Raw genomic sequence first — 57,671 nt, 5'->3', positions numbered from 1 at the left:
AACCTCGCGTGAGTCGCTCGAAGCGCTGGTAGTGAATACAGCAGAACGCTGGTTTCTCAACGACGTGGGCTGCCAGGCCTGGGAACCCGCCGGCGACGAGTTCCTGTCGCCCTCGCTGATGGAAGCAGAATTGATGCGTCGCGTGTTGCCGCCCGCGCAGTTCGTCACGTGGTTCGGCCGCTTTCTGCCGGATCTCGGCGCGAAGAAGCCCGCCACGCTGTTCGAACCCGTCACCGTGACCGATCGTACCGACGGCAAGATCGCCCACCTCGACGGCCTGAATCTGAGCCGCGCATGGTGTCAACGCTCGCTCGCGCGCTCGCTGCCCGCAGGCGACGTGCGGCGCACCGTGTTGTTCGATTCGGCAGAGCGACATCTACAAAGCGCTTTACAACACGTGGCGGGCGACTATATGGGGGAACACTGGTTGGGCACGTTCGCCACGCTCGCTCTGGAAGCGTAATCGCAGCGACAATTCAACACCCCGCATGCAAAACGGCGCCGCGGCGTAAATCGGTTAGGGCTATCAACCGATTTACGCCGCGGCGCCATTATCTCTTTCGCTGCAACTCGGCCGGCTAATCCACCGGCTTACACATCACTGCCCCGACAGCTTCTTGGGCTTCGGCGGCGCCTGAACCTTGTTGTACTGAAACTCGGGCGTAGCCTTCAACGCATCTTTAGTCGCACCGGCCAGATAGAAATTGCCCGAACGGATATCGAGCGCGGCGATCGGCACCGCGACGTCATGCGACGCTACACCAAGGAAGCCACCGGCCGACACGATCGCCGCGGACAACGAACCATCGGGAGCGACCACCAGGTCGCGAATCGAACCGATCTTCTCGTTCTGATCGTTGTACACGGCCTTGCCGAGAATGCTCTTCTTCACACTCCAGCCGCTCAGCAGCGCATTGGACTGCTCGACTGTCACGCTCAACGGTTGCGTGCCGGCGACTTGCGCCTGTGCACCAAAGCTGGTTGCAACCACCGCGACTACCACAGCAAGTTTGCTCAAGGTCATATCGTTCGCTCCGTTGTTAACAGACTTGACCGGCGCATTGTGCGCCGAAGGAATCGCTGCAAGGGGATCATACAGACTACGCATCGACCTTGCATTCAACTTGCTCCCCCGCATTGACGCATCGCATGCGCGAGTGCCCTCGAAGGCGCGAGCGTGACAACACATGTAAAACGGTAAAATCACTCGAGGCGATGATGCCCGTTTAGAGGTGGCGGTTTGACAGAGTTTGAACAGGGTTTCATTTTGACCCGACATTGGCGGGACACCGCGGCCGGCACAGAAGTCGATTTCTGGCTGGCGACCAACGGCGGCCCACGCCATGTACGCCTGCGTCCGCAGCCTTCAGTCGCGTTCGTACCCGCCGAGCATCGCGAGCGCGCCGAGACGATCCTGCGCCGCGACGCGCCGCTCGATCTGCGCCCGCTCGATTTGCGCGACTTCCAGCATCGTCCGGTGCTGGGCCTTTACTGCCCGCAGTACCGGCAATTGACCGGCTTCGAAAAACGCCTGAAGCAAGGCGGTGTCGACGTGTATGAGGCCGACGTGTTCCCGCATGAGCGCTACATGATGGAGCGCTTCATCACCGCGCCCGTGCTGTTCAGCGGCGAACCGCAAAAAAACGGCCCACTGCTGAACTGCGAATTGAAGCCGGCCACGGATTACCGGCCGTCGCTGAAATTGGTGTCGCTCGACATCGAAACCAGCGCTCACGCAGAGCTCTATTCGATCGCGCTCGAAGGCTGCGGACAGCGGCAGGTCTATATGCTCGGCCCGCCGAACGGTGTGACCGGTGAGCTCGACTTCGATCTCGAATACTGCGAAAGCCGCGCACAGATGCTGGAAAAACTGAATGCGTGGCTGGAACGGTACGACCCCGATGCGATCATCGGCTGGAATCTGGTGCAGTTCGATCTGCGCGTGTTGCAGCAGCATTCCGAACACTATCGCGTGCCGTTGCGGCTCGGCCGCGGCGGTGCGGTGATGGAGTGGCGCGAGCACGGTCTCAAGCAGAATCATTTCTTCGCGGGCGCGGCGGGCCGTCTGATCATCGACGGGATCGAAGCGCTGCGCTCCGCGACGTGGAGCTTCCCGTCGTTCAGCCTCGAACACGTCGCGCGTTCGGTACTCGGCGAAGGCAAGGCGATCGACAATCCGTATCAGCGCATGGACGAAATCCAGCGTCGCTTCGACGAAGACAAGCCCGCCCTCGCACGCTACAACCTGAAGGATTGCGAACTGGTCACGCGCATCTTCGTGAAGACCGAGCTGCTGCCGTTCCTGCTGGAGCGCGCCACCGTGACCGGCCTGCCGGCGGATCGCAGCGGCGGCTCGGTCGCCGCGTTCACGCATCTGTACATGCCGCGCATGCATCGGCACGGCTATGTCGCACCGAATCTCGGCGACGTCGCCGGTGCCGCGAGCCCCGGCGGTTTCGTGATGGATTCGCGCCCGGGGCTCTACGATTCGGTGTTGGTGCTCGACTATAAAAGCCTGTACCCGTCGATCATCCGCACGTTCCTGATCGACCCCGTAGGTCTCGTGGAAGGCATGCTCGATCCCACCGACGAACAATCGGTGCCGGGCTTTCTCGGCGCACGGTTCTCGCGTACCCGTCACTGTTTGCCGTCGATCGTCGCGCAGGTGTGGCAAAACCGCGAGACGGCCAAACGCGAGCGCAACGCGCCGCTTTCGCAAGCGCTGAAGATCATCATGAACGCGTTTTACGGCGTGCTGGGTTCAACGGGTTGCCGCTTTTTCGATCCACGCCTTGCGTCGTCGATCACGATGCGCGGCCATGAAATCATGCACAGCACACGCCGGCTGATTCAGGCACAGGGCTACGAAGTCATCTACGGCGATACGGATTCGACATTCGTCTGGTTAAAACACGCACATGGCGAGGAAGATGCGAGCCGTATCGGCCGCGAGCTCGTCGAACATATCAACGCGTGGTGGCGGCAGAATCTGCAGGAACGTTTCGGCATCGAGAGCGCGCTCGAGTTGCAATTCGAGCGGCACTACAAGCGCTTTTTCATGCCGACGATTCGCGGTGCGGAAGAAGGCAGCAAAAAGCGCTACGCCGGCCTGATCGTATTGCCGGACGGCAGCGAAGAGGTCGTCTACAAAGGGCTGGAAACCGTGCGCACCGACTGGACGCCGCTCGCGCAGCAGTTCCAGCAAGAGCTTTACCGGCGCATCTTCCAGCAACAGCCGTATCAGGACTACGTTCGCGACTATGTGCGCGATACGCTCGCCGGCAAGCTGGACGATCAACTGGTGTATCGCAAACGGCTGCGCAGACCGCTCGGCGACTATGAACGCAACGTGCCGCCGCATGTGCGCGCGGCGCGCGTGGCCGACGAGTTCAACCGCCGGCAAGGACGGCCGCTGCAATATCAGAACGGCGGCTGGATCAGCTATGTGATCACGACGGCCGGACCCGAGCCGCTGGAAACGCTGTGCTCCGCGATCGATTACGAACACTATCTGACGCGTCAGTTACAACCGGTGGCCGATGCGATCCTGCCGCTGTTGCGAGACGATTTCACTACGCTGATCAGCGGTCAGCGACAGTTGTTCTGACTCACGCAGGCTGCGAACCGTCGCGGTAACAGAAACAACACGAGCGAATGGAATAATTCCTCGCGCCAGGCGTTCTGGAATCGGGCGCAGGAAAATTTCCCCGACGGAAGCGCCCAATATCGCAACCCATCTGGAAAAAATCATGAAAATGAACCGCACCCTCTCCCTCATCGCGCTGACGCTCGGCCTCGGCTCGCCGTTCGTCGCATTCGCCGACGTGCTCAACCTGCAGGCCGATCTGACCGCGGCTTCCGAAGTGCCGCCCAAGGCAAGCGACGGCCGCGGACAATTGACGGGCACCTACGACACGTCGTCGAAAGAATTGAGCTGGCATGTGGTCTACGCGGACCTGACCGGCCCGGCGACCATGGCGCATTTCCACGGCCCGGCGCCGGTCGGCAAGAATGCGGGCGTGATGATTCCGATCGACGCAAAAGACCTGCCGAGCCCGATCGACGGTCACGCTACGCTGACCGACGCGCAAGCCAAGGATCTGTTGGCCGGCAACTGGTACTTCAACGTGCATACCGCAAAGAATCCGGGCGGCGAAATTCGCGGCCAGGTCGGGACGGCGAAATAACGCGCTGCAGCGCAACGCTGGCGCACGAATCGGCTACCGGGAAATCTTCTCCAACTCGAGCCCCTTCGTGCGCGGCCCCATCAAACCGATCGCCAGCATCACGATCAGCATCGCGCCGGCGATGAACACGAACACGCCGCTAGTGCCGAAGTGCTTCAACACCGCGGCAATCAGAAACGCCGTGAAAATCGCCGAAAAGCGGCTCCACGAATAGACGAAGCCCACGGCGCGCGCACGGATGCTGGTCGGAAAAAGCTCGGTCTGATATGCGTGGAAGCTGTACGAAATGATGTTGCCCGCCAGTGTCAGACACACGCCGAGGCTCACCAGCAACACCGCGCCTGCGGCCTGACTGAACCACAAGCCACAGACGATATTCACGGCCGCCATCACCACGATCACCGTTTTGCGCTCGAAGCGGTCGCCAATGAAAAGGCCAATCACCGGACCGAGCGGCGCTGCCAGCGCGATCACGCTCGAGTACATCAGGCTCGTGGTGATCGTGATGCCCTGCTTGATCAACAGCGTCGGCACCCAGTTCGCGAAGCCGTAGAAACCGACTGTCTGGAAGATATTGAAGATCGTCATCATCAGCGTGCGGCTGCGGTACGGCGGCACCCACATGTCGCGGAACCGGCCGCGCGGCGCAACCGGCACCGGTGGCGCGGGCGGCGGCAGTTCACGGCCGTACTCGCTGCGCACCTTCGCTTCGAGCTCGCTCATCACGCGGTCGGCTTCGGCCAGACGGCCTTGCTGCGCGAGCCAACGCGGGCTTTCCGGCAACGCGCGCCTGATCCACCAGACGAACAACGCGCCGTGCGCGCCGATCAGCACGACCCAGCGCCAGCCGTCCAGACCGAACGGCGCACGCGGCACCAGCAGATAGGACAGGAACGCCACCACGGGAACCGCCGTGAAACCGACGGCCTGCTCGCACGCGAATGCGCGTCCGCGAATCTGCTTGGGCACGAGTTCGGAAATGTATGTGCCGATCGTCACCAGTTCCACACCGATACCGATGCCGGCGACGAAACGCCAGAAGTTCAGTCCGGTGGCCGTTTCCTGAAACGCCATCACGACATTGGCCGCCGTGTACCACAGCAGCGAATACGTGAACACCGCGCGACGCCCGAAGCGGTCCGCCAGAAAGCCGCACGCGATCGTGCCGATAAACAGCCCGCTAAATAGCGCCGCGATGAAACTCGCGACGCCGGTCGAGCCGAACAGGCCGTGCGTGGTCGACGTGAGCAGGCCGCTTTTGACGAGGCCTGGCGCGACATAGCCGGAATACAGCAGGTCGTAGAGTTCGAAGAAGAAGCCGAGGCTCAGCAGCACGACCAGCGTCCAGATGGAACGCGTGGCGGGCAAGCGGTCGAGGCGCGCGGAAATGCTGCCGGCGTCGAGTGTGGCGCTCGCGGGCGCGGCGGAGGCCGTTGCGGAAAACGCCGCACTGCTGGCGCCGCGCGCGACGGACCCGGCGTGATCGGGTGAAGTCATATTGTCTTGTCTCCAATGTCGACCAGAGTTCGCGCTTTAGCGCGTTACTCTGGTCCCATGCAAAGCTGTCGACCAGAGTTCGCGCTTTAGCGCACTACTCTGGTCCCATGCAAAGCTGTCGACCAGAGTTCGCGCTTTAGCGCACTACTCTGGTCCCATGCAACGCCTAGCCGGTCTTGCGCCGGCCTTGGGTACTTTTGCGCGTCACGCGCACCACAATGCCGGACCGCAAGGTCCGGCCAGCATTCTAGCCGCGCGCGCTCTTCAATTGTTCGAACGTCGTGATTTTCCCGGCCAACGCGCTCGCGGCAACCGTGTACGGACTCGCGAGCCACACGTCGCCTGGGCCCGAACGGCCCGGAAAATTGCGGTTGATCGCGCTGATAGTCACATCGTTCGCATCCGCCGATTGCCCCGGCCCGCAGTTGGCGCACGAACCGCAGCCGGGCATCACCAGCGTCACGCCGGCTCGCTCGAAGACCGGCAAATAGCCCTGCTCTTCGCAATACGTACGTACCGCCATCGTGCCGAATTGCAGAAAAAGACGCGTGCTGTCGGGAACCCGCATGCCCCGCTCGACGCCCCAGCGCAACACCTCGTGATAGAAGTCGAAGTCTTCGCGCTTGCCGGCGGTGCACGAACCGCCATAAGCGATATCGACGGCGACGTCCTGCTCGAGTTGCGGCGCGGGCACGCCGTTGCCCGGATCGCCGGGGCGTGCAAGCATCGGTTCGATCGCGCCAGCGTCGATGCGAATGACGTCGCGATAGACCGCGCCTGCATCGCTTTTCATCCAGCTTTCAATAGCGAAATCGATGCCGCGACGTTCCTTCAGAAACGCCGCCGTGCGCTCATCGGGCTCGACGATACCGGTGAAGCCGCCCAATTCCGCGACCATGTTGGTCAGCGTCGCGCGTTCGTCGATCGACATCGCACGCACGCCCACGCCGCCGTACTCGAACACGAGGCCGATCGCGCCGCCCGAGCGGATCGCGTCCATCTGCAGCAGATGCAGCACGACGTCCTTCGCGGTCACACCCTTGCGCAATGTGCCGTCGATTTCAATGCGCAAGGTCTCCGGCACCTTGCAACGCACGTAGCCCGTCACCCAGCTATTGGCGATTTCCGTTGCGCCCGCACCGAACGCAAGGCAGCCGAGCGCGCCCGAATGCGGCGTGTGCGAATCGGTGCCGCACGCCACTTGCCCCGGCAACGCGTACTGGTCGGCCATCAACGCGTGACAGATGCCTTCAGAGCCCGGCGTGCCGTCGAGCGCGCCGTGCGAACGCACCGGGTAATCGCGTGAGAACGTCGAATGCCCTTCCATCAGATTCGCGACACCCGGCAACAGGCCGTCGCGCACGTGTGGAATACTTTGCGCGGCCAGCACCAGGTGGTCCTGAAACGCGATGATGTGATCCGGTGCATGCAACGGCGCGGGCTTGCCGAACGCGCGATGCATCAGATGCGCGCACATGCCGGTGAAATAGTCATGGCTGAAGCGCCAGTCGGCGGCAATGAACACGCCGTCGCCACGCCGCGCGCTTTCGATACCCGGATGAAGATGCCGCTCGATGATTTTCTCGACCAGCGTTTTCGGCTCGTTGCTATCGGCCATATCGCGTGCGCGCGGCGCGGGCCAGTCGGCGAACTTGCTGTACGCGAGCAGGCCGCCGCTGCGGATGATCTGCTGCGTGAGCGCGTCGCGCCCTTTGAGGAATTCGTCGATCGGCACCGCTTCGCCCGCGATCAGCCGGTCGAGCACCGCGAAATCCGTCGTGGTCAGAATGCCGATGTTGTCGCAATTCTGCTGATAGATCCGCTCGAAACTCTCCGCGACGATCAACCGGATACCCGCCGACAATTCCGCCAGCGGACTCGATTCGCGCGACGAACCCTTGCCGTAGCGCTTGCCCGCCACCGTCACCTGGAAACCACCGTTCCTGATTGCGTTGCGGCCGATCGGCATACGCTCGCCCGCCTTGAAGCCCACATACGGATACTGGCCGAGGCGTTCGTCATACGTGAGCATCACGGTGACGGGCGTGATCTCGTCGGTCGATACATTGTCGCGCAGCGCGCCGGCGCACTCGCGCGTGACGTTCTCCCCGGCGAGTTGCGCGTCGATCACCGCGGGGTCTTCAGACAGGTACAGCACGCGGCCGTCCAGACGAATCGTATCGTTCATCAGCATTCTCCTTGCGCCCACTATACGGAGCGCCGCGTGAATGCCGAAGTGCCGGTGCGGCAAAGCTGACGTCTCGTTTGGCGACGGCAGCGCAGAAGCTCGCGAAAACCCGCTAGCGCCGGTTGCCGAGAAAACTCACCAGCGCAGCCGCACTCGCGCTCAACTGCTCGCGCGTCCTGAAGATCATCACGAGCCGCCTGAGCGCCCACGCATCGTTCAGGGACAACAAGCGCACGTCGAGCGCGTTCACGTAGAGCAGTCCCACCTGTTCGGGCACGATCGCGATGCCGAGCCCGGCATGGACCATTCTGCACAACGCATCGAGACTGCTGACGCGAATCTTCACCTCGATCTGCCGCCCGGCACTGGCCGCCTGGTGCGCCAGCAATTGCGTCAGCGCGCTTTCGCTGCGCAGCCCGACAAAACTGTCGCCGAGCAGTTCATCGAACGCCACGCGCGACACACCGGCAAGACGATGTGCACCAGGCACCAACACCGCGATGCGGTCCTCGCGATACGGCACCTGCTCGAACGCTTCGCTGCCGGCCACCGCGTTGCAGATGCCGAAGTCCGCGCCATGTTCGTCGACGATACGCAGCACGTCCGCGCTATTTTCTTCTTCCAGTTCGATCGATACTTCAGGAAAGACCCGACCGAACGCGGCCACGTCTTCCGGCAAAAACTGCACGATCGACGACAGATTCGCAACGACCCGCACGCGCCCTTTCGCGCCCGACGAGAAGCGCGACAACTCGGCGCTCATCTGCTCGATGTTGCCGATGATCGCGAGCGCATAGCGCAACACGGTTTCGCCCACCGGCGTGACGGCAATGCCGCGCGACTGCCGCTGGATCACCGGCAAGCCGATCAACGCCTCGATCTCGGCGATCCGCCGGCTCACCGCGGACGACGCGATGAATTCGCGCTCGGCCGCGCGCGCGATGTTGTGTTCCTGACATACGGCGACGAACAGGCGCAGCGAGGTCAGGTCGAGTTTCTTGAGCAGGTTTTCCATGGATAGCGCGAGAGGACGGTTAGCGGTAAAGCTTTCACAAGCGCGGACGAAGCGGCTTGCCCGTGGCTATATCGGCGTCATATTACGCTGCACGAGAAATCCGACTGCATGTATGGATCTCTCCCGAAACGATGATTCGTCCGTTAAAGCGGAACATCGCCAAACACTCGCCAGACAGAGTGACCACCGCGACATCTCACCCTCAATGCCCCCACGTTTAACAGGTGTGTCAGAAAGACGACAATTACCTACGATAAGGTTTACGGAAATGTAACAGGCCGTTATATTTCGCTGCGCATAACGAGATTTAACCTTTGTCTCGTTGAAATTCGCTTCAATGACGACGCCGGTCGCGCACAACGCGGCAGTCGCTACGTCCATCGCTCCATCGCATTCCCCAGACATCGACCTGCTCCAGCGTGGCCTCGTGCGGCTTCGCCGTGGGCGCTCGCCTCATGTCTGAACACATTGCCAACCCTGGCTCGCCCGGCGCTGTTTGTCGATGCATCACGCGAGCCAGATTAGAAAAAAAGAAGGAAACATGAAAAAGACCCTCCTCGCCGCCGCAGTACTCGGAAGCCTCTCGATCAGCGCGCATGCACAGAGCAGCGTCACGCTGTACGGTTTGATCGATGCCGGTATCAGCTACGTGAACCATGCCCGTGCCGGCACGAGCCACGACAAGCTCTTCAAGTACGACGACGGCGTCGCTTCGGGCACCCGTTGGGGCCTGCGCGGCACGGAAGATCTCGGTGGCGGCCTGAAGGCGCTGTTCGTGCTGGAAAACGGCTTCAGCACCGCCAACGGCGCAGCCGGCCAGGGCGGCGCGATGTTCGGCCGTCAGGCGTTCGTCGGTCTGTCGCAGAACGGCGTGGGCTCGCTGACGTTCGGCCGTCAATACTCGTTCTCGACTGACTTTCTGGGCGGCAACTATTCGACCGGTAGCCAGACCGCCGCGGGCAACTACGCCTATCACATCAACGACGTCGACCAGTTGACGTCGAGCCGGATCAACAACGCAGTCAAGTTCACCAGCGCGAACTTCTCGGGCTTCACGTTCGGCGCGTTGTACGGCTTCTCGAATCAGGCAGGCGCATTTGCCGGCGCACCGGCAACGGGCACGGCAGCCGCACCGGTCGCGGGTTCGTCGCGTGCGTACAGCTTCGGTGCGAACTATGCGAACGGCCCGTTCAGCGTCGGCGCGGCGTACACGGACATCCGTTACCCGAACCAGGCGGTCCCGACCTTCTCGACCACGCTCGCCAACGTGCCGGCAGCCAATGTCGCGACCGGCAATATTCGCGACCTGCGCACGTTCGGTATCGGCAGCCGCTACGCAATCGGCGCTGCAACGTTGTGGGCGCTCTACACGAACACGCGTTTCGAAGCGATCTCGGGTGCGGCATCCACGTTCACCGCTTACGACGTGGGCGCGAAGTACTCGTTCACCGCGGCATTGAACGTCGGTGCGGGCTACACGTACATGCATCTGAGCAACGCGACGAAGGGCCACTGGAATCAGGCCGACCTGAGCGTCGACTATTCGCTGAGCAAGCGCACCGACGTCTACGCACTGGGTATCTACCAGATCGCGTCGGGTCGTAACGGTACGCAGGACGTGCAGGCGCAGATCGGTTCCAACACGAGCTTCTTCGGCCCGTCCGGTCAGGGTGCGGACAACCAGTTGGCATTCCGCGTCGGCATTCGTCACCGCTTCTGATGCATGCACGCATGCGTGCTTCGCGAATGCGGGGCAATGCATCGCGTCGACTTGAAGTAGAAATAGCAATGCCGCCCGTTTTCGAACGGGCGGCATTTTTTTCGCCGATACCTTTAAAAGATCAGCGTTGCTGTTCGAGCGCCCCGAGCATCTCGCGGTGACGCGCTTCGGTCGCATCGTCGGCCGGGAACATGCATTCGATGCGCAATTCCTGCGCCGCAATCGTCTGCGGCGTGCCGACGCTTGCGACCATCGAAAAGTAGTTGAGCACCTCGCCGTCCTTCACGAAGCCGATCGGAATCACCGGCAGTGGAGGCGAAGCCACCGTCGCGTTGTGTACTGGCGGCAGCTTCGATCCAGGCGGCAGGTCGGGATACGCGTGAAGCGCCGCGAGCAACTCGCGGGTCCGATCGTCCACTACGCGCCCCACCGCTTCCCGATGCACTCGCTGAATCAAGCTATCCGCCACCGCCTGCCAGTCGGCCACGAAGGGACGCATGCCCGCGGGATCGAAAATCAGATGCAGCATGTTGCGCGGCCCGTTGCGCGCAGCCATATCGATGAAGCAGTTGAAAAAGCGCGGCGCCGACTCGTTGGTCATCAGCACATTCCAGTAGCGGTCCATCACGAGCGCCGGAAACGGCTCATGCTGCCGCAGCATTCGCGACAACGCATTCGTGACGCTTTGCATCTGCTGCGCATTCCATGCGGCATCGGAATACATCGGCGCGTAACCTGCCGCGAGCAGCAGCGTATTGCGTTCGCGCAGCGGAACGTCGAGTGTCTGCGCGATGTCAAGCAGCATCTGGCGGCTCGGCACGCTGCGGCCGCTTTCGATGAAACTGATATGCCGTTGCGAAACGCCCGCATTGAACGACAAATCCAACTGGCTCGTCCCGCGCATGTCACGCCAGTGGCGCAGCAACGCGCCGAGTTCGTTCGGCGGCACTTTCTTATCCGGATTCGCGGGATTCATCGCACTCTCATCCGCAAAGTTGATATCGACGATCGTGATCGTGTGATCATGTGATCGGACCATGCGGGCAAGCATACTCCGTGCTTCCGCACGATCCGGGTCGACGCGCTAGGCGCTCCAGCGATGCGCATCAAACGGCGCTTCCACCGGCGGCCGCGCGATGTTGCCTGCGTAGTTCGTGATCGTCGATGCGGCCAGCACCGCGAGCACTTCGAGTACCTGGTCCTCGCGAAAGCCTGCTTCGATGAAACGGCTAACGTCTTGCTCATCCAGATGGCCGCGCTTTTCGATCGCGGTCTTCGTCAATGCGGAAAGCGCCGCCTGCCGGCGGTCCTCCGGCGCGCGGCCGGCACGTATGGCGTCGACGTCCGCGGACGTCAATCCTTCGTGCAACGCTAATGCGGTGTGAAACGCCACGGCCCATGCGCAAGCGTTGGTCACAGCGTTGGTCAGCAATAACGTCTGGATCTGGGCTTCGTTGAAACTGCCTGCATGCACGCGTTTGAACAGTCCGCTGAAGCTTTCGATCAGCACCGGCGATCCGGCGATCACGCCCGCGATGTTGGGAATCAGGCCGAAGGTCTGCTGTAATTGCAGGAGTACCGGCTTCGATTGTTCCGGCGCGGATTCGATTGTGTAAATCTGGAACGTCGACATGATGTGTCCTCGGTCATGAGCGCGATCCGAAATGAACCGCGCGATGACCGAAGATTAGGCGTCGGCGAAACACTCGCCAATTACCTCGGATGTAATAGAAACCGGCTACCGTCACGCCTCTGACAGAACAGCGAGCGGACACCTAAACCATCCAGCGCGCTCAATGACCCGCGCCGTCCGGATCCGCTTTCCGCTTGCGCCAGACCGCGAGTTCCGAGAGCCGCATTCCGTGCGGCACGGTGTCGAGCTTGCCGTGTTCGACACGCTGCGCGCGGTAGATGCCCGTGTGCCCCGAAAACAGATAGGCCACCACGCAGGCCACGGCCGCATACACGCCGATATCGGCGCCGAACAGTTCGATCGCCATGACCGTCGACGCGATCGGCGTATTGGCCGCACCAGCGAATACCGCGACGAAGCCTAACCCCGCCAGCACCGGCAACGGCAGCGCCAGAACATGCGAGAGCGCATTACCCAGCGTCGCGCCGATATAGAACAGCGGCGTGACCTCGCCGCCTTTGAAACCCGAAGCGAGCGTGACCACGGTGAAGCCGAATTTGCCGAACGCATCGTAGACGGGCAGCGGCTGATGGAAAGCCGCCACGATGGTCGGAATGCCCAGCCCGAGAAACGGCGACGTACCCGGCAAGAGCGCCAGCAACACGACCACCACGCCCCCCAGCAACGGACGCAGCGGCGCATAAGCGACACGGCGTTTGATCCACGCCGAAAGACCATGCGTCGCGTCGGCGAACAGCATGCCGGCAATACCGAACGCGATACCGGCCACCACGGTCGCGCCGAGCGTGAGCAAGCCCACGTGCGGCACGAACGGAATCGTATAGACGGTATGGTGAATCCCCCACGCCCGCGTGACGAGATCGGCGGCGATCGCGGCGATGAAGCAGCTCAGCAGTGCGTCGTAACGCATACGGCCGATCGCCAGCACTTCGAGCCCGAAGATCGCGCCCGCGAGCGGCGTGCCGAACACCGACGAAAAGCCGGCGGCAATCCCGCCCATCAGCAGAATGCGGCGATCCTCGCGACCGAGCCCGAAGCGAAGCGTGACCTGATCGGCGAGCGCGCCGCCCATCTGCACGGCGGTGCCTTCACGGCCGGCCGAACCGCCGAACAGGTGCGTGATCACTGTCGCGATCAGCACGAGCGGCGCCATCCGTTTGGGGACGATCTTCTTCGGGTCGTGGATTTCGTCGATCAGCAGATTGTTGCCGCCCTCGACGCTCGTACCGACGCGCAGATAAACCCAGCCCACGCAGAAGCCCGCGACAGGCAGCAACCCGATCAGCCACGGATGACCGACGCGGGTGTCGGTGGCCAGATCGAGCATCCACAGAAACAGCGCCGAAGCGCTTCCGGCCAGTATGCCGACGAGACCCGACAATACGATCCAGCGGCCGAGATGAGGCAGCATCGCCACCTGTTCGGGCAAAGCAAAACGTTTCATGATTTTCAGATTTGAAGGATTCAAACCCGGGCAGCGAACACCGCCTGGAGACACACGAGTAATACTCGACGACGCGTGCCTACGGCTTCCTGACCCAGGAATTCGTAGGCATCATCAGCCGGCGCAGGGTCGGCGGTTAACGGAGGAATGCCATCTCCGGGGAGCTATTGTAGCGGCAACGGGGTGAGCGGCGACCGGCCGCCAGATAGTCGAGCCCGCATCCCGTACTACCCGTTCAGTTAGCGCCTCGCGTCCCCATCCAGCACATCCGCCGCCACACAATCCACAAGCGCCTGCCTCACCCGCTCGACGCTAACCGTCCAACTCTCGCCGGGCTTGCGCCGGAACAGCCGGACAGTCTGCGGATACCACGGCGAATCGGCGCGCTCGCGCAACCAGCGCCAGTCCACGTCCTTCTCCGGCAACATCACCCAGCACGGTTTGCCGAGCGATGCCGCCAGGTGCGCGGTCGACGTATCCACGCAGATCAGCAGATCGAGCTGCGCGACGAGCGCGGCGGTGTCGGCGAAATCCGTGACCCGCGAGCCGAGATCGAGCACAGGTTGATTCGCGGGCGGGCACCGCGCGTCGTCCTCGCCCTCGCCTTTTTGCAGGCTCACGAAGCTCACACCCGGCACGCTCCAGAGCGGCGCCAGCGCAGCGAGCGAAGGTAGCGACCGGTTCGCGTCGTTATGGTGTTTCGGATTGCCCTTCCACACGAGGCCGATTCTGCGCCCCGCCGGCAATGCATCCAGCGCCGCACGCCATGCATCGTCGAGCGGCGCCTGCGCGGCGAATCGCACCGGCGCCGGAATCGTATCGACGGTCGTACCCAAATGCGTCGGTACGCTCAGCAGACTCGTCCAGCAGTCGTAGCGGGACGAACTCGCGCGGGCTGCGTCGTGATCGAGCACCGCGTCGATCCCGTCGACGCCGCTCATCAACCGGCGCAGCGCCGGCACGCAGGCAAACGCGATATGCGTGGCGCCGTGCGCCTTCAGCAACGCGAAATAGCGGCTGAACTGGATCATGTCGCCGAGACCGTCTTCCTGCCAGACCAGCAGCGACTTGCCGGCAAGCGCGTCGCCTTGCCAATGCGGACAGTGCAACGCGGCGCGCGTCGCGTGATGAACGAAATCGGGCTGATCGTAGCGGCATTCGTACAAACGCCAGCCTTCTTCGAAACGGCCCATCCCCAGCAGCAACACCGCCAGACCGAACCGCGCGTCGCCGTAATCGGCCCGTAACGCGATCGCGCGACGATACGCGCTCTCCGCTTCGGGCAACCGTTCCAGTTGTGCAAGCGACGCCCCGACGTTGTAGTGCGCCTCCGCGAGATCCGGGTACAGACTGAGCGCCTGCGCGAACGCGCCGACCGCGTCCGGCAGACGATCCAGCAGGCGCAGCACGCAGCCCAGGTTGTTGTGCGCCTGGACGAGATCGGGCCGGCAGCGGATCGCTTCCCGGTACGCGATTTCGGCGTCGTTCAGGCGTTCGAGCTTCGACAGCACGACGCCGAGGTTGTAATACGCCTCCGCGTAATCCGGCCGATGCGCAAGCGCATCGCGGTACGCGGCTTCGGCTTCCTGCGGACGCTGAAGCTCGGCCAGCGTCGCGCCGAGATTGAGGTGCGCCTCGGCGTAATCCGGACGGATCGCCAGCGCGAGCCGGCAAGCCAGCTCGGCCTCGGCGAAGCGGCGCGCCGCCTTCAGCACCGCACCGAGGTTGTTGAGCGCTTCCGGATACTGCGGCCGGATCGTCAACGCCTGCCGATACGCGCCGTCCGCCTCGTCGAGCCGGCCCAGTTCGACCAGCACGTTGCCGAGATTGTTATGCGCTTCGGCGTGGCCCGGCAGTTGGCGCAGCGCCTGACGATAAGCCGCCTCGGCTTCGTTCAGACGCCGCAGGTCGTGCAGGACCATCGCACGGTTGTAGTGGGCTTCGGCGTAATCCGGACGCAGCGCGAGCGCCTCGCGATACGACGCCTCTGCCTCCTCCTTGTAGCCGAGACCGTAGAGCACGCCGCCGAGGCCGAGGTGCGCTTCGGGCTGCGCCGGGCGTAGCGCGACCCATTGCCGGTACATCGCCTTGGCCGCCGACAGCCGTCCGAGCGACTTCAGCAGCATGCCGAGGCTGCTGCACACCTCGGCATAGTCGGGCTTCGCGCGCAGACATTCGCGCCAGTAGGCTTCGGCGTCATCGAACCGGTTCAGCGCGAACGAGCAGCTTCCCGCGATATTCAGGGTATCGGCGAAACCTTCGAGCGACGCGTTTGCCGACGCATTGTGCCGCGCGTCGAGCAGCGGCGCGACGAGCGAAAGCGCGTCGGCGAACTGTCCGGTCGAACAGAGGGCGACCGCCTGCTGGTTGAGGTGGCGGAGCGGGTCAAGGTCGGCAGGCACGGGATCGCGCGTCGGCGTGAAGGTCATCGAGTCTTTGGGCGAGGGAACGACATGTGCCCACAGAGTACGACAGACGGGCCGCCGCCAAGCCCCCGAACTGAGTGCGTTTTGCCCCTCAGCTTTCCAGATCTGACAGCCGGCGGCCAGCCTCGGTGCGTCAGAACACGCCCGGAATCACCCGGTAACGCACCCGCGCCTTATAGCTGCGATACCCCTCGTCGGCCGATAAGAGCTTTTCCTCGCCGAGGATTCGCCCCACCTGCAACGCGAACTGGCAGCCATACACCAACAGGTTCTGCCAGCCGAAGTTCACCAGCAGAAAGCCGATGTCGGTGACGAAGTAGCCGAGGTACATCGGGTGACGCACGAATCGATAAGCCCCACGCGATACGACACCGCGATTGGCCGGCAAAATCCCGAACGAGCGGCGCAACGACGCCTTGGCGAACAGTTGCCAGAAGATCCCCAGCACCTGCAATACGACGCCGGCGGTTTCCGGCACGAGGTGCGTGCCGGGCGCGAGTCGCACCAACAGATAGTAGTAGGTGCCGCCCATCGAACAGATGAACGCGAACGGCCGCCAGTCGCGTTTCGCGGGCACCCGCGCGAACAGCGACAAACCGACCGTCACCGCCGCGGACACCACCAGCAACAACAAAGTGACGCGCGACGGCGCCGCGCGCCATTGCACGATCGCCGCGTAAGCGAACACGCTCAGCATCGTCGCGGCGCCGACCCGCGACGCGATTTCGATCAATGAGTCACGCATGCCGGGACGCCTATCCGCATCGGCAGGCGTGGCATCGGCGCGGTTCGCGGAGGGCTCCAGGTCCTGCATCGGCTTGGTCGGTGTCATCGCGCTCACTTCGCTCACTTGGAAATACGGAGGATTTGCGAAGCCAGTTGCGTGAAGCACGGCTTCAGATCGGACGGCGTCGCAGCGTAACAATACACGCCGACCGGCTGTTTGGGGTTGTAGCAACGCGCCAGCGAATCCGGCGTATTCGCCATGCATTTGAGGACGTCCTGACCCAGTTCGTTGTCGGGTCCGGCCGGCGCGACGAGTTCCGGGCCGTAGCCGAGTGTGAACACGTAGGTGCCCTCGTTGCGCGCCGCGGCGGCCATCGCTTCGAGCAGATTGCGCGACGCGCGGTTCACGTTCACATAGGTGATGTTGCCGTTGGGCACCGCGCGCGGCGCAGTCACCGGCCAGATCGGGAAAATCTGTTCGTTGACGTTGTGCGCGTTGTACCACTGCGGCATCGCCGTGACGAGCTTGGTGACGTTGCTTTGATAGCACGGCGAGCCGAGCTGCTGGCTCAACGCATTCATGCTGTAGAGGCCCGACATCGTGCCCGCGCTGTCGGGGCTCGCAAGCGTGCCGGCCGTCTTGTTGCAGCCGCTCTGATTCGTCGTGAAGAACGACGCGAAACTGTTCGGTGCGCCGTCCGAGAAAAACACGATCACGCGCAGGCTCGACGGCTGCGTGATCACGTTGTTCAACTGGTTGCGCGCGTTCCAGATCGCTTCGGCCGAATTGGTGCTGCCGTTGAAGGTGTACGCGTTGATGTCCGCGGTCATCGTGGTGCGATCGAAGCCGCGCTCGTTGCCGTTGAACGGCACGTCTACCACGGTGCCGTACGCGAAGTGCATCAGCGCGACGCGGTCGTTCGTCACGTCGAAATTGTTCAGGAAGGCCACCGCGTTCGCACGCACCGCGGCGGGCACGCCGGACGTGTTCAGCGAGCCGGTGGTGTCGATCACGAACGCCATGTCGAGCGTCTTGCGGATCGCCTGCGAGGACGCGCTCACGTTCAGCACCTTGAAGCCGAGCGTCTTCGTGAAGGTGACCGGCACGCTCGCCTGCGCGGTCATGCCGATCGTGACCGTGCCCGCATTGAACACGATCGACGGCGTGCCGGCCGTGACCGTGGAGCCGAGAAAGCCCGCCGGATAGTTCGCCGCGAAGAACGCGGTGGCCGCCTGCTGCGCGTTGGCGGTCTGCTGGGTCTGGTTGCTGCCGCGCGTGACCGCTTCGCCGGCGGCGATCACCGCGCCGTCGGTGGCGGCGTCGAGACGCGCCTTGATCATGTAGCCAAGGCCGGAGTCGATCGCGAGACCGAGAATGCCGAGCAGCGCGATCAGCGAGGCCGCGACGATGATGCTCACCGAACCCCGTTGCCGCCTTTTCTGTACGTTTCGTACGGTTATTTTTTTCATCTCATCCCCCGACCTGCTTTTTTATTCGACTCAGAACACCGTCATTGCATACAGATTCGGCGCCAGCGCCGGTGTTTTGATCCCGCCGCCAAGCTTCAACGAACCGAGCAGCGGTGTTTGCAGATAGAACGCTTCCACCGCGTAGGCAATCTGGCCGTCGGAGAGCTTGCCTTGCAGCAGGCTCACCACCGGCGACGCATTGCCGGCCGCCGGAATGCCGCTGCAACTGCCGGTGCCGTCGCTCGCCCAGCGCGTGCCGCTGGTGCCGCAATTCCACAACTGGCTCGCCGGCGCGTAGCTGCCGCCGTTCCACCGATACTGCGCGACCACCACGCCGGTGCAGTTATTGCCGTTGCTGTCGCAGTTGTTGTTGCCCATGATCTCGGTGATGTAGATCATTCCGTGCGCGCTCATGTTCAGCGGCGGCGTGGTCGACGTCAGCGACGACATGATGGTTTGCATCGGATACGTGAGCGCCGCGCGCGACGACAGGCTCGCGCCCTCGCGGCTCACGTTGATCAGGATCATCTGCGCCTGGATGTTGCGCGCAATGTCGTAGACCGGCAGCGCGAGCGCGACCAGCATCGGCAGCAGCAAGGCCATTTCCACGCTGACGATGCCCTGTTCCCGCGTCGGCGCGCGCCGGCTTCCCCGTGAAGAACGTGTGCGCATGTCAGAAGCCCTCGTTACGCATCGTGGCCGCGACGCTGAAGCTGAACTTGCCGTTTGCGAAGAACGGCTTGACGAGCGGCGTGAGCAGCGGCCAGATGCAGTTGATCTGCAACACGACGATGTCGCCCGGATTGCCGAACATGCCGGTGCTGTAGCTCGTTTGCGTGGTGTAGGTTTGCGTCGCGCCGTTGATGGTGATCGCGTAACTCGGCGACACCAGCGAGTACAGGCCCATCGAACTGTTTTTGATCTCCTGCACGATCGCGAGGTAGCGCTGCTGGTTGGTCGCGTTCGGATCGAGGTTGCTCTGCCCCGTGACCGAGTAGCGCGCGCCTTCGCGCACCGCATATTGCATCGTCAGATTCACCCACAGCGCGATGCCGAGATCGATCGCGATGCACAGCAGCAGGAACAGCAGCGGCGCGAGCAATGCGAATTCGATCGTCGCGACGCCGCGCTGCTTGCGCGTGCCGCGCCCGGCCTGACTTCGGGTTTTGCAGCTCGCTGCGAGCCGCACTCGGGCTGTTTTCATTTCGCCTCCTCGTCCAGCGCCGGAACCGGCTTGCGCTCGAGCGTGCCGCGCCGCGCGGCGTGCATGCCGAGCGGCCAGCTCACCGCGGCCAGCAGCGAGCGCGGCTCTGCGCCGTCGTCGAGACCGGTGGCCGGCCATTCATGTTTTGCCGGAATCCACAGCGTGCCGAACAGGTGATCCCACAACGGCAGCAGTTGCGTGAAGTTGTGGTCGAAATGCTCGGGACGCGCCGAGTGGTGCAAGCGATGAAACTGCGGATTGTTGACCCACGTCGTGTAACGGCCGAGGTCCACGCGCAGGTTCAGATGCGCGAAATAATTGCCGAACATGAACACGAGGCTAGTGGCGCCGACGATCCACGGATCGACCTTGAACAGCACGCCGACCAGCGGGTACAACAGGCAGCCCTTGATCGCCGCTTCGAGCCAGTGATGCCGGAACGTGACCGTGACGTTCAGATCCACCGCACTGTGGTGCAGCGAATGCAGCTTCCACAACAGCGGCCATGTGTGTTGCAGACGATGAAACGCATATTCGAGCAGGTCGACGGTCAGCAGCACGATCACGAACGAAGCCAGCGCGCCCCAGCCGTGCGAGGCCAGCACCACCATGCCGCCGCCGAGCGCGTTGACGATCGCGACGCTGGCCGCCGCGGTGAGCGGCTTCAGACCTTCGACAACAGCCATATACAGCGCGGCGTAAACAAGATTCAAACGTTGCACCGAGCGCGAGTGCAGCAGTTCGACCGGCCGGCGCCGTTCGAGCACCGCGCCGATTGCCATCATCAGCAGCACGAGCGCGTAGCCGCGCAGCCAGAGGCCGGCGTGGTGCCACAGATCCGCAAACTGACTCGACGCAAACATGGGAATCCCCGGTGAAGTCGCTTCTATCGGCCGCAATCCGCTCAACCGCCTGCAATCGCGTGAAGGGTCGGAAACAGTTGCCGCACCACCTGAATCGCCGACGGCCCCACCAGCACGGCCAGCAGCGTCGGAAAGATGAAAAACATCAGAGGAAACAGCAGCTTTAGTGCGATCTTCGCAGCCTGTTCTTCCGCGCGCAAGCGCCGTTTGGTGCGCAGGTTATCGGTATAAACGCGCAGCGAATCGCCGACGCTGGTGCCGAAACGGTCCGCCTGGATCAGCATCGCGGCCAACGTATCGATGTCCTCCACGCCGGTGCGCAGCGACAGATTGCGCAGCGCCTTGTCACGCCCCGAGCCGGCGCGCAGTTCCAGCAGCACCATGTCGAACTCGTCCTTCAACGCGCGGCTCTTCACGCCGATCTCCTGGGTGACGCGCATCAACGCTGCGTCGAGGCCGAGGCCCGCTTCCACGCAGACGGTCATCAGATCGAGCGCGTCGGGCAAGTCTTCGAACAGCTTGCGTTGACGGCTCGCGATCAGCCGCCTGAGCACGAAGTTCGGCAGATAGAAGCCGAGCGCCGACACGCCCAGCACCGTGAGCAGCAGGAAAAGCCGTTCGTCGGCTTCGAACAGATGGCCTACCGCCGCCAGCGCGAGCGCCGGCAGCAGCATCGCCAGCACGGTTTTCGCGGCAAAGTAGACGGCCGCCGCGGACGGCGTGCGGATGCCCGCATTGGCAAAGCGCAGGCGCAGCGCGGATTTGTCCCAGTCGTCTTTCGGCAACGACAGTTTGGCGACGCGTTCGGAGACCTTGGTCACCGTCTCGACCCAGTTTTTCTGCGCGCCGGTGTCGGCTTCGTCCGCGTCGCCGGACAACGCGAGTCCTTCCAGACGGCGTTGCACCGGATCGGGCCGCAGCAGCGTCATCGCTTTCAGCACCGCGCCGAACACGATCAGGAACATCACGCCCAGCAAGAGGATCTGTTCTGTTCTCATGGCCTGCTCCTCGCGACGAACCGCTGGTCTAGATACGGATGCGCACGACATTGCGCATCCACAGAATGCCGAACAGCATCATCGCGATCGAGCCGCCCGCGAGTTGCATGCCGGCCGGATCGGTCCAGAACACGCTTACGTAGTCCGGATTCAGCAAACTGAGCAGCGCGACGATCGCGAACGGCAGCACGCCGAGTATCCACGCGGACAGGCGCCCTTCCGCCGACAGCACACGTACCTTGCCGAGCAGCTTCAACCGTTCGCGAATGATCCCGCTGATGCTGCCCAGAATCTCCGCGAGGTTGCCGCCGGCTTCGCGCTGGATCAGCACGGCGATCACGAAGTAGCGCAGATCGTCGACGGGCACGCGGTTCACCATGTTCAGCAGCGCGTCGTTCATCGATACGCCGTAGTTGATCTCGTCGAACACGATCGCAAATTCGCCGCCGAGCGGTTGCGGCAGTTCTTCGCCGACCATGCCGAGCGCAGCCGGAAACGAATGGCCGGCACGCAACGCACGGGCGATCAGATCGGCCGCGTCGGGCAACTGGCGCTCGAGTTGCAGCACGCGTTTGGCGCGCTTGCGGCGCAGGAGCGTAGCGGGCAGCAAAGCGGCGGCTACAACTGCGGTCGCGGTCAGCAGCGCGGGCGCTGCGAGCATGAAACCGGTCATCGCACCGGCCAGCGCGCACAGCAGCGTATAAGCGGCAAAACGCGCGACCGACCAGTCGAGGCCGGACTGCTGAAGTTGCCGGTCGAGCGCATGCACGCGCGGCACCCGCAGCAGAAGCCGCGTGACGAACGGCGATTCGCTCAACATCCGCTGCTTGAGGATCGACAGTTTTTCGGAACTGATGACGCCGCCCGCCGAAAGCGCGCGAAAGCGCTCGTCCATGCGCTTGACCGAGGTGCCGTGATGGCTGTTCCAGAACAGGTACGCGGCTTCGATCAGCAGCACGATCGCGAGAAACGCGAGCACCGCAAAGCCGATAAACGACGTATTCATTTCCGCCTCCTTGCGCTTACTGCATTCACCGCGCTCAAACTTCGAAGCGCCGTGCCGGGTCGAACATCTGATCCGGCAACACGATCCCAAAGCCCGCGAGCCGCTCGCAGAACTTCGGCCGCACGCCGGTCGCGCAGAAATAGCCTTTGATCAGGCCGTTTTCGTCGACACCCGTCCGCTTGAACGTAAAAATCTCCTGCATGTTGATGATGTCGCCTTCCATGCCGGTGATTTCCTGAATGCTCATCAGCTTGCGGCGGCCGTCGGTCAACCGCGAGGCCTGCACCACCACCGTGATCGCCGATGCGATCTGCTGGCGCACCGCCTTGATCGGCATCGTCAGGCCCGCCATGCCGACCATGTTTTCGAGCCGCGTCAACGCGTCGCGCGGCGTGTTCGCGTGCAGCGTCGCCATCGAGCCTTCGTGGCCGGTGTTCATCGCGTGCAGCATGTCGAGCGCTTCCGCACCGCGCACTTCGCCGAGCACGATGCGGTCCGGGCGCATCCGCAACGCGTTGCGCACCAGCGAACGTTGCGAGATCTCGCCCTTGCCCTCGATGTTCGGTGGCCGCGTTTCGAGCCGCAGCACATGCGGTTGACGCATCTGCAATTCGGCGGCGTCTTCGATCGTGACCACGCGTTCGTCTTCGGGAATGAAGCCGGACAGCAGATTGAGCAACGTCGTTTTGCCGCTGCCCGTGCCGCCCGAGATCAGCACGTTCAGCTTCGACTTGATCAACGCTTCGAGCAGTTGCGCCATCGCGGGCGTGAAGCTCTGGTTGTTCACCATGTCGTCGACGGTCAGCGGATTCACCGCGAAACGGCGAATCGACACCAGCGGGCCGTCGATTGCGGACGGCGGAATGATTGCGTTCACGCGCGAACCGTCGGGCAGCCGCGCGTCGACCATCGGCGTGGATTCGTCGATACGGCGGCCCACCCGCGACACGATCCGCTCGATGATCTTCATCAGATGCGCGTCGTCGTAGAAGGTCACGTCCGTGTGTTCGAGGCGGCCGCGCCGCTCCACGTACACGTGCTGTGACGTGTTCACCAGAATGTCCGAGATGGTCGGGTCGTTGAGCAGCGGTTCGAGCGGACCGAGCCCGACCATTTCGTCGTGCACGTCCTGCGCGAGACGGCGGCGTTCGAGCTCGTTCATCGGCAGCTTGTCTTCGTCGACGATTTTTTCCACCAGCTGCGCCAGCTCGCGTTTGATCTGTTCCGGCGACAGGCGTTGCAGCTTGTCGAGTTCGACCCGGTCGATGATCGCCTGATGGATGTTCATCTTGAGCTGCTGGTAAGCGCGCCGCGCCGCGAGGCTTTCGGCCGCCACACCGGCGACCGCCGCGGCGCTCGCGCCGTCGAACGGCACGCCGCCTGTTTGCATCATCAACTGTTCGCGCAATGACATGGTGGTCTCCGCTTTCTATTCGTGGGCAGCCGTGGGCAGCGCGGCTCAGTGACCGGCTTTCAGTTGCGGTGGCGCCTTGGGCACGCTCGCCGTATTCGATGCGCGTTGTGCCTTCACGCGGCCGGGGAACAGGCGGGCCAGCACGCTCTTGTCGGGTCCGGTCGTACGCGGCCACAGCAGATCGCCCAGCAGCGCAATGCTCTGCGTGAGCGCGCTGCCCTTCGCCGACGTCATCAACGGCACGCCGTGATCGAGCGCTTCGGTAGCCTGCTTTTCGTCGCGCGGCAATTGATGCGCGACCTTCACGCCGAAAGTCGCTTCGAGCATCGCGAGCGTGACGCGCGCGTGCCGGTCGTACTGGTTCACGATCAGCTTCAGCTTGCTCGCCGGATAGCCGAGTTCCTTGAAGATGTCGAGCATGCGGCGCCCCGCGTGCAGATACAGCATGTTTTGCCGCACCACCATGCAGATCGAGTCGCTGTGATCGAGCGCGTGGATCGCGAGCGGGTTGATGTTCTGGCCGACATCGATCAGCACCGCGTCGTATTGCTCGCGCACCAGCGTCAGCAGCCGCTCCAGGTGCGCGGCGCGCAACTCGCCCGACTTGACCGGATCGCCGGCGCCTGCCAGCACGTCGAGATTCGCGTGCACGTGCATCACGCAGGCTTCGAACAGCGCGACGTCGAGGCGGTCGATCTGCGCGCACAGATCGGCGAGCGTCGCGGGCGGCGGTTTGTCGGCGACCAGCAGGCTCGCGTCGGCGAACTGCTGGTTCAGGTCGATCAGCAGCACGCGTTTGTCGCGCAAGGCGGCGAGCGTGTAGGCCAGATTCACGGCGATCAGCGTCGTGCCGCTGCCGCCCTTGCACGACGTGAACGACACCACGCGGCCGTCGCGGCGCACGCCGGCAGTTTTCTTCGACGACACATGGGCGAGCGCGTCGGCGAGTTCGTGTTCGTCGAGTGGCCAGGACAGCACGTGGCGCACGCCGACGCGCATCGCGGCCATCAGCAGCGTGGTGGACGGCGTGGGTGTCACCAGCATGCAGTGCAGATGCGGCGTGTGCGACAACGCCTCTTCCACGCCGCCGAGTTCACGCGGCGTCAGTTCGGCGTCGTCGACGATCAACAGATCCGCGCTTTTGATCGCCGCGGCATGCACGCGCAACTGCTTCGCGGCGCCGTGCAGCGTGCGCAGCCGGAATGCGACGCCGCTCGCCTCGAGACGCGCGGCGATCTGCGGCGTGCGCTCCGCGCTGGACGAAATCAGCAGGATGTCGATCATGATGTGTCTCCGCTCGCTTGACGCGGCCGGTTGGCCGCGTCGCTTCAGTAACTGCTCGACGCGCCGACGCCGATCGTGAAGGTCGGTGCGGGCGACGGCGCGGTGAACGATTTGTTGTAGCTCTTCTGTGCCGCGACGGCCGCCTTGCCGTCGATGCCCGCAACCGGATCGGTGTTGGCCGAGCCTTGCGGATTGAGCGTCTGCATTTCCTTGATCTGGTTGACCGAGTCGCCGAAGGTGGCGTCCCAGTGCGGCGTCGAGCTCAGGCAGCCGGCCAGCGCCGCGCTCAGGGCCGCGCACAACGCGGCGCGGATCAGTGTGTGGGTGGATGTCATGTCGATCTCCGGTGAGCCGTGCTTGCTAGCGTGCGGCGTGTGAGTCGTTGCCGGCCACGGGCGTCGGGACGGCTAGCGCGGTCTGTTGCGCGGCGGCCGGGTCGGGTTGGGCTGGCGTCAGCGAGGGCGCCATGCCGTCGGAACGCGCTGTCGTTGCAACACGCGGCGCGTTGGTTGCGGCGACTGGAGCCGGTGTGGTGTCGGCCGGCGTCGGCGCGGGCTGAGTCGGTGTGGGCTGAGTCGGTGCGACGGGCGTTTGCGATGCAGGAGCGGCAGGCACGACAGGCGTCGGCGCGCGCTTCGTCCCTTCCATGTGCCCGGTCAGATACACGTTCGCTTCGCTGGCGTCGCCGAAACCGTCGGTCGGCAGCGGATAGTGCTGCGGCAGCGGTTTCGCGAGACGCGGCGTCACGACGAACACCAGCTCGGTCTTGTCCTGCTCGTAGCTCGTGCTGCGGAACAGCGCGCCGAGCACCGGCAGTTCGGCCGCGCCCGGCAAGCCCTTGATCGAGCCGGTCACGTTGCTCTTCAACAGCCCGCCGATCGCGAAGCTCTGCCCATCGAACACTTGCAGCGTGGTCGACGCGCGCCGCGTGGTGATCAGCGGCAGGATCGACGTCGTGTTCGAGTTGCCCGCGCTCACCACCACACCGGTCGACGACAGTTCGGAGACTTCCGGCGACACCTTCAGATTGATGCGCCCGCCTTCGAGCACGGTCGGCGTGAAGGTCAGCCCGACACCGTATTGCTCTTCCTGCAGCACGATGGTCGTGCCGCCCGAGCCGTTGCTTTGCGGCACTGGAATATAGACCTTGCCGCCCGCGAGGAAACTCGCTTCCTGACCGCTGATCGCCATCAGGTTCGGCTCCGCGAGGATCTTCACGAGCTGATCGGTTTTCTGCGCGTCCACGGCCGCGGCGAGCGGCGAGTTGTTCGCTTTCGAGGCGGTCAACGCGCTCAGTCCGCCGGACAGGTAATTAGCCAGCAGACCGAAACTCCAGCTGCCAATCCCGCCATTGATGTTGGCCGCCACGCCGAGCTGATCGATCAGCGTCTTCGAGACCTCGGCCACTTTGACTTCGAGCATCACCTGCTGCGGCGCGGCCACCTGCATCATGTTGATGATGCGTTCGCCGCCCGCGCCACCGAGCGACGGCGCCGGTGCACCCAGCGCACGCGGTGCCGCGCCGATGGGCAGCGGACCGCCCATCGGCGCGCCGGACGCGGCGCCTTGCAGCGCCGTGGTCGGCCGCGCGACGAACGCGCGCGCCAGTTCGAGCACGCGATCGGCCTTGACCGCGTCGGAGACGGTGCCGGTCAGCACGAGCGTGTCGGCGGCGGCCTTCACCTGAATGCCGGTTTCTTCCGGCATCAGCGCGGCGAGCGTTTGTTGCAGACCGCCCGGGTCCGCGCCGACGCTCACGTCGATGATCGTGCAGGAGCCGCTGCGGCCTTGCACGATCATGTTGGTGGTGCCGACATCCGAGCCGAGCAGATACAGCGTTTGCGGCGACACCAGCATCGCCTGCACGATCGACGGATTGCCGACCGTGCGGCTCTTCACCGGTTCGCGCACGTCGACCATCGCCGATTTGCCGACGGGGATCGTCACCGAGCTATGTTCGGCGACCGGGCCGCTGCAGTTCGGACCCCGCGCGCCTTGCGCCGCACCGCCCGACGCAGCGCCGCCGTTCATCCCGCTCGCGGCGATGGTCAGACGCACCGGACCGTTGGCCGCCACGGTGAGCGGCACGTCGGGCAAGCCCGGCAGATTGGCGGCGTTCTGAGCAGCGGCCTGCGTGACCGGCAGCATCGCCAGGTACAGTCCCAGCACCACGCCGGCACATGCTTCGGCGATCCGGGTACGGCCTCGCGGCGAGCGCGGATTGGCTTCGCTCGACGCGAGCGGGTCCTGCGGCGCGCGTGCGCGCTGTTCGTTTCTGGCGTTCATGTCCTACCCCCGTTATGTGCCGCTTTTTTTACGCGCCGGCCGTAGATTCCGGTCGCGCATCGGTCACGGCTTGCAGGCTGAGCCTGTCAAAAGCATTCCTGTCTTGCGTCAGCGCCGTCGAGTACTCGCACGCAGTTGCCCGGCACATGCGCGGCCACCTTGCGCACGATATGCACCGGCTTCGGTTCGGGCGCCGCGACCACTGCAACCGGCGTCTTCAACAGCGAAGCCTTGGTCGCGCCGGCCGTGTCGATCGCCAGCGGGTCGATCTGGTTGCGCAACACCAGCGAAAGCGTGCCGATGCTGCGTGCGAGGTCGATTTTCTCGGCCTGCTCCGGCGACACTTCGAGCGTCACCGCATCGACCACTTTCGGCTTGGTCTCGTCGCGGCCCACTTCCTGCGCGACGGCCAGCACCAGAATCTTTTCGAGCACGATCTTCGAGATGTTCTGATCGCGCTGCGCGCCGGGGTCGCGTGCATCTTTCTGCGTATTGACGATGATGTCGACGTAGTTGCCCGGCAGCGCGAAGCCCGCCACACCGATCACGTCGTTCACGCGCACGGTGATCGCCCGCTTGCCTTCGCCGATCACCGCGGAGAGGCCGCCGAGCGTGCCCACCGGCGTCAGCTTCGCTTCGAGAATCGGCTCGCCGTGCAGCAGGCTTTCCTTCAGCACGCGGCCGTCGAGTTTCTGCACATCGGCGAACGAACCGGGCGGCACGCTGCCCGACGGCCAGTCGATCACCTTGAGGAAGTCCGGGCCGATGCGCTGCCCGAGATTGATGTCGGTTGCCGCCACGACGACCTTGGTCGTGACGTTCGACGTCTGCGAAACCATCCAGCGCGACGCGAACACCACGGCGGTGAGGCCGGCCAGTGTCGCGATCAGCAGCATCGTTACAGCGCGCGCGTTTTTCATTTTCAAACCCCCGAGATTTGCTGGCCTGCCCTGCCGGTATGCGTCACACGCTGTAGAACAACACCAGTGCGCTACCTATCGCTATGGCCACGCCGTACGGCATGGTCCCCGTGATACTGTTCGCGGCCACGCTGGTGTGCGGTCGCGTTGTGTCGTCTTTTTCGTCGTCTTTTGCGTTGTTTTGAGGCGTCGCGCAACTGACCAGCAGAGCCGCCGCCCCGCTCAGTCCGGCGCGCACCTGGCGACGCCGGTACAGCAACGCCAGCGACCAGAGCGCACCGATCACGCAGGTCGCCAAGCCGATTTCGAATGCGCCGTAAGCGCCGCAGAAAGCGCCGATCGCTGCCATCAGCTTCACGTCGCCTGCCCCCATCAGCCGCATCGCGTAGCCCGGCAGGAAAATCGCACCGCCCGCCGCAAGGCCGCCCAACCACATCTGCATCCCGTCGACACCGCCCTGCGTAAACCACTGCACGGGTATCGCCGCGATCAAACCTGTCGCCACCAACCAGTTAGGAATTCTGCGCGTTTGCAAGTCCCACAACGCCGCAAGCAACGCCAGCACGATCACGCATGGACCTACCGGAAAAGGAACCCCGTTCATCGTCTGCTCCGTTTCAAGGATCGAATTGCCCTTCTGGAGTCGAATCGTCCGGCGCGAGGCCGTCGCTACCCTGTTTCGAAGGACCGTCGAAACAGGGCGAGCGAACGGATTTGCGCATGCCGCCGCTGCTGAACCGCAGCTCAGGCAGCCGGATTGGCCACACCCGCCAGTGCAGTCGAAACGTACGTGAACACGTTGTTCAGGTTCGTGCCGATCGCACGGGTCGTCACAATGATCGCCACCGCGATCAGTCCGGCCAGCAGGCCGTATTCGATCGCTGCCACACCGTCTTCGTCGCGCAGAAACTGCTGGATCGTGTTCTTCATGCTAACCCCCGTAAGAGTGAATTTGACTTCGGTTGCGCCGCCCGTTCGAGCCTGCAAAACAGGTGTGTTCGCGCGGCATTCAAATCCGTCCGCGAGGACGGAAAAAGTGGCGAGGTCTTCGCTTCGCGTCGTCCGGTCGCGAATGACCGACAACCCCATGTCGATCATTCGTGCCGTTGTTATGGACATCCGTTTTTCGTTGGCCCCGCCGCACCCTCGTAGAACGCGTTGGCTTCCCCCAGCGCGATCCACGAAGACTGTTTGCCGCTGCCGGAATGTTCTGCTGTACTGCGCTTTCTGCTTTCCGGCCGCAGCGTGTTTCGCTGTGTGATTCGCTTATTGCAACGGGTGTGCCATGTGGCCTCGAAGCCTTGCTGGAAGCGGATGTGGAATCTGTCGCGGCGTTTTCGCAGCAGTTCGCAACGTACGATGACTCGTGTTTGAGACGCGGTTGGCGACGCGTCTGGCCGCGCGACGCAACGCGTGATGCGTGATTTCTGGAGGCTGGAAAACCCGTAGGCTCGTTAGCTGGTAACGGTTTGACGCGTGCCCCGGTCAAATCTTCCGTCGCTCGATGCGAGGAAGTAGCTCTTACGTGCCGCTGTCCGGTTTGTCTCACGCTTGCGACGAGGAGACGCAGTGATGCCCGCTATGGCGCGAGTTAGACACGGCGCAAGCTTGTATGGGAACGTGCGGTGGCCCGCACATCGGGGATTGACTTGAGGCTGACGGATCGTGTTGATCCGGGTCGAAGCGCGATGATTTTTATCGACGCGCGAACGCTTTTTTGAATCGCCATCGCTCGGAACAACGCTTGCGTCGACGAGGCTCGACGCGTGGCAACGAGGTCTCGCGCAAACGTCTGTGCAAGATGACGTGCCACTCAATTTCCGCACGCCAGATCGCGACGACGCACACGATGTCCTGCTTCAATCAGCGTTGCGAGACCGACGGCGTCACTCGATTAATCTGGTGCGTCCTTACGATCGAACACCCAGCCGAATGCTTCGATTTCCGACTTATGTTTCGACGCGAGCCGCGCAAGACATTGCTCGCCCTTTGCGGTCAGATGCACTTCCACCTGACGGCGGTCCGCACGGCTCGCACGCCGCTCGACGAGCCCACTCGCCTCGCAGCGCGACACCAGCGCGACCGTGCCGTGCGGCGCAGCCTGCAAGCGTTCCGCGAGTTCGCCGACCGTCGCCCATTCGCGCCCTTCGAAGCCGCGCACATGCAGCAGCATCTGATATTGCAAGGGCGTCACGCCCTCTGCGTGCGTCACCTCTTCGGAGAAACGCAGAAACTGCCGCAACTGGTAGCGAAACCGCGACATCGCTTCGAGGTCCTGTTTGGCCGGCATGCCGGCGGCCGCCGGAGATTTACTGCGCGCAGCCATCTGTCAGGCCTCCGGACGCTTGACCACGTCGTATCGCGCGGACAACGCCTCATACAGCGGCGGCGCAAAAAACCGCGACACCTGGCTCGCGATCAGTGCGGTCGCCATCAGCGAGATCACGAGCGCGTGCCCGTTGATCATTTCGATCACGATCACAAACGACGTGATCGGACTCTGCGTGACCGCCGCAAGATAACCGACCATGCCGAGCGCGATCAGCATCGGCAACTGCATCTGTCCGAACACGAGATGCAGCACGTTGCCGATGCCCGCGCCAATAGCCAGCGACGGCGCGAAGAGTCCGCCCGGCACGCCCGGCAGATACGAGCCGATCATCGACGCCATCTTGAACACCGGATACAGCACCGTGAGTTGCGCATGGCCTTCGAGCAGATTGCGCGCCTCCAGATAGCCGCTGCCGAAAGTATGCCCACTCGACGCAATCCCGATCACCGCGATTACCAGCCCGCACAGCGCACCGAACGCGACCGGCCGTTGCTCGCGCAACAACCGCACGCGTTCCGGCATCCAGCGTTTTGTATTGAGCAGAAGCCAACAGAACACACCGCCCGCGATGCCCGTGAGAATGCCGATCAGCACCACCGCGAGCGCGAGCAGATCGGGAAAATGTCCACCGACGTCGATCGTGCCGAAATACGTGTAATTGCCCTGGATACTCAGCGCGACCACGCCCGCGAAAATGATCGCGGTAATCAGCACGCCGCTGGTGCGCTGGGAAAAACTGCGCGTCAATTCCTCGATCGCGAACACCACGCCCGCGAGCGGCGCGTTGAAAGCCGCCGACAAACCCGCCGCCGCGCCCGCCAACGCGAGCCGCTTTTCGAGGGTTGCGCCGCGCATCGCCTGGAAGCGCTTCGGATAGAACACGCGCAGGTTGTACATCAACGCAGCGCCGACGTGAATGGTGGGACCTTCGCGGCCGATCGTGAAGCCGCCCAGAATCGCGATGAACGACAACAGAATCTTGCCGACCAGAATCCGGATCGTCAGCAGACCTGCGGCGACTTCAGCGGGACCGTGCAATGCGGCAATCACCTGTGGAATGCCGCTGCCCTCCGCGCCGCGGAAAAACTTCAGCGTGATCCATACGCAGGTGGCGCTGACGGCGGGCGTCAACAGTAACGGCAGCCAGCGATAGCGTGTGGTGTATTCGACGAACTCCGCGTAGCCGAAATCGATCAGCCGCGCATAGGCCACCGCAACCAGCCCCACCGCGACCGCGCCGAGCCAGAACACGCCGTAGTGAAGCCACAAGCGGCGCGCGCGCAGCAGCGCGAAACGACCGGTGACGCCGCCGGTGGCGCGGCGAAGATTGTTTATCATCGTGTGCATCCGTCGAATATATCACTCCATGACCTAAGACGATATTTTGCGGCCGTAGCGATGCGATTCAGTGCGATGTATTTCTTCTCAAGCGCGGCAGTCCCGCCGTATTCAGCCAGTAAATACGACGTGAGCGCGGAGATCATTCCGCGCTCACGTTCGTTTTACATCCGCTTCACGCCGGCTTTACACTCGCCGCGCGAGATATTGATGCACCGCCTGAATCGCAGCGGCGCCTTCACCCACTGCGGCAGCAACGCGTTTCACGGAACTGCTGCGCACGTCGCCGGCAGCAAAGATGCCAGGCCGGCTGGTCTCCAGAAAATGCGGCGGCCGATCCGAATTCCACTGACCCGCCGTATCGGCGCCGGTCAATACGAAGCCATGCTTGTCCAGCGCGACGCAGTCGCCGAGCCACGCGGTGCTCGGTTCCGCGCCGAGGAACAGGAACACATGGGAAATCGCCTTGTGTTCCATGCGGCCCTGACGATCCCATTTGATCCCTTCGAGCCGCGACTCGCCGCATAGCTCGACGAGCTGCGTACGCGTATGAAGCGTGATATTCGCGGATGCGTTGATACGCCGGATCAGATAATCCGACATGCTCGCGCTGAGCCCCTCGCCGCGAATCACCACATGCACGTGCCGCGCGTAGCGTGCGAGAAACACCGCGGCCTGGCCCGCCGAATTGCCGCCGCCCACCACGATCAGTTCTTCGTCGTTGCAGAACGCCACTTCCATGAAGGTCGCGCTGTAGTACACGCCGCGTCCTTCGAAATGCTCGAGACGCGGCAACGTCGGCTTGCGATAGCGCGCGCCGCTCGCGATCACCACCGCGCGCGCATGCACGCTCTCGTCGTGATTGAGTCCGATATGGAAAGAGCCGCCGTCCTCGCAGTCGATCGCCAGCGCCTCGATCGGCACGCCGACTTCCGCGCCGAACTTGCGGCATTGCGACAGCCCACGGCCCGCCAGCGCCTGGCCCGTGATGCCGGTCGGAAAGCCGAAGTAGTTTTCGATCTTCGAACTGGTGCCGGCCTGGCCGCCCGGCGCTTTCGCATCGAGCACCGCGACGCTCAGCCCTTCCGACGCCGCATACACGGCAGCTGCAAGCCCCGCGGGTCCCGCGCCCACCACGACCAGATCGAAGCCCTGGCCGTTCAATCGGTCCGGGCTCAAGCCGATCGCATCGGCCACGGCCCGGTTGGTCGGTTGCTTGAGCACCGTACCCTGCGGCGTGACGACGATCGGAATATCGGCCTCCGCCACTTCGTAGCGCGTCAGAATCTCGGCCGTCTCCGCGTGGTCGACGATATCGAAGTAAGCGGCCGGTTGCCCATTGCGGCTCAGAAAATGACGCAACCGATGCGTATGCGACGAAGCCCTGCTGCCGATCACCATCAGGCCGGCATGCTGAGCCTGGATGAACGCGACGCGGCGCAGAATGAAAGCGCGCATGATCGTTTCGCTCAGTTCCGCTTCCGCGATCACCAGCGAGCGCAGCGACTCTTCGTCGATGACGATCACGTCGCAGTCGGTGAGCGCATAAGCGGTGGCCGCGGCCGCGCGGCCGGCGAGCGTGCCGACTTCGCCGGTGAAACTGCCCGCGCCATGCTGACCCAGCGGTTGCGGCCCCTGAAACGACGAGCGGGTAGACTGGATCGAGCCGCTGACGATCGCGAACATCGGAATATGCCGTTCGCCTTCGGAGTACAGCACGTCGCCGGCTTTCAGCTTGCGCCGTTCGCCGTAACGCTCGACGATCGCCATCTGGCGGTCGTCGAGCGTCGGATACACCTGATGGTAACGGCTGCCGCCCGACGCGAGGTCGTTGGCATGGCCGGATGAATTCTTGCCCATGGGGGGTTCCTTCAAGTCGAGACGCGATCGCCGCCGCAACAGCAGCGCGATCGTCAGAGGCTATGTTACCGCGCGGCTAGAGCGCGGTATTCACGCGGACGAGGTCGCCGTCGCGCGGAATCAGCTCGCCGCGCTCCGGCTTGCCGAGCAGGAAGCCTTGCGCATACGTACATCCGCAGACGATCACGAAGTCGAGTTGCTCCTGGGTTTCGATCCCTTCGGCCGTGGTCGGCATGCCGATCTCACGCGCGAGCGCGACGATGCCGCGCACCACCGCCGCCGATTCCCGCCGGTGCACGGACTCCCGCACGAACGAACTGTCGATCTTCAGGTGGTCGAACGAGAAACGCGTGAGCGTCGACATCGTCGAAAAACCGGTGCCGAAATCGTCGAGCGCAAGGCCGATGCCGAGTGCGCGCAGTGTCGCCACGTTGCGCCGCGTCGCGGTATCGTCGCTCAGCAGCACGGTTTCCGTCACTTCGATATTGAGCCGCGCGGGCGGCAGCCCGGTCTCGCGAAGAATCGCCGCGACCGTCGACGCGAACGACTCCTCGCGCAACTGCACCGGCGACACGTTGACAGCCACCGTGGCCGCGTCGCGCCAGCTCGCCGCTTCCCGGCACGACTGCCGCAGCACCCACTCTCCGAGCGCGAGAATCAGGCCCGTACGCTCCGCAGTGGGAATGAACGCGTTGGGCGGCAGCTCGCCGCGCGTCGGATGCGCCCAGCGCAGCAGCGCCTCGCGGCCCGAGATCGAGCCGTCCTTCAGATCGACGATCGGCTGATACTCGACTCGCAGCCCGTTGAAAGAACGCAGCGCGCCTTCAAGGTCGCTTCTCAGCAAACTCAGATTTTCGTCTGACGTATGGCGATCTGCGTCGAACACCGCGAACGCGCTTTTGCCGCTGCGCTTGACCGCATACAACGCTCGGTCCGCGCAGATCAGCAATTGCGGGCCGCTGTTGCCGTGCGCCGGATAAAGCGACACCCCGACACTCGCGCCGATATGCACCAATGCTTCGCTCAACACAAACGGACGCGCGAGCGTCTTGACGATGCGATCCGCGAGCGTCTGAATCTCGCCGTTCGATCCCGAGCCGTCGGCGATCGCGACGAATTCGTCGCCGGCCAGACGCCCGACGAACTCGCCGCCCGGCAACAACTCGCACAAACGGGTGGCCGCTTCCTGAAGAATCCGGTCGCCCGCGGCGTGGCCGAGGCTGTCGTTGATTGCCTTGAAGCCGTCGAGATCGATCAGTAGCACCGCAAACGAACGACGCCCGCGCGCGAAGTCCGCCGCCGTGCGTTCGAGCAGCAATTCGTTGATGCCCGAGCGATTGGGCAAGCCGGTGAGGCTATCGTGACGCGCGAGGCGCTGGCTGGTTTCGCGCGCCAGCAGCAGCGCGACGGTGTCGCGATTGCTGCGTAAGGCAACCGTAAAAAAACCCGCCGCGCAGAACGGCGCCTGAAACAGCAGCACCAGTTTGCCCGAGCCCGGCGACAACGCCGCGCCCAAACCCAGCAGTCCGAGAATGCACACGATCTGGATCATCACGAGCCGCGGCGTGCCCGCGTTGCGTCCGGCCAGACCGCCGACCACGCCGACCGCGCAAACATTGCCGAGCAGGAACAGCGTCTGACTGCCGCTGATATTGCAAAGCAGCGCGCCGAGCCCGAACAGCACGCTCCATAGAATGCTGGCCAGCAGGAACGCGGATGTGGGCGTGGGTTCGTTGTTCGCGCTGCGCCGGCAGCACAGCCAGATCAACAGCAGCCGGATCACCAGCAGCGCGACGACGGCGCTGCCCCAGGCGGCATACAAAGCGGTGGGATAAAGGGTGTAAGCGGTCGCGCAAACGCTGATTTCGCAGATCGACGCGAAGATAATCGACGCGGTTCGCGTAAATAGATTAGCGAGAAGGATCTGGCGGTTTCCAACGCTCAGATCCTGAGCGGAAGACACGACCCACTTGAAAAATGGAGACCTTGGTTCGCTGAAAGCCATGACCTGTACATTTTTGAAGTTGGTGGGTCGCTACATGGGCCGCCGCAATTATTACGTAAACCCGAAATACGGGGGGATTTCCGGTAAGGGTTTCGTTATGAAGGTATTGGCGACAGCGCCGCTCATGGGTAATCGCTGAAACGCGAGGTCGGCGCGCTGTCGGTACTCGCCGGCGTATAACCGGGGACGTTCGCGCGAAACTGATTGAGCAGACCGTTGTCGAGTTGAGAAAAACCTTTCAGCTGAAGTTGCATCAGCACGCGCGTGCCCGTGCTCGGCGAGGTCGTCGAACTCGTCGCGTTGGTGTACTTCTCGAATGCGATGCCGAGCGACCAGCAACTCGCGTCGTACTGAAACCCCAGCAGCCCGGCGATCAGATGGTGCGTGCTCATGTCATAGTTGACTCGCGCGACGCTGACGACATTGCGCGCGAGCGGCCATTGCTCCGAGATGATGAACTGGTTGACCGGCTCATAGTCGAGCGTGCTGTTCGCGCGCGTGTAGCGGTACGCGACGTTCAGCACTTCGCGCGTGGCCGGCGACCAGCCGAAACCCAACGCCGTATGCGTCAGGTAACGGTCTGCCTGGCTGTACTCCACCGCCTCTTCGGTCGAAAAGCCCGCGCCCAGCTTGAACGACGCGCCGCCGATCACACTGGTGCGCGAAACAGTGGCGGGCGCATCGCCGGGATCGAGCGTCACTTGCGGATTGGTGAAATCGTAGAGCTCCGCGAGTACGAAGCGGGCGCGCTCGTCGCCGCTGGCCGCGTCGATGAAACGCGTGGTCAACGCCGCTGTCACGCGGTTCGCGTCCGATACCCGGTCGTCGCCCACGAAGCTGTTGGTCGTGAACATTTCGGTCAGGCCGAAATCAGCCTGTGCGGTGTCGAACAACGGCGCGAAGTTTTGATTGCGATACGGCGTGTAAACATAGAACAGCCGCGGCTCCAGCGTCTGGATGTACGAGGTGCCGAAGAGCCGCACGTCGCGTTCGAAACGCAAGCCCGAGTCGAGGCTCACTGTCGGCACATTGACGTTCAGCGTTTTCGGCTGCCCGGCAGGCGCATCCGCGCCGATCGAAGTCAGATCGTACGATGCAAAATGCCATTGCAGCTTTGGCGTGATGAACCAGCCCGGCCGCTCCGCCGTGTAGCTCACATACGGGTTGAACACGAAGCGGCTGCCCTGCGTCGCATCGGCGGTGGCGATCGTGAAGCGTGTCGCGTCCGCTTCGGCGCCGAAGTCGAAGCCGCCCACGTTATAGCGCGCGTATTTGACGTTGACCTGCGGTTCGCGGTTGTAGGTCGAGTCGCTCGAAAAACTCTGCCAGCGCTGCTCGCGCGCGAGCACGCTCCACGGTCCGTTCGACCAGGTGAGCCCGGCCTCCTGCTGGTAGAGCGTGGTCGAGCCGGTCGGAAACGCGACGCCCGAAGCAAGATCGGTCGACACGTTCGCATCCGACACCCGGTTGTACTCCACATAGGCGTTGAAACCCGCACCGAGGTTCCAGTGCTGATCGAGCGAGATCGAGTAACGGTCGGTGTGGGTAATCCTGTCGTTCGGCAGGTACGCGAACGACATCGACCCCGATGCGTCTGTCCCGAGATAGCGGTAATCGGCGCTCAACATTTCGCCGCGCTTCGACATGATGCGCGGCGTCAGCGTGAGATCGTAGTTCGGCGCGATGTTGAAGTAGTACGGCAGCGCGATGTCTTCGCCGTTGGTCGAACTCACGGAGAACGTCGGCGGCAACAGGCCGCTGCGCCGCGCGCCGGAAAGCGGAAACGACAGCCACGGGCTCGCGATGATCGGCACGCCCTGAAAAAACAGGATGCCGTTGTGCGCGATGCCCTCATCTTCGCCACTGTCGATGTCGAATTCCGACGCCTTCAGATACCACGCGGGGTCGTCTTCGCACTGGCAGGCGCTATACGTTCCGTGACGCACCACCGTACGCTCGTTGTCGATCAGATCCACGCGCTGCGCGCTGCCCCAGCCGCCCGTCAGATAGAAACGATATTTTGGAACACTGATGAAGCCCTCGTTCGCCGCGACGAACAGATGCGCGTCGGGTCCGTCGAACACGTTGCCGTTATTGACCAGGCGGACGGAGCCATACGCGTCGGCCTTGTCCCGATCGACGTCGTAGTGCAGCGCGTCGCCTTTCACGATAGACGCGCTTTGTCGCAATTGCGCAGCACCCTTCAGCGAAATATCGGTGGCCGTAGTCGCGGTCACTGAATCGGCCGCGACCGCGACCGCCGGTTTTGCGCCGGGCGGGAGCGCCTGCTCGTCCAGCTGCGGGGCGATCCGCAAACTCCAGATGCCATCGATCCGCTCGGGCTGCGCCGCGGCGCCGCTCAGTTGGGCGTTGACGACAACCGGCACGCATCCATACGCACACAGGATCAACGAAACGAGAGGCCTTAAACGTAGGCGTCGAAATGCACCGCGTAAGATCAAAATAGAAAGTATCGGAAAGAAAGAGACGGACGCGCCGCGAGAACGCACCGCCAACGCGCGCCGGAATCGACGGCCGGACGGCCAGTCGGCGTTATTGAAGCGTGACGTCGCTCTCGCGATCCGGTACAGCCGCGGCCGTGGCGGTCATCGCGCCGCCGAGCGCCTGCAACAGAAAAGGAATCTGCCCGGCGGGCAGCGAAAACGAAAGCCCCGCGCTCCCCGACAGCCGGAAGCGGATCACCACCATCTCCGTGCCGTTCAGGCGCCCCACTTCCCACCCCTGACAATGCAGCGCGAAACCCATTTCCTGGTTGTCGTGCAGCACGCGATCGGCATGCTCGATCGCATTCGGCAGTGCGACCAGCAGATCGTTGAGCACCGAGCGGTGCAGCGCCGCCGTGGGTTGATGGCCGTGGATCAACAGGTACTGGCCGTCGGCCGTCAGTTGCATGTCGGTGATCGAGTTCACTACCAGCGTCGACAGATCAGACACGATGCGTGCCCTCCGTCGCGGCCGGCTTCGTGCTCACGGCCTCGGCCATGCGCCGTCTCGCGCTACGCGGCGTGAGTCTCGACGCGCTCGCGAGCCATGCGGAAAAAATCGGCGATGAACTGGCGCGCAAAACTGCCGAAAGAACGGCCGGCGAAAGAAACTCAATCATGTCACTTCTCCTGGGCGCGCTAGACGCCGAACGGAATCGAAGACCCGACAATACCCGTCCACGCCGGCCGTTGCGTTACGCGAGCGCTACGCTTGCCCCGGTTCTGTAACGCATTATTTCAGCGGAGAGGTTGAAATCCGCAGCGGCCCCCGCTGCTCATACGTAACGCACATCAGCAGGCCTAATGGTCAGAAAGTTTTCGGTAACGCGACGCAAGAAGCACGTCCCTATACTTCGCCCTTCCTGGAGCCATGGAACGTCGCGTCGAACACGCCACCCGGCTCCCGCCACTCTCTTCCGCCCGCCGCGCGCCGCCTCAGGACCTGACACCCAAGATGAACTTTCAAGTTTTAAAGAGCCGTATCGCCAGCGCGTTTTCACTCACGGGTCTCGCGCTGGCCGCCGCGCCCGCTTACGCGACGCAGCCATTCACGGTGCAGGACATCAGGATCGAGGGATTGCAGCGCGTGGAGCCCGGCACCGTGTTCGCGTACCTGCCGATCAAAAAAGGCGACACGTTTAGCGACGACAAGGCTTCCGAAGCCATTCGCGCGCTGTATGCCACCGGCTTTTTCAACGACGTCAGAATCGCCTCCGACGGCAACGTGGTAATCGTGCACGTGCTGGAACGGCCGGCCGTCGGCACGATCGACTTCGCGGGCATCCACGAGTTCGACAAGGAGAATTTGACCAAGGCGCTGAACGCAGTGGGCTTGTCGCAAGGCCGCTACTACGACAAGGAACTGGTCGACAAGTCGGAGCAGGAACTGAAGCGCCAATATCTGACACGCGGCTATTACGCGGCCGAAGTCACCACCACGGTCACGCCGATCGACCGCAATCGCGTGGCGCTGCTGTTCTCGGTCATCGAAGGGCCGAACGCGAAGATCCGCCAGATCAATTTCATCGGCAATCAGGTGTTCACGAGCGACACGCTGCGCGACGAAATGCAGTTGTCTACGCCGAACTGGTTCTCGTGGTACACGAAGAACGACCTGTACGCGAAAGACAAACTCACCGGCGATCTCGAACACGTGCGCTCGTATTACCTGAATCGCGGCTACCTCGAATTCAATATCGAATCGACGCAGGTGTCGCTCACGCCCGATCGCAAGGAAATGTATCTGAAGTTGACGCTGCACGAAGGCGAGCCTTATACGATCTCGTCGGTCAAACTGGCGGGCAATCTGCTGAACCGTGAAGCGGAATTGACGAAGCTCGTCGGCGTCAAGGCGGGCGAGCGCTTTTCCGCCGACAAACTGCAGGCCACGACGAAGGCGATCGTCGACAAGCTCGGTGAATACGGTTATGCATTTGCGACGGTGAACGCGCAGCCTGAGATCGATCAGCAACACCACACGGTCGGCATCACACTGCAAGTGGACCCGAGCCGCCGCGTGTACGTGCGCCGCATCAACGTGGTCGGCAATACACGTACCCGCGACGAAGTGGTGCGCCGCGAAATGCGCCAATTCGAAAGTTCGTGGTTCGACTCGAACCGGCTTGCGCTATCGAAGGATCGCATCAACCGTCTCGGCTATTTCACGGACGTGGACGTGACCACGGTTCCCGTCGAAGGCACCACCGACGAGGTCGATATCGACGTCAAGGTAACTGAAAAGCCGACCGGCTCGATCACGCTCGGTGCAGGCTTTTCGTCGACGGACAAGGTAATCCTCTCCGCCGGCATCTCGCAGGACAACGTGTTCGGCTCTGGCACGAGCCTCGCGCTGAACGTGAATACCGCGACGACGTACCGCACGCTAACCGTCACGCAGACCGATCCGTACTTTACGGTCGACGGGATCAAGCGGATCACCGACGTCTACTATCGCACCACCTATCCGCTTTACAACTTCACGGACACGAGTTTCCGGATCATTACGCTCGGCGCGGACCTGAAATTCGGCATTCCGTTTTCCGAAGCGGATACGGTGTACTTCGGCGTCGGCATCGAACAGAACCGGCTGTCGATCGATTCGTCGACGCCGCAAAGCTATCAGGATTACGTGGCCGAATTCGGCCGCGTGTCGAACAACGTGCCGGTCACCGCGGGCTGGTCGCGCGACGATCGCGACAGCGCGCTGGTGCCGAGCCGCGGTTACTACGTGCAAGCCAACGGCGAAGTCGGCACGCCCGCCGGCGGCACCGAATACTACAAGGCCGACGCGCAGACGCAGTATTACTACTCGTTCGCGCGCGGCTTCATTCTCGGGCTCAATCTTCAGGGCGGCTACGGCAACGGGCTTGCCGGCAAGGCGTACCCGATCTTCAAGAACTACTACGCGGGCGGTATCGGCTCGGTGCGCGGCTACGAAGCCGGTTCGCTCGGCCCGCGCGACGCCACCACGGGCGACCCGATCGGCGGCTCGCGAATGGTCGTGGCCAATGTGGAAATGACCTTCCCGCTGCCGGGCACCGGCTGGGACCGCACGCTGCGCGTGTTTACGTTCGTCGACGGCGGCAACGTGTGGGGCAGCGAGGGCAACAGCACCGGCGCCAACGGTTTGCGCTACAGCTACGGCGCGGGGCTCGAATGGATTTCGCCGATCGGGCCGCTGAAGTTGTCGCTCGGCTTCCCGATCGTCAAACATGCGGGCGACGATTATCAGAAGTTCCAGTTCCAGATCGGCACGTCGTTCTGACGCGACGCGCGGGGCACACGGTTCAGCGCGCTCAACCTTTGGTCGCGCCGAACGTCAAACCGGCGACGAAATGCTTCTGCATCGCAAAGAACATCGCGACCGACGGCAACGCCGCGAGAATCGATCCGGCCGAGACGAGATTCCATGCGGTGGTCCACTGCCCCTTCAATGCGGCGACGCCCACCGTAATCGGCGCAGCGTCGTCGCCTTGTGTCAGACACAGTGCCCAGAAGTAATCGTTCCACACGAACGTAAACACCAGAATCGCCAGCGCCGCGAGCGCCGGGCGGATCAGCGGCAACACGATCCGGAAGAACACCGTCCATTCGTTCGCCCCTTCGATGCGCGCCGCCTCGATCAACTCGAACGGCAACTGCTTGATGAAGTTGCGCAGGAACAGCGCGCAGAAACCGGTCTGGAACGACACGTGAAACAGGATCAACGCGCTCACCGTGTTGAACAGACCGAGTTGCAGCGACAAGTCCCGCACCGGAATCATCAGCACCTGCACCGGCACGAAATTGCCCGCGACGAAAGTCGCAAATAAAGCCGAGTTGCCGCGAAAACGATAGATCGCGAGCGCGAACCCGGCCATCGCCGCGAGCGCGATCGAGCCGACCACCGCGGGCACGGTGATCAACACGCTGTTCCAGAAGTAATGCAGCATCGGCGACGTGGTCAACGCTTCGCGATAGTTGTCGAACATCGCGAAGTGCTTCGGCCAGCCCCAGTAATTGCCCTCGCTCAGTTCCTCGGACGAACGCACCGAGGTCACCAGCACCGCGATCATCGGCAACAGCCAGATCAGCAGCGCGAGCGGCAACGTGAGCTTGTACACGCGGCGCGATACCGGCTTCCATTTGTCGATTGGAATCGGAAACATGGTCGGCTCCTTATTGCTCGGCGCGCAGCATGCGCCGCAGGTGATACACGATGTAGACCAGCATGATCCCGAACAGCACCACCGCCACCGCCGCCGAATAGCCGACCCGGTAGTACTTGATCGCCTGGTCGTACATGTAATAGGCGAGCACGGTCGAGCTTTCGAACGGACCGCCGCCCGTCATCACCGAAATCAGGTCGAAACTGCGCAACGCGCCGATGATCGTCACCACGATCGCCATGAACGTGGTGGGCCGCAATTGCGGCAGGATCACGTGCCACAGCATCGACCAGCCGCGCGCGCCTTCCATTCGCGCGGCTTCGATCTGCTCCGCGTTCAGCGAGGTCAACCCGGTCAGATAAAGAATCATGCAATACGCGGTTTGCGGCCACAGCGCCGCAAACACGATGCCGAAGGTCGCATAGCGCGGGTCGCCGAGCACCGGCACACCGTGCCCGAGAATCAGCGCGAGCAAACCGAAGGTCGGGTCGTAGAACCACGAAAAGATCAGGCCGACCACCACGCCCGACAGCACGAACGGCGCAAAGAACAGCGACTTGACGATGCGGATGCCGGCCACCGCCTGATTCAGATACAGCGCGACGGCGAGCCCCATCGGCGGCGCCAGCAGGAACAGCAGCAGCCAGATCAGATTGTTCTTGAGCGCGGTGTAGAACGTGTGCGTATGGAACAGCTCGACATAGTTCGCGAGGCCGACGAACGACGCGTCGCTCATCCCGTCCCAGTTGTAGAAGCTCAGGCGGATCGTCGACAGGATCGGCCAGACGACATAAATCGCCACCATCACGCAGGCCGGCGCGAGAAACAGGAAAGCGGCGCGGCGCTGCCGGCGCGCCGTGGGCGACGGACGCCGCTTGCGCGCGACGGCAGAACCGCCGCGCAACGCGCCGCCGGGTGAAGGCGTGCCCGTACCATCGGAACCGCCGGAACGCGGGGGTCCGCTGACAGTGGAGCGGGTGACGGAGTGCGACACGATCAATCCTCCCGAGCAAAAACAGATGCGACCGGCGGCCCGCAGCCGGGCCGCCGACGCCGACGCTTACTTCTTGTAAATGCGCTTACGCGTCTGCTCGAGTTGCGCGAGCACGTCGTCGAGCTTCGTTGGATCGGAGACGAACTGTTGCATCCCCTTCATCCCTTCGTCCGCCATTTCCTTCGTCATATCGCGATCGTAGAACTGCGCGATGCCGCCCTTCGTATTCGCGAGAATCTGGAAACCGATCTTCGAAATCGGATCTTCCGGCTCGGGCGATTTGCTGTTCGCCGACAACGAGCCGAGACCGACGGCAAGCTTCGCGCCGATCTCCGGCGTCTCGACGAAAGCGAGGAACGTGTGTGCATCCGCCTTGTTCTTCGCTTTCGACGGAATATGCAGCGATTCGACCGGACCGTCTTCGGCAGTCGGCACGTTCGCGTCGATGATCGGGAACTGGAAGAAGCCCATTTCCGGCTTCACGTTCTGCGGGAAACCCGCCGTGATGAAGGTGCCCATCAGCATCATCGCGGCCTTGCCCTGGAACAGGAACGGCTGCACCGAATCGAGATCGTAGGACAGCGAGTTGTCGATGAAATAGCCGGCGTCGATCAACTGCTTCCACGTGGTGTAGACCTTTTTCACACGCGGATCGGTGTACGCGATATCGCCCGCCATCAGCTTCTGGTGGAACGCATTGCCGTTCAGGCGCAGATCGAGGTAGTCGAACCAGCCTGCCAGCGTCCACGCGTCGCGGCCTGCCACCGCGATCGGCGTGATGCCGGCGGCTTTCAGCTTCTTGCAGTCGTCGAGAAACTGGTCCCAGGTTTTCGGTTCGCCGTTGATGCCGACCTTCTGGAACAGGTCCTTGCGGTAGAACATGCCCCACGAGTAATAGACGGTCGGCGCCGCATATTGCTTGCCCTTATACGACGACGCCTCTTTCGTCGACGCATACATGTCGTTCCAGCCGTTCTTCGCCCAGTCGCCGCTCAGGTCTTCGAAGAGGCCGCGCTGCGCGTAATACGCCATGCGCTCGCCGTCGTGCCAGTTGACGATGTCGGGTGCAACGGTCGAGAGCCAGCCGGGCAACTGCACCTTGTACGCTTCTTCGTCGATGAACGCGACTTTCACGTCGATGCCGGGATGCGCTTTCTTGAATTCGTCGACGGTGGATTGCCACACCGCACGCTGGCTCGCCCCTTTGAACGCGATGTTGAGCGACAGCGTACCGGCCTGCGCGGTGCTGACGAAGGACGTGCCGGCGGCCGCCGCGGCCAGCGCGAGCGCCAGCAGAATCTTGCGTGGTTTCAGTGTCATGTTGCGTGTCTCCTTTATACCGTGATCTTGCGTCGTGGTCTTCGTTGTCTTTACTACGTGGAATTCCGTCGGAAAAACGCCCAGCGTCGCTACGTGGTTCGATAAACGGCTACGCCTTGCGGTTCGACTTCGCGCGCGCCGAATACGAATGCGTCGTCCGGCACGCCGCTCAGCGTGTGAGAAGCCGCGCTGTAGTTGAACACGTAGGTCAGCGCGCCGCGCCGGCTGATCCGCACGCTGTCGCCGAGCGGCGTGGTCGGGAGGCCCGCTTCGTCGGCGATGCGTGCGAACAGACGCGCGCTCAGCGCGTCGTCGAACAGGCTCGCGAAGTAGTGGAACGCGCCGCTCTTCACATACGCAGGGTGGCCGTCAGCGAAACTCGCGCGCACTTCAAACGGAGCGTGCGCATCGCTCTCGATGAAATCGCGCCAGTGGCGCGCGTAACCGTCTGCTGTCCCGTCCGCGCTATGCACGGCTTCGGTCACGTTCGGCCGCATCGATTCGACACGCCACACGCGCAGCGGCAACACCGCGCTCAGCGTGCCCGGCGGCAGATTCGCCGGAATCTGCAGATGTTCGGTCTTCGAGCCGGTGCGCGGCCCCAACACCACCTGCGCGCCGGAATTCGCGAGACGCGCGGCGAAATCGGCCGGCACGACCGGCAACGGCGGCACGACGATCAGACGATAACCGTCGAGCGGCGCATCGACCGGCACCACATCGACATCGAGTCCGAGCGAACGCAGCGCACAGTAGTACTCGAACGCGAAGCGCGGATAGTGAAAGTCCGCGCCCTGCGGATGAATCTCGAACAGCCACTTCGCTTCGTAGTCGTAGACCAGCGCGACCTTCGAACGAATCGCGGCGTTCGCGTCGGCGTCCGCGGCGAGCACCGTGCGAATCTCGGCAGCGACTTGCGCGGCTTCTCGACCGCCCACGTCGAGCCGGTTATCAGGCGTATTCAACCCCGCGTGCATCTGTTCCTGCGCGAACGGCGCCTGACGCCAGCGGAAATACGACACGCAGCCCGCGCCGTGCGCGAACGCTTCCCAGCTCCATAGCCGCACCATGCCCGCCAGCGGCGCCGGATTCCACAGCGCCCAGTTCACCGGCCCCGGCTGCTGCTCCATCACCCACAGCGGCAGTTTCGACATGCCGCGATACACGTCGTGATTGAACGACGCGAAGTCGGGATGTCCGGTGCGCAGCCAGCGCGACTTGATCTCCGGCGCGAACCATAGCTCCTCGAGCGCGCCGAGCGGATAGCTGTCCCACGTCGCGATGTCGAGATCGGCGGCGACCTTGTAGTGATCGAACTCGGTGAAAGCCTGCATGAAGTTGTGCGCAACGGGGCGCCCCGGCGAATGCGCGCGAATGATCTCGACCTGCATCCGGTTGTAGCGCGCCACTTCGTCCGACGCGAAACGCCGGTAATCGAGCCGGTGCGACGGATGCGCTTCCGTGACGGTGGCGACCGGCGCATCGATTTCGTCGAAGCTGCGGTACTCCATGCTCCAGAACACGGTGCCCCAGGCCTGATTCAACGCGTCGATGGTCCGGTAACGCGCCTTCAGCCATTCACGAAAACGCGCCACGGCCGCGGGCGAATAGCTGACCACCGTGTTGTGGCAGCCGAATTCGTTATCGGTCTGCCAGTACGCGACAGCGGGATGCCGACCATAACGCCCGGCCACAGCCGTGCAGATTGTCTGCGACGCGGCGAAATACGACGGCGAAGAAAAATCGTAATGACGCCGCGAGCCGAACGCACGAGGACGCCCGTCCGCGCCGACCGGCAGAATGTCAGGATAACGATCGATCAGCCACTTGGGCGGCGTCGCGGTAGGCGTGCACATCACCACCTGCAAACCAGCTGCGCCGAGCACGTCGACAGCGCGATCCAGCCAGCCCCAGTCGTATTCGCCAGGCGAGGGCTCGATCCGGCTCCACGCGAATTCCGCGATCCGCACCTGCTCGATGCCGAGCGCTTTCATCCGGCGAGCGTCGTCTTCCCACATCGACTCGGGCCAGTGTTCCGGGTAATAACAGACTCCAACGCGCATCCGAATGTCCTTTATGCGTAGTGTTCGACGGATTCGAGCGAAGCGGCGGCAAAGCCGTCTTCGGTGAACAGATGGCAGGCGCGGCTGGGCACGCGCAGGCTCGCGCGGTCGCCCGGCAGAAGGCGCGTATCGCCGGAAGCCTTCGCGATCAGCGTGGCGCTGCCCGGTTGATCGAGATGCACATAGCTGTGTTCGCCGAGTTGTTCGACGAACGAAACGCTGCGGATCAGCACCGCGTCGCGCGCGTTGTCCGGCTCGGCCGCGTCGACGAACACCAGGTGTTCGGGGCGCACGCCCAGCGTGACCGGCTGCAACGTCTGAAGCCCTTCGCCGCTCACCGGCACGCGCACGCTTTCACCGGTCTGGTCGAGCGTGACGAGCACGCCTTGCGCATTCACCGACGCGACTCGCGCGGCCAGGAAATTCATCCGCGGCGAGCCGATGAAGCCCGCCACGAAGCGGCTCTTCGGATGGTGATAGAGCTCGAGCGGTGCGCCGATCTGCGCAATGCTGCCGTAGTGTTCGGTGTCTTTGCCCGCATGCAGCAACACGATCTTGTCGGCGAGCGTCATCGCTTCGATCTGATCGTGCGTCACGTAGACAACGCTCGCTTTCGCGAACTGCTTGTGCAGCCGCGCGATTTCGACACGCGTCTGGCCGCGCAACGTGGCGTCGAGATTGGACAGCGGTTCGTCGAACAGAAACACGCCCGGCTCACGCACGATCGCGCGGCCGATCGCCACGCGTTGCCGCTGACCGCCGGACAACGCTTTGGGCCGCCGTTCGAGCAACGCTTCCAGTTGCAGCACGCGCGCGGCTTCGCGCACCTTGCGGTCGATGTCGTCTTTGGGGGTTTTCGCCAGCTTGAGGCCGAACGCCATGTTTTCGTACACGGTCATGTGCGGGAACAGCGCGTAACTCTGGAACACCATCGCCACGCCGCGCTGCGCAGCCGGTACGTCGTTGACGATGCGACCGCCAATCGACAGGTCGCCGTCGGTCACGTCTTCGAGACCGGCGATCATCCGTAGCAAGGTGGACTTGCCGCAACCGGACGGACCGAGAAACACGCAGAACTCGTTCTCGCCGATCTCCAGATCGACATCGCGAATCACCAGCGCGCCGTCTCCATACGCTTTCTGCACGCCTCTCAACGAAATGCTCGCCATCGCCTCGACTCCGTGATTTAATCGGCTCGATGTCGGAGATTAAGCGCTTAATCAGCTAGCCCAAAAAAATCGATCGCGTGCGATCGTTGGGCCCTGCCTGTCTCCGATATCGTTTTGTGTATGCGGCAAATGGTGCCGCGCCTTCGGCGTCGATGCAAATGTCGAACAGCCATCCCAAATAATGAAATAACTATGCCTACACTCAGCGAAGTCGCGCTTCATGCTGGCGTCACCCCGGCCACGGTGTCCAACGTGTTGCGCAATCGCGGCCGGGTCGGCGCGACCACGCGTCAGCGCGTGCTCGACGCCGTCGACGCGCTCGGCTATCGTCCGCACCTCGCCGCCCGCGCGCTCGCCGAAGGCCGCGCGCCGACGCTCGCACTGATGGTGTCGAGCATCGCCAATCCGTTCTATCCGGAATTCGCGTTGGCCGTCGAGCGCGCGGCGCGCGTCAGCGGCCATTTCGTGATCATCTGCAATACGAACGAAGATCCGCACAGCGGCCGCGCGTATCTCGACCAGATCGCCGGCACGCTGTCCGAAGGCGTGCTGGTGACGAACGCGAACCTCGATTTCGCCGACCTGCATCGAACCGAAGCGCGCGGCACGCCCGTCGTGCTGTGCATGTGGGAGAAGCCGCAGGAGCCACCCGGTTTGCCCTGCGTGGCGGTGGATTTCCGGCTCGCCGGCGAACTGGCGGGACGGCATCTGCTTGAGCTCGGTCATCAGCGCATCGGCGCGATCGTGGCCAGCAAAGCCTCCGGGATTCACGCGGCCCGCTACGCGGGTTTCGTCGACGCAATGAACGCAGCCGGCGCCGCTCGCGCGCGCATCAAGCACGCGCAGGACTCGATCCAGGGCGGCTACACGGCGGCGCGCGAATTGCTGGAAGCCCATCCGAAACTCACCGCGATCTACGCGACCAACGACCTGCCCGCGCTCGGCGCGATCTATGCCGCCGCCGATCTCGGCCTGAGCGTGCCGCGCGATCTCTCCGTGATCGGCATCACCGACATTCAACTCGCGCGCGAATCGCGCCCCGCGCTGACCACCGTCGCGGTGCCGACGGTCGAAGTCGCCGAGCTCGCGGTGTCGCTGTTGCGCGAGTTGATCGAGTCGTCGTATGGACAGACGGGCGCGCCCGCAGCCAGTGTGCCGATGCGGATTTCGTCGCCGCCGGAGCTCGTCGTGCGCGGGTCCACCGGCGCGCCGCGCTCGACGTAACGTGGCCGTAACAGCGTCGGCCGCGTTACGTAGCGCGGCCGTCATGCGGGCGCGTTCGCACGCCTGACGCTGCGCCCGCAAACGCCTGCGGCACAACGCTTTGCGGCTGACCGCCCGCATCGTTTCAAACCCTCCATGCAAGTTGGCACGGTCTCTGCAATCAGGCAGGGAAAGGCCGCGCGCCGGTGTGATCCACATGCCGCCCGCGCTCCCTAACCGGCCAGGCCAAGGCCTACAACACGCATGGATATTCGAATGATTGCCGATCTTCTGCTGGACGCCGACGCTGCCACCTCGACCGACCACGCCGACGCCGACTTCGCGCAGCGCCACCCTTTGCAGATCGCCGTCTGCCTGCGCAATCTGGCAGCGGGACAAGACTTCGTGACGGTGGAATTCGACGGCCGGCTGATCGTCACCCAGGTGCTGGACGTCGATTCGCGCAACGCGCGCTTCGTGTTCGACGCGGGCAACGTAGCCGACGACAACCACGCGCTGCCGCACGCCCGCCAGTTGACGTTTCGCAGCCTGCCGGGCGGCATCCGCACGGAGTTCACCACACTCAACGCGACGCCGATCGAATTCGAAGGACGCGCCGCCTTCGAAGCGGCCTTCCCCGCCCTGCTCTACTCCGTGCAACGCCGCGAATTCTTCCGCGTGCAAACGCCCGTGCTCGATCCGTACATCGCGAGCGGCCCGTATACGGACGGCGGCTCGTTCCGGCTTGAATTGCAGGACCTGTCGCTCGGCGGCATCGCGTTGAAAACCGGCGACGAGCGCTTCGGTTCGCTCGAAACCGGCACCGTGCTGCGCGACGTCACGCTGCAACTCGGCGGCTTCGGCACGCTGCGACTCGACCTGGAAATCGTCGCGCCGCGTCACTCGATTACGCCGAAGGGCGATCGACGCTACGTGATCGGCTGCAAGTTCGTCGCTACGCCAGGACTGGCCGAGCGGACCTTGCAGCGCGTGGTCACCCAACTCGAAACGAAGCGGCAAACGCTGGCGCCGCGACGCTAGACGCATTCGTCACCGCGATTACACGCGCGACGGCTTTACGAAACCGTCGCGCGCGTGATCGCCGCTTTCTTCTGCCCGACTCAATCCATTCATTCAGCACCACAAAAACCACGCCTTGTTTTCAATCGACTTTCAAGCGAGCCAGGGACTTTCCCCAAGTCCCGGCACGCGATCTTGCACCGCATCACGCCCGTCCAGTCCCGCCGCATAAGGGTCGCCGTTCGTCGAACGGTTTTGGCCCAGCGCTATCCGTCGAGATCGCATTCTTGACGAAGCCGCGCGCGCCTGCTGTACTAAATCAATCCAAGTGATTTAGGTTGCCGGCGCGCAGCGATCGCGCCCGCAAAGTCCAGCAGTCCACAACTTCGTTGCCAATAACTGGAGGAGCGTCCCATGAACCAGCATTCCCGCCGGCATCCCGTCGCGAGGCAAATCGTTTCGCTATGCGTAGCAGCATCGGCCGTGTGGTGCGCGAGCGCCACGCAGGCGGCCGACCAGCCGACCGTCGGCCTCATCACGAAGACCGATACGAATCCGTTCTTCGTGAAGATGAAACAGGGTGCCGAAGCGGCCGCGCAGAAAGACGGCGCGAAGCTGATCACCGCAGCCGGCAAGTTCGACGGCGACAACGCGAGCCAGGTCACTGCGATCGAAAACATGCTGACGGCCGGCGCTAAAGCGATTCTGATCACGCCGAGCGATACGAAGGCAATCGTGCCGAGCATCAAGAAAGCGCGTGCGGCCGGCGTGATGGTGGTCGCGCTCGACACGCCGACCGATCCGCAGGACGCCACCGACGCACTGTTCGCCACCGACAACTTCAAGGCCGGCGTGCTGATCGGCCAGTACGCGAAGGCCGCGCTCGGCAGCAAGCCCGCGAAGATCGCGACGCTCGATCTGGCGCCCGGCGTGTCGGTCGGCGTATTGCGGCATAACGGCTTTCTGCAGGGCTTCGGCGTGAAGGAAGGCGATGCGTCGATCGTGTGCAGCCAGGACACGCGCGGAGATCAGGCAAAGGGACAAACGGCGATGGAGAACTGCCTGCAGAAATCGCCGGACATCAACGTCGTGTACACGATCAACGAACCGGCCGCGGCGGGCGCGTATCGCGCGCTGAAGGCCGCGGGCAAGGACAAGAGCGTGATGATCGTGTCGATCGACGGCGGCTGCGAAGGCGTGCGCAACGTGAAGGCCGGCGCGATCGCCGCCACCTCGCAGCAATATCCGCTGAAGATGGCCTCGCTCGGCATGGAAGCCGGCGTCGCGTATGCGAAGACCGGCAAGAAAGTGTCCGGCTATCAGGACACCGGCGTCACGCTGATCACCGACAAGGCGATGTCCGGCATCGACAGCAAGGACACGAAGTTCGGCCTCGACAACTGCTGGGGCAACAAGTAACCGGCCGACCAGGCAGGTATCAACGTAACAACGTATCAAGGTAAAGCGCACGATCCGGCGGCCGCGCTCACGCGAGTGCGCCGCCGGCTGATTTGCCGCGTGGCCCGCGCGCCACGTTCATGTATCGAGGACACCTATCATGTCGACTCCCTCCGCGCCGGCCGGCCACTCGCGCCCCCTGGCGGACCGCTTGCCGTCGCTCGCCGAAATCGGACCGCTGATCGCGCTGGTGCTGGCCTGCGGGTTCTTCATCTCGCAGAGCAACCGTTTCCTGTCGTTCCAGAACCTCTCGCTGATCCTGCAGCAGACGATGGTGGTCGCCGTCATCGCAATCGGTCAAACACTGATCGTGCTGACCGGCGGCATCGATCTGTCGTGCGGGATGGTGATGGCGTTCGGCTCGATCATCATGACCAAATTCGCGGTCACGCTCGGCGTGCCGCCGGTCTTCGCGATTCTGTGCGGGATCGCCGCGAGCACGCTGTTCGGCGCGCTCAACGGCTTGCTGATCACGCGCATCAAGCTGCCCGCGTTCATCGTCACATTGGGCACGCTGAACATTGCATTCGCGCTCACGCAGATCTATTCGAACGCGGAGAGCGTGTCGAATCTGCCGGACGCGATCATGTTCTTCGGCAACACGTTCAGGCTCGGGCCCGCGGATGTCACGTACGGCACCGTGCTCACGCTGCTGATGTATCTCGCCACCTGGTTCGTGTTGCGCGATACGGTGCCGGGGCGGCATCTGTACGCGCTCGGCAATAACCCGGAAGCCGCGCGGCTGATGGGACTGTCGTCGCAAAAGATTCTGCTCACCGTGTATTCGCTCGCCGGCGCGATCTACGGGATCGCCGCGCTATTGTCGGTATCGCGTACCGGCGTCGGCGATCCGCAGGCCGGTCAAACCGAGAATCTCGACAGCATCACCGCGGTCGTGCTGGGCGGCACGAGCCTGTTCGGCGGACGCGGCTCGATTGTCGGCACGCTGCTCGGCGCGTTGATCGTCGGCGTGTTTCGTAACGGTTTGACGCTGATCGGCGTGTCGTCGGTGTACCAGGTGTTGATCACCGGGATGCTGGTGATTCTCGCGGTCGCCGCGGACAAACTTTCCCATCGTCGCGGTTGAGCACAAGGAGTCATCCATCATGTCGACACCGACTTCCGCTTCCGCGCCGATGCCTGTGCTGCAGGCGCGTGGCCTCGTCAAACGCTACGGCAACGTGACCGCGATCGACGGTTGCGATTTCGAAGTGCTGCCCGGCGAAATTCTCGCCGTGATCGGCGACAACGGCGCGGGCAAATCGTCGCTGATCAAGGCGCTGTCCGGCGCTGTCGTGCCCGATGAAGGCGAGATTCTGCTCGACGGCAAGCCGGTCAAATTCCGCAGTCCGCTCGACGCACGCGCGCAAGGGATCGAGACCGTCTATCAGGAACTTGCGGTTGCGCCCGCGATGAGCATCGCCGAAAACCTGTTTCTCGCCCGCGAATTGCTGAAGCCCGGCTGGCGCGGTTCGATCTTCAAGATGATCGACAAGCGCCGGATGCTCGAAGAAGCGACCGCCCATATGAAGGATTTGCAGATCGGCATCCGCTCGATGCGGCAGGCGGTCGAGACGCTATCGGGCGGCCAGCGGCAAGGCGTGGCCGTGGCGCGCAGCGCCGCATTCGCGCGGCACGTGGTGATTCTCGACGAACCCACTGCCGCGCTCGGCGTGAAGGAAGGCAACATGGTGCTCGAACTGATCCGGCGCGTGCGCGACCGCGGGCTGCCGGTGATCCTGATCAGCCACAACATGCCGCACGTGTTCGAGATCGCCGACCGCATCCACATTCAGCGGCTCGGCCGGCGCGCCGCACTCGTCAACACGAAAGACATTCATATGTCGGAGGCCGTCGCGATCATGACGGGCGCGAAGGAAGCGGACGTCAAGGCCATTGCATGATGCACGCACTCCACTGAACGGCGCATGACGACGATGGATACCACCGGCACCGGCGCCCGCTCGCCGCTCAAACGCACGGTCGGCTCGAACCAGGTCGGCATGCGGCAGTTCAACGAGCGGATCGTGTTGCAGGCGATCCGCTTGCACGGACCGTTGCCGAAAGCCGACGTGGGTCGTCTGACGCGTCTGTCGATGCAGACGGTGTCGATGATCGTCGACCGTCTGATCGACGACGGCCTGCTCGAAAAGCACGCGCGCGTGCGCGGCCGGATCGGGCAGCCGTCGGTGCCGATCGCGCTGCGCGCCGACGGCGCGTACACGATCGGCATCAAGGTGGGACGCCGCAGTCTCGACGTACTGGCGATGGATTTCGCGGGCCACGTGGTATGCCGCGATGTATTCGAGTATTCCTATCCCGATCCGCGCACGCTGTTTCCCGCACTGGAAAGCAAACTCGCACGCGTGAACAAAACGCTCGGCGCGAAGGCGAACAAGGTGGTCGGTGTGGGCGTCGCCGCGCCGTTGTGGCTCGGCGGCTGGCGCGACTTTCTCGGCGCGCCGCAGGACGCGCTCGAAGCGTGGCACGAGATCGACCTGCGCACCCGCATCGCCACGATGACGGGCTTACCCGTCGAATTCGCGAAAGACACCACCGCCGCTTGCGCCGCAGAACTCGTGATCGGTCAGGGCCGCGGCATTCACAATTTTCTGTATCTGTTCGTCGGCACGTTCATCGGCGGCGGCCTCGTGATCGACGGCCGCCTGCACGGCGGACCGCATGACAACGCGGGCGCGGTCGGCTCGATTCCGCTGAAGGACGGTAGCGCGCGCAAGCCCGCGCGGCAACTGCTGCACGCGGCATCGGGCTTCGTGCTGGAACAGTTGTTGAGCGACGCGGGCGCGCCCGCTGCGGCGGCGCACGATCATCGTGCGTTGGCGCCGGACGTGTGGCGGCAAACCGAGCAATGGCTCGACACCGCCTGCCCTGCTATCGCAAACGCGTTGACCAACGCGGCCGCGCTGCTCGATCTCGAAGCGGTCGTGATCGACGGCGAACTCGACCGGCAACTGGTGCGCGAAATCATTCGACGTACCGAGCGCGTGCTCGATCGCTTCGAATGGGAAGGGATGGTGCGGCCGCAGTTGCTGGAAGGCACGATCGGCGCCGACGCGCGCGCGATGGGCGGCGCGATTCTGCCGCTGTACGCGCATTTCGCGCCGACGCACGAACTGTTTTTGAAGCCGGCGGCGGATGCCGCTTATTAGCTTTCGAAGTCATTTGTGTGAAAGGTGAGCGCGGGAGCGTGGGCTGTTACCGGCGCGCTTTTCTCCCATCACATTCATCCCCATTCTGAACGGCGACAAGGTCGTAGCCGATCCCCGCATATCAGTCATCACGGATGCATCAAAACACGCACGCAGCGCGTCGTATGCATCGAATCCTATTCAGATCAGCGACTTAACCTCGGGCGCAGCGGTTTCTCTCACGAAACCAGGCTGCCGCTTTCGTTGTCGCGCCAACACATATTCATGCCGATGGAATAAGTCGGCGTGCTCGCGTGTTTTGAAAGCGCAGGAAACGTGACGGGATTCTGGTCCGGATCCCGCCGATGACATCGATTCCGTAACTTGCGTTGCTACTGCCTGGAAACAGGCGAGCCTGAAAGGCGCTCGACATGAAACATATTGTTGTCACAATCTCGAAGACTTTTATTAGTTATCTTGAGCAGATTCTTTATCCGCACGAGATGAACGATGCGGTTGTGTGCAAGGTTCTGGTGCACGACGAACAAAGGCGTGGCGACACCCGGGATGCCGCATTGGAGTGGGTCTTTTCCGATGCGAAAAAGCTCGCTGTTCATCTGACCGCGAGCACGGATCGTGTCGAACAGATTGTGAGCGCCGCTCAGGAGATGTGCCGTACAGCGCGGCACGGAACGATATCGATAGTGATTGCCGACAGCGGCCTGCACGCGAACTTCAATTTCTAGCCGTCGCCGCAACCCGACATACCTCTGTGGACAAACCGGATGAACAAGCCATCGACTCATCAAAGCAAACGCGCCAGTCCGCCTGCCGCTACCGCGCCTTCAGGCGATAGCGCGGCGGCAGCCGAGGAAGCTGCTTTATACAAGCTCTTTATCAGCCCCGGTCAATCGGAGCTGACGTCAGGCCGTCTGATGAACAAGCTCAGAACCGCGGGCATTCTCGACGACGACCCTCGAGCACGGGAGATTTTCAAAAAACTCCTCGCACACAGGGATGACAAGTCCGCCGTGTCTTTTGAGGAATTCGGCGAACTGTTTGCGTTGAATCCCAGCCTGTTTCAGCGTGTAGCCGAAGACTCGCTGGTAATTCCGAACTGGGATCAATTCTCCGTATCGGTACAGGGTATCGTCACCGATATTTCGAAGCTGACAGGCGGAAAGGTTGCGTCCTATATTCCCGAACTCGCGCGTGTTCCAGCCGAGAAATTTGGACTCAGTCTCTGCACGGTAGACGGTCAACGCGCCCATTTCGGCGACGCGCAAGATCAGTTCAGCATCCAGTCCATCTCGAAGACAATCAGTTACTGCATTGCTTCCGAAGAAGTCGGCGCAGAAACGCTGCACCAGTCTATCGGGAGAGAGCCGAGCGGACATTCGTTCAATGCGATTACGCTGGATTCGCGCGGCCGTCCTCATAACCCGATGATCAATGCCGGCGCAATTGTCAGTTGCTCGCTGATCCGCAGCAACGAGTCCGCGTCCACGCGATTTGCTCACGTTTTCGACCGCTGGAAGGACCTGACCGCAGACGGGGACGTGTCGTTCAACAACACCGTGTTCCTGTCCGAACGCGATTCGGCAGACCGCAATTTCGCGTTGGCGTATTTCCTTCGCGAGAACGCGGCATTCCCCAAGAACACCGACATCCGAGCCACGCTGGATTTCTATTTCCAGTGCTGTTCCGTGGAAATGACCTGCGATTCGATGGCGATCGCGGCCGCAACGCTGGCGAACGGCGGCGTCAACCCGCTGACCGACAAACGCGTGTTTTCGACCGAGACCGTCAAGAACTGTCTGTCGCTGATGCACTCCTGCGGCATGTACGACTTCTCAGGGGAATTCGCGTTCCTGATCGGCGTTCCTGCGAAGTCCGGCGTAGGCGGCGGCATCATGGTCGTCATTCCCGAGGTCATGGGCTTTTGCATCTGGTCGCCGCCACTCGATGTACTCGGCAACAGCGTACGCGGTATCGAGTTTTGCAAGCGATTGATGTCGAAGTATTCGTTCCATAACTTCGACATCGTCGCGGGATCGGATGCGCAAAAAATCGATCCGACGCAACGCCGTAAATCGGTGAACAACGCCAGGATCGTCGACTTGTGCTGGGCGGCCGCCAAGGGCGACACCCGTGAAATTCAAAGACTCGTTGCATCGGGCGCCGATCTCAACGGCGCCGATTATGACGGGCGGACCGCATTGCATATCGCGGCATCGGAGGGCCAGGCAGTATCGGTGAAATACATTTTGCAGAACGGTGGAAGTCCTGAAGCAAAAGACCGTTGGGGAAACTCGCCGCTGCAGGACGCCCAACGTGGCGGGCATGCAGAGATCGTTACTATTTTTCAACAGCAAGGGCAATAATGAACGCTTCCGTATTGGCACGTATCAAGAACGACGAAATCAAGTTTGTCGATTTGCGCTTCACCGACACGCGCGGCAAGGAGCAACACGTTTCGGTGCCGGTGTCGGCATTCGATGAAGACAAATTCACCAGCGGCCACGCATTCGACGGCTCATCCATCGCCGGATGGAAGGGTATCGAAGCATCGGACATGCTGCTGATTCCCGATGCGAATACCGCATTTATCGACCCGTTCTTTGAAGAACAGACGCTCGTCATGACGTGCGACGTCGTCGAGCCTCAGGATGGCCGCGGCTACGAGCGCGACCCGCGTTCGCTCGCAAAACGCGCTGAAGCGTATCTGAAGAGCACGGGCCTCGGCGACACCGCCTTCTTCGGCCCGGAACCCGAATTCTTCATTTTCGACTCGGTCCAGTGGAAT

General features: G+C 63.1%; 48 protein-coding genes and 1 riboswitch (1 of these 49 running past the window's edge). Of the genes, 14 read left to right on the top strand and 34 right to left on the bottom strand.

The genetic code is table 11. The annotated features are described in order from the left end of the window. A protein-coding gene (locus tag PQQ51_RS19105; RefSeq protein ID WP_408498360.1) for a DUF2891 domain-containing protein crosses the window boundary here: on the top strand, window positions 1-463 show its final stretch. It extends 548 nt beyond the left edge of the window; only the last 463 of its 1,011 coding nucleotides appear in the window; the start codon falls outside the window, past its left edge; it ends in the stop codon at window positions 461-463. Window positions 464-598: 135 nt separating this feature from the next. On the opposite strand, the gene PQQ51_RS19100 is transcribed toward PQQ51_RS19105, so the two are convergent. Then, on the bottom strand, window positions 599-1,024 hold the full coding sequence (locus PQQ51_RS19100; protein WP_408498359.1) for a PRC-barrel domain-containing protein: 426 nt from the start codon (window positions 1,022-1,024) through the stop codon (window positions 599-601). A 216-nt stretch (window positions 1,025-1,240) separates the two neighbouring features. Between PQQ51_RS19100 and PQQ51_RS19095 the strand changes: the two genes are divergently transcribed. Together PQQ51_RS19095 and PQQ51_RS19090 are read left to right on the top strand one after the other, a co-directional pair. Beyond that, entirely contained in the window at window positions 1,241-3,607 is a 2,367-nt protein-coding gene (locus PQQ51_RS19095; protein WP_408498358.1) for a DNA polymerase II, read from the top strand. Window positions 3,608-3,749: 142 nt separating this feature from the next. Then, window positions 3,750-4,187, top strand: a complete 438-nt coding sequence (locus PQQ51_RS19090) for a CHRD domain-containing protein (RefSeq protein WP_408498357.1) — start codon at window positions 3,750-3,752, stop codon at window positions 4,185-4,187. A 33-nt stretch (window positions 4,188-4,220) separates the two neighbouring features. Here the strand turns inward: PQQ51_RS19090 and PQQ51_RS19085 are convergent, their stop codons facing one another. The 3 genes from PQQ51_RS19085 to PQQ51_RS19075 form a co-directional block, all read right to left on the bottom strand. Next, window positions 4,221-5,684, bottom strand: a complete 1,464-nt coding sequence (locus PQQ51_RS19085) for an MFS transporter (protein ID WP_408498356.1) — start codon at window positions 5,682-5,684, stop codon at window positions 4,221-4,223. 247 nt (window positions 5,685-5,931) lie between these two features. After that, window positions 5,932-7,872, bottom strand: a complete 1,941-nt coding sequence (locus tag PQQ51_RS19080; RefSeq protein ID WP_408498355.1) for an aconitase family protein — start codon at window positions 7,870-7,872, stop codon at window positions 5,932-5,934. Between the two features lie 112 nt (window positions 7,873-7,984). Continuing rightward, window positions 7,985-8,887: a LysR family transcriptional regulator gene (locus tag PQQ51_RS19075; protein WP_408498354.1), complete on the bottom strand. Its 903-nt coding sequence runs from the start codon at window positions 8,885-8,887 to the stop codon at window positions 7,985-7,987. Window positions 8,888-9,428: 541 nt separating this feature from the next. Between PQQ51_RS19075 and PQQ51_RS19070 the strand changes: the two genes are divergently transcribed. After that, complete coding sequence (locus PQQ51_RS19070; protein ID WP_408498353.1) at window positions 9,429-10,607, top strand: porin; 1,179 nt, start codon at window positions 9,429-9,431, stop codon at window positions 10,605-10,607. A 121-nt stretch (window positions 10,608-10,728) separates the two neighbouring features. On the opposite strand, the gene PQQ51_RS19065 is transcribed toward PQQ51_RS19070, so the two are convergent. The 25 genes from PQQ51_RS19065 to PQQ51_RS18945 all read right to left on the bottom strand — a co-directional run bounded on the left by PQQ51_RS19065 (window position 10,729) and on the right by PQQ51_RS18945 (window position 38,961). Further along, the gene (locus PQQ51_RS19065; RefSeq protein WP_408498449.1) at window positions 10,729-11,583 is read right to left on the bottom strand and encodes a helix-turn-helix domain-containing protein; all 855 of its coding nucleotides are present in this window, start codon (window positions 11,581-11,583) and stop codon (window positions 10,729-10,731) included. Window positions 11,584-11,691: 108 nt separating this feature from the next. After that, a complete protein-coding gene (locus PQQ51_RS19060) occupies window positions 11,692-12,240 on the bottom strand; it encodes a carboxymuconolactone decarboxylase family protein (protein WP_408498352.1) in 549 nt (182 codons plus the stop codon). A gap of 160 nt (window positions 12,241-12,400) precedes the next feature. Beyond that, window positions 12,401-13,705: a chloride channel protein gene (locus PQQ51_RS19055; protein ID WP_408498351.1), complete on the bottom strand. Its 1,305-nt coding sequence runs from the start codon at window positions 13,703-13,705 to the stop codon at window positions 12,401-12,403. A 98-nt stretch (window positions 13,706-13,803) separates the two neighbouring features. Then, window positions 13,804-13,872, bottom strand: a riboswitch (Fluoride riboswitch). Between the two features lie 72 nt (window positions 13,873-13,944). Next, a complete protein-coding gene (locus tag PQQ51_RS19050; protein ID WP_408498350.1) occupies window positions 13,945-16,134 on the bottom strand; it encodes a tetratricopeptide repeat protein in 2,190 nt (729 codons plus the stop codon). Between the two features lie 130 nt (window positions 16,135-16,264). Beyond that, window positions 16,265-16,963 carry a methyltransferase family protein gene (locus PQQ51_RS19045; protein ID WP_408498349.1) on the bottom strand — a complete coding sequence of 233 codons (699 nt, stop codon included), beginning with the start codon at window positions 16,961-16,963 and terminating at the stop codon, window positions 16,265-16,267. 14 nt (window positions 16,964-16,977) lie between these two features. Next, a complete protein-coding gene (locus PQQ51_RS19040) occupies window positions 16,978-18,276 on the bottom strand; it encodes a vWA domain-containing protein (RefSeq protein WP_408498348.1) in 1,299 nt (432 codons plus the stop codon). Between the two features lie 81 nt (window positions 18,277-18,357). Beyond that, window positions 18,358-18,999 (bottom strand): TadE family protein, encoded by a 642-nt coding sequence (locus PQQ51_RS19035; protein WP_408498347.1) that lies wholly within the window; start codon window positions 18,997-18,999, stop codon window positions 18,358-18,360. A 1-nt stretch (window position 19,000) separates the two neighbouring features. Continuing rightward, window positions 19,001-19,531 (bottom strand): TadE/TadG family type IV pilus assembly protein, encoded by a 531-nt coding sequence (locus PQQ51_RS19030; protein ID WP_408498346.1) that lies wholly within the window; start codon window positions 19,529-19,531, stop codon window positions 19,001-19,003. Next, complete coding sequence (locus PQQ51_RS19025; protein ID WP_408498345.1) at window positions 19,528-20,394, bottom strand: sterol desaturase family protein; 867 nt, start codon at window positions 20,392-20,394, stop codon at window positions 19,528-19,530. Before PQQ51_RS19025 ends, PQQ51_RS19030 begins: the two co-directional genes overlap by 4 nt. Window positions 20,395-20,435: 41 nt before the next feature. Next, complete coding sequence (locus tag PQQ51_RS19020) at window positions 20,436-21,392, bottom strand: type II secretion system F family protein (RefSeq protein ID WP_408498344.1); 957 nt, start codon at window positions 21,390-21,392, stop codon at window positions 20,436-20,438. A 28-nt stretch (window positions 21,393-21,420) separates the two neighbouring features. Continuing rightward, window positions 21,421-22,398 (bottom strand): type II secretion system F family protein, encoded by a 978-nt coding sequence (locus tag PQQ51_RS19015; RefSeq protein ID WP_408498343.1) that lies wholly within the window; start codon window positions 22,396-22,398, stop codon window positions 21,421-21,423. A gap of 34 nt (window positions 22,399-22,432) precedes the next feature. Continuing rightward, on the bottom strand, window positions 22,433-23,812 hold the full coding sequence (locus PQQ51_RS19010) for a TadA family conjugal transfer-associated ATPase (protein ID WP_408498342.1): 1,380 nt from the start codon (window positions 23,810-23,812) through the stop codon (window positions 22,433-22,435). Between the two features lie 45 nt (window positions 23,813-23,857). Then, window positions 23,858-25,096, bottom strand: a complete 1,239-nt coding sequence (locus PQQ51_RS19005; protein ID WP_408498341.1) for a CpaE/TadZ family protein — start codon at window positions 25,094-25,096, stop codon at window positions 23,858-23,860. Between the two features lie 44 nt (window positions 25,097-25,140). Continuing rightward, window positions 25,141-25,431 carry a hypothetical protein gene (locus tag PQQ51_RS19000; protein WP_408498340.1) on the bottom strand — a complete coding sequence of 97 codons (291 nt, stop codon included), beginning with the start codon at window positions 25,429-25,431 and terminating at the stop codon, window positions 25,141-25,143. Window positions 25,432-25,456: 25 nt separating this feature from the next. Then, complete coding sequence (locus tag PQQ51_RS18995) at window positions 25,457-27,382, bottom strand: type II and III secretion system protein family protein (protein ID WP_408498339.1); 1,926 nt, start codon at window positions 27,380-27,382, stop codon at window positions 25,457-25,459. 86 nt (window positions 27,383-27,468) lie between these two features. Beyond that, the gene (gene cpaB, locus PQQ51_RS18990; RefSeq protein WP_408498338.1) at window positions 27,469-28,302 is read right to left on the bottom strand and encodes a Flp pilus assembly protein CpaB; all 834 of its coding nucleotides are present in this window, start codon (window positions 28,300-28,302) and stop codon (window positions 27,469-27,471) included. Window positions 28,303-28,345: 43 nt separating this feature from the next. Further along, on the bottom strand, window positions 28,346-28,906 hold the full coding sequence (locus tag PQQ51_RS18985) for an A24 family peptidase (protein ID WP_408498337.1): 561 nt from the start codon (window positions 28,904-28,906) through the stop codon (window positions 28,346-28,348). Between the two features lie 140 nt (window positions 28,907-29,046). Further along, window positions 29,047-29,232 (bottom strand): Flp family type IVb pilin, encoded by a 186-nt coding sequence (locus PQQ51_RS18980; RefSeq protein WP_408498336.1) that lies wholly within the window; start codon window positions 29,230-29,232, stop codon window positions 29,047-29,049. Window positions 29,233-30,196: 964 nt separating this feature from the next. After that, window positions 30,197-30,592, bottom strand: a complete 396-nt coding sequence (locus tag PQQ51_RS18975; protein ID WP_408498448.1) for a MarR family winged helix-turn-helix transcriptional regulator — start codon at window positions 30,590-30,592, stop codon at window positions 30,197-30,199. A 39-nt stretch (window positions 30,593-30,631) separates the two neighbouring features. Then, entirely contained in the window at window positions 30,632-31,972 is a 1,341-nt protein-coding gene (locus PQQ51_RS18970; protein ID WP_408498335.1) for a chloride channel protein, read from the bottom strand. Between the two features lie 186 nt (window positions 31,973-32,158). Further along, complete coding sequence (locus PQQ51_RS18965; protein WP_408498334.1) at window positions 32,159-33,832, bottom strand: FAD-dependent oxidoreductase; 1,674 nt, start codon at window positions 33,830-33,832, stop codon at window positions 32,159-32,161. A 76-nt stretch (window positions 33,833-33,908) separates the two neighbouring features. Beyond that, window positions 33,909-35,837: a putative bifunctional diguanylate cyclase/phosphodiesterase gene (locus tag PQQ51_RS18960; RefSeq protein WP_408498333.1), complete on the bottom strand. Its 1,929-nt coding sequence runs from the start codon at window positions 35,835-35,837 to the stop codon at window positions 33,909-33,911. Between the two features lie 122 nt (window positions 35,838-35,959). Next, window positions 35,960-38,245 (bottom strand): LPS-assembly protein LptD, encoded by a 2,286-nt coding sequence (gene lptD / locus PQQ51_RS18955; RefSeq protein ID WP_408498447.1) that lies wholly within the window; start codon window positions 38,243-38,245, stop codon window positions 35,960-35,962. Between the two features lie 145 nt (window positions 38,246-38,390). Then, window positions 38,391-38,792, bottom strand: coding sequence for a hypothetical protein (locus tag PQQ51_RS18950; RefSeq protein WP_408498332.1), 402 nt, complete (start codon window positions 38,790-38,792; stop codon window positions 38,391-38,393). Next, window positions 38,785-38,961, bottom strand: coding sequence for a hypothetical protein (locus tag PQQ51_RS18945; RefSeq protein WP_408498331.1), 177 nt, complete (start codon window positions 38,959-38,961; stop codon window positions 38,785-38,787). The genes PQQ51_RS18950 and PQQ51_RS18945 overlap by 8 nt, the downstream gene beginning before the upstream one ends. A gap of 335 nt (window positions 38,962-39,296) precedes the next feature. Between PQQ51_RS18945 and bamA the strand changes: the two genes are divergently transcribed. Continuing rightward, window positions 39,297-41,606: an outer membrane protein assembly factor BamA gene (gene bamA, locus PQQ51_RS18940; RefSeq protein ID WP_408498330.1), complete on the top strand. Its 2,310-nt coding sequence runs from the start codon at window positions 39,297-39,299 to the stop codon at window positions 41,604-41,606. A 31-nt stretch (window positions 41,607-41,637) separates the two neighbouring features. Here bamA and PQQ51_RS18935 read toward each other — a convergent pair whose 3' ends face one another. From PQQ51_RS18935 to PQQ51_RS18915, 5 genes are all read right to left on the bottom strand, one after another. After that, complete coding sequence (locus tag PQQ51_RS18935; protein ID WP_408498329.1) at window positions 41,638-42,489, bottom strand: carbohydrate ABC transporter permease; 852 nt, start codon at window positions 42,487-42,489, stop codon at window positions 41,638-41,640. A gap of 10 nt (window positions 42,490-42,499) precedes the next feature. Then, window positions 42,500-43,483 carry a carbohydrate ABC transporter permease gene (locus PQQ51_RS18930; RefSeq protein WP_408498328.1) on the bottom strand — a complete coding sequence of 328 codons (984 nt, stop codon included), beginning with the start codon at window positions 43,481-43,483 and terminating at the stop codon, window positions 42,500-42,502. 66 nt (window positions 43,484-43,549) lie between these two features. Next, window positions 43,550-44,803 (bottom strand): ABC transporter substrate-binding protein, encoded by a 1,254-nt coding sequence (locus tag PQQ51_RS18925; RefSeq protein WP_408498327.1) that lies wholly within the window; start codon window positions 44,801-44,803, stop codon window positions 43,550-43,552. Between the two features lie 89 nt (window positions 44,804-44,892). Next, on the bottom strand, window positions 44,893-46,866 hold the full coding sequence (locus PQQ51_RS18920; RefSeq protein ID WP_408498326.1) for a beta-galactosidase: 1,974 nt from the start codon (window positions 46,864-46,866) through the stop codon (window positions 44,893-44,895). An 11-nt stretch (window positions 46,867-46,877) separates the two neighbouring features. Next, window positions 46,878-48,035 carry an ABC transporter ATP-binding protein gene (locus tag PQQ51_RS18915; RefSeq protein ID WP_408498325.1) on the bottom strand — a complete coding sequence of 386 codons (1,158 nt, stop codon included), beginning with the start codon at window positions 48,033-48,035 and terminating at the stop codon, window positions 46,878-46,880. Window positions 48,036-48,227: 192 nt separating this feature from the next. On the opposite strand from PQQ51_RS18915, the gene PQQ51_RS18910 reads away from it, so the two are divergent. The 9 genes from PQQ51_RS18910 to PQQ51_RS18870 all read left to right on the top strand — a co-directional run. Then, window positions 48,228-49,259 (top strand): LacI family DNA-binding transcriptional regulator, encoded by a 1,032-nt coding sequence (locus PQQ51_RS18910; RefSeq protein ID WP_408498324.1) that lies wholly within the window; start codon window positions 48,228-48,230, stop codon window positions 49,257-49,259. A gap of 255 nt (window positions 49,260-49,514) precedes the next feature. Further along, window positions 49,515-50,279 carry a flagellar brake protein gene (locus PQQ51_RS18905; RefSeq protein WP_408498323.1) on the top strand — a complete coding sequence of 255 codons (765 nt, stop codon included), beginning with the start codon at window positions 49,515-49,517 and terminating at the stop codon, window positions 50,277-50,279. Window positions 50,280-50,672: 393 nt separating this feature from the next. After that, the gene (locus PQQ51_RS18900) at window positions 50,673-51,677 is read left to right on the top strand and encodes a sugar ABC transporter substrate-binding protein (protein ID WP_408498322.1); all 1,005 of its coding nucleotides are present in this window, start codon (window positions 50,673-50,675) and stop codon (window positions 51,675-51,677) included. A 139-nt stretch (window positions 51,678-51,816) separates the two neighbouring features. Next, window positions 51,817-52,803, top strand: a complete 987-nt coding sequence (locus PQQ51_RS18895) for an ABC transporter permease (protein ID WP_408498321.1) — start codon at window positions 51,817-51,819, stop codon at window positions 52,801-52,803. A 19-nt stretch (window positions 52,804-52,822) separates the two neighbouring features. Continuing rightward, window positions 52,823-53,620, top strand: coding sequence for an ATP-binding cassette domain-containing protein (locus tag PQQ51_RS18890; protein ID WP_408498320.1), 798 nt, complete (start codon window positions 52,823-52,825; stop codon window positions 53,618-53,620). A gap of 33 nt (window positions 53,621-53,653) precedes the next feature. Beyond that, on the top strand, window positions 53,654-54,886 hold the full coding sequence (locus tag PQQ51_RS18885) for an ROK family transcriptional regulator (protein WP_408498446.1): 1,233 nt from the start codon (window positions 53,654-53,656) through the stop codon (window positions 54,884-54,886). A 410-nt stretch (window positions 54,887-55,296) separates the two neighbouring features. Next, window positions 55,297-55,611: a hypothetical protein gene (locus tag PQQ51_RS18880; RefSeq protein WP_408498319.1), complete on the top strand. Its 315-nt coding sequence runs from the start codon at window positions 55,297-55,299 to the stop codon at window positions 55,609-55,611. Window positions 55,612-55,650: 39 nt separating this feature from the next. After that, window positions 55,651-57,249, top strand: coding sequence for a glutaminase A (glsA, locus tag PQQ51_RS18875; RefSeq protein ID WP_408498318.1), 1,599 nt, complete (start codon window positions 55,651-55,653; stop codon window positions 57,247-57,249). Beyond that, the coding region (locus tag PQQ51_RS18870; RefSeq protein ID WP_408498317.1) for a glutamine synthetase beta-grasp domain-containing protein at window positions 57,249-57,671 on the top strand (423 nt) is incomplete at its 3' end. The genes glsA and PQQ51_RS18870, both read left to right, overlap by 1 nt.

Source organism: Paraburkholderia xenovorans (assembly GCF_046030735.1).
GTDB lineage: Bacteria > Pseudomonadota > Gammaproteobacteria > Burkholderiales > Burkholderiaceae > Paraburkholderia > Paraburkholderia xenovorans_A.
This window is presented reverse-complemented; position numbering and strand designations above follow the sequence as displayed.

Excerpts from the sequence above, each read along its gene's own strand:
- PQQ51_RS19100 (WP_408498359.1), bottom strand. The coding sequence starts at position 1,024 with ATGACCTTGAGCAAACTTGCTGTGGTAGTCGCGGTGGTTGCAACCAGC.
- PQQ51_RS19090 (WP_408498357.1), top strand. The coding sequence starts at position 3,750 with ATGAAAATGAACCGCACCCTCTCCCTCATCGCGCTGACGCTCGGCCTC.
- PQQ51_RS19085 (WP_408498356.1), bottom strand. The coding sequence starts at position 5,684 with ATGACTTCACCCGATCACGCCGGGTCCGTCGCGCGCGGCGCCAGCAGT.
- PQQ51_RS19080 (WP_408498355.1), bottom strand. The coding sequence starts at position 7,872 with ATGAACGATACGATTCGTCTGGACGGCCGCGTGCTGTACCTGTCTGAA.
- PQQ51_RS19075 (WP_408498354.1), bottom strand. The coding sequence starts at position 8,887 with ATGGAAAACCTGCTCAAGAAACTCGACCTGACCTCGCTGCGCCTGTTC.
- PQQ51_RS19070 (WP_408498353.1), top strand. The coding sequence starts at position 9,429 with ATGAAAAAGACCCTCCTCGCCGCCGCAGTACTCGGAAGCCTCTCGATC.
- PQQ51_RS19065 (WP_408498449.1), bottom strand. The coding sequence starts at position 11,583 with ATGAATCCCGCGAATCCGGATAAGAAAGTGCCGCCGAACGAACTCGGC.
- PQQ51_RS19060 (WP_408498352.1), bottom strand. The coding sequence starts at position 12,240 with ATGTCGACGTTCCAGATTTACACAATCGAATCCGCGCCGGAACAATCG.
- PQQ51_RS19055 (WP_408498351.1), bottom strand. The coding sequence starts at position 13,705 with ATGAAACGTTTTGCTTTGCCCGAACAGGTGGCGATGCTGCCTCATCTC.
- PQQ51_RS19050 (WP_408498350.1), bottom strand. The coding sequence starts at position 16,134 with ATGACCTTCACGCCGACGCGCGATCCCGTGCCTGCCGACCTTGACCCG.
- PQQ51_RS19045 (WP_408498349.1), bottom strand. The coding sequence starts at position 16,963 with ATGACACCGACCAAGCCGATGCAGGACCTGGAGCCCTCCGCGAACCGC.
- PQQ51_RS19035 (WP_408498347.1), bottom strand. The coding sequence starts at position 18,999 with ATGCGCACACGTTCTTCACGGGGAAGCCGGCGCGCGCCGACGCGGGAA.
- PQQ51_RS19030 (WP_408498346.1), bottom strand. The coding sequence starts at position 19,531 with ATGAAAACAGCCCGAGTGCGGCTCGCAGCGAGCTGCAAAACCCGAAGT.
- PQQ51_RS19025 (WP_408498345.1), bottom strand. The coding sequence starts at position 20,394 with ATGTTTGCGTCGAGTCAGTTTGCGGATCTGTGGCACCACGCCGGCCTC.
- PQQ51_RS19020 (WP_408498344.1), bottom strand. The coding sequence starts at position 21,392 with ATGAGAACAGAACAGATCCTCTTGCTGGGCGTGATGTTCCTGATCGTG.
- PQQ51_RS19015 (WP_408498343.1), bottom strand. The coding sequence starts at position 22,398 with ATGAATACGTCGTTTATCGGCTTTGCGGTGCTCGCGTTTCTCGCGATC.
- PQQ51_RS19010 (WP_408498342.1), bottom strand. The coding sequence starts at position 23,812 with ATGTCATTGCGCGAACAGTTGATGATGCAAACAGGCGGCGTGCCGTTC.
- PQQ51_RS19005 (WP_408498341.1), bottom strand. The coding sequence starts at position 25,096 with ATGATCGACATCCTGCTGATTTCGTCCAGCGCGGAGCGCACGCCGCAG.
- PQQ51_RS19000 (WP_408498340.1), bottom strand. The coding sequence starts at position 25,431 with ATGACATCCACCCACACACTGATCCGCGCCGCGTTGTGCGCGGCCCTG.
- PQQ51_RS18995 (WP_408498339.1), bottom strand. The coding sequence starts at position 27,382 with ATGAACGCCAGAAACGAACAGCGCGCACGCGCGCCGCAGGACCCGCTC.
- cpaB (WP_408498338.1), bottom strand. The coding sequence starts at position 28,302 with ATGAAAAACGCGCGCGCTGTAACGATGCTGCTGATCGCGACACTGGCC.
- PQQ51_RS18985 (WP_408498337.1), bottom strand. The coding sequence starts at position 28,906 with ATGAACGGGGTTCCTTTTCCGGTAGGTCCATGCGTGATCGTGCTGGCG.
- PQQ51_RS18980 (WP_408498336.1), bottom strand. The coding sequence starts at position 29,232 with ATGAAGAACACGATCCAGCAGTTTCTGCGCGACGAAGACGGTGTGGCA.
- PQQ51_RS18975 (WP_408498448.1), bottom strand. The coding sequence starts at position 30,592 with ATGCCGGCCAAACAGGACCTCGAAGCGATGTCGCGGTTTCGCTACCAG.
- PQQ51_RS18970 (WP_408498335.1), bottom strand. The coding sequence starts at position 31,972 with ATGATAAACAATCTTCGCCGCGCCACCGGCGGCGTCACCGGTCGTTTC.
- PQQ51_RS18965 (WP_408498334.1), bottom strand. The coding sequence starts at position 33,832 with ATGGGCAAGAATTCATCCGGCCATGCCAACGACCTCGCGTCGGGCGGC.
- PQQ51_RS18960 (WP_408498333.1), bottom strand. The coding sequence starts at position 35,837 with ATGGCTTTCAGCGAACCAAGGTCTCCATTTTTCAAGTGGGTCGTGTCT.
- PQQ51_RS18945 (WP_408498331.1), bottom strand. The coding sequence starts at position 38,961 with ATGATTGAGTTTCTTTCGCCGGCCGTTCTTTCGGCAGTTTTGCGCGCC.
- bamA (WP_408498330.1), top strand. The coding sequence starts at position 39,297 with ATGAACTTTCAAGTTTTAAAGAGCCGTATCGCCAGCGCGTTTTCACTC.
- PQQ51_RS18935 (WP_408498329.1), bottom strand. The coding sequence starts at position 42,489 with ATGTTTCCGATTCCAATCGACAAATGGAAGCCGGTATCGCGCCGCGTG.
- PQQ51_RS18925 (WP_408498327.1), bottom strand. The coding sequence starts at position 44,803 with ATGACACTGAAACCACGCAAGATTCTGCTGGCGCTCGCGCTGGCCGCG.
- PQQ51_RS18920 (WP_408498326.1), bottom strand. The coding sequence starts at position 46,866 with ATGCGCGTTGGAGTCTGTTATTACCCGGAACACTGGCCCGAGTCGATG.
- PQQ51_RS18915 (WP_408498325.1), bottom strand. The coding sequence starts at position 48,035 with ATGGCGAGCATTTCGTTGAGAGGCGTGCAGAAAGCGTATGGAGACGGC.
- PQQ51_RS18910 (WP_408498324.1), top strand. The coding sequence starts at position 48,228 with ATGCCTACACTCAGCGAAGTCGCGCTTCATGCTGGCGTCACCCCGGCC.
- PQQ51_RS18905 (WP_408498323.1), top strand. The coding sequence starts at position 49,515 with ATGATTGCCGATCTTCTGCTGGACGCCGACGCTGCCACCTCGACCGAC.
- PQQ51_RS18900 (WP_408498322.1), top strand. The coding sequence starts at position 50,673 with ATGAACCAGCATTCCCGCCGGCATCCCGTCGCGAGGCAAATCGTTTCG.
- PQQ51_RS18895 (WP_408498321.1), top strand. The coding sequence starts at position 51,817 with ATGTCGACTCCCTCCGCGCCGGCCGGCCACTCGCGCCCCCTGGCGGAC.
- PQQ51_RS18890 (WP_408498320.1), top strand. The coding sequence starts at position 52,823 with ATGTCGACACCGACTTCCGCTTCCGCGCCGATGCCTGTGCTGCAGGCG.
- PQQ51_RS18885 (WP_408498446.1), top strand. The coding sequence starts at position 53,654 with ATGGATACCACCGGCACCGGCGCCCGCTCGCCGCTCAAACGCACGGTC.
- PQQ51_RS18880 (WP_408498319.1), top strand. The coding sequence starts at position 55,297 with ATGAAACATATTGTTGTCACAATCTCGAAGACTTTTATTAGTTATCTT.
- glsA (WP_408498318.1), top strand. The coding sequence starts at position 55,651 with ATGAACAAGCCATCGACTCATCAAAGCAAACGCGCCAGTCCGCCTGCC.